Origin of the sequence: Variovorax jilinensis (assembly GCF_030316885.1) — a bacterium.
Lineage (GTDB): Bacteria > Pseudomonadota > Gammaproteobacteria > Burkholderiales > Burkholderiaceae_C > Variovorax > Variovorax jilinensis.
The window spans coordinates 614,389-668,952 of the sequence record NZ_JASZYQ010000001.1; the positions used below are offsets into that span (position 1 = coordinate 614,389).

At 67.6% G+C, this 54,564-nt stretch carries 59 protein-coding genes and 1 tRNA gene (2 of these 60 cut by a window edge); 54 read left to right on the forward strand and 6 right to left on the reverse strand.

Annotated features, from left to right (window positions below; genetic code table 11):
* Positions 1-321, forward strand: partial view of an iron donor protein CyaY gene (gene cyaY, locus QTH87_RS02950; RefSeq protein WP_286606729.1) — the 3' portion only. Its footprint begins 9 nt before the window's first position; only the last 321 of its 330 coding nucleotides appear in the window; its start codon lies off the left edge, out of view; its stop codon occupies positions 319-321.
* Here cyaY and QTH87_RS02955 read toward each other — a convergent pair.
* The gene (locus QTH87_RS02955; protein ID WP_286606730.1) at positions 311-2,716 is read right to left on the reverse strand and encodes a penicillin-binding protein 1A; all 2,406 of its coding nucleotides are present in this window, start codon (positions 2,714-2,716) and stop codon (positions 311-313) included. The genes cyaY and QTH87_RS02955 overlap by 11 nt on opposite strands.
* A 240-nt stretch (positions 2,717-2,956) precedes the next feature.
* Here QTH87_RS02955 and QTH87_RS02960 point away from each other — a divergent pair, with 240 nt between their 5' ends.
* The 40 genes from QTH87_RS02960 (at position 2,957) to tatC (ending at position 39,004) form a co-directional block, all read left to right on the forward strand.
* Positions 2,957-4,036: a pilus assembly protein PilM gene (locus QTH87_RS02960; RefSeq protein ID WP_286606731.1), complete on the forward strand. Its 1,080-nt coding sequence runs from the start codon at positions 2,957-2,959 to the stop codon at positions 4,034-4,036.
* The gene (locus QTH87_RS02965; RefSeq protein ID WP_286606733.1) at positions 4,033-4,668 is read left to right on the forward strand and encodes a PilN domain-containing protein; all 636 of its coding nucleotides are present in this window, start codon (positions 4,033-4,035) and stop codon (positions 4,666-4,668) included. Before QTH87_RS02960 ends, QTH87_RS02965 begins: the two co-directional genes overlap by 4 nt.
* A gap of 6 nt (positions 4,669-4,674) precedes the next feature.
* Positions 4,675-5,352, forward strand: coding sequence for a type IV pilus inner membrane component PilO (locus QTH87_RS02970; protein WP_286606735.1), 678 nt, complete (start codon positions 4,675-4,677; stop codon positions 5,350-5,352).
* Positions 5,349-5,888, forward strand: coding sequence for a pilus assembly protein PilP (locus tag QTH87_RS02975; RefSeq protein WP_286606737.1), 540 nt, complete (start codon positions 5,349-5,351; stop codon positions 5,886-5,888). Before QTH87_RS02970 ends, QTH87_RS02975 begins: the two co-directional genes overlap by 4 nt.
* Complete coding sequence (locus QTH87_RS02980) at positions 5,885-8,035, forward strand: type IV pilus secretin PilQ (RefSeq protein WP_286606740.1); 2,151 nt, start codon at positions 5,885-5,887, stop codon at positions 8,033-8,035. The genes QTH87_RS02975 and QTH87_RS02980 overlap by 4 nt, the downstream gene beginning before the upstream one ends.
* Before the next feature lie 23 nt (positions 8,036-8,058).
* Positions 8,059-8,631 (forward strand): shikimate kinase, encoded by a 573-nt coding sequence (locus QTH87_RS02985; RefSeq protein WP_286606742.1) that lies wholly within the window; start codon positions 8,059-8,061, stop codon positions 8,629-8,631.
* Between the two features lie 16 nt (positions 8,632-8,647).
* A complete protein-coding gene (aroB, locus tag QTH87_RS02990; RefSeq protein ID WP_444812750.1) occupies positions 8,648-9,748 on the forward strand; it encodes a 3-dehydroquinate synthase in 1,101 nt (366 codons plus the stop codon).
* A gap of 19 nt (positions 9,749-9,767) precedes the next feature.
* Entirely contained in the window at positions 9,768-10,898 is a 1,131-nt protein-coding gene (locus tag QTH87_RS02995) for a deoxyguanosinetriphosphate triphosphohydrolase (protein WP_286606745.1), read from the forward strand.
* Between the two features lie 176 nt (positions 10,899-11,074).
* Positions 11,075-12,331 (forward strand): MFS transporter, encoded by a 1,257-nt coding sequence (locus tag QTH87_RS03000; protein ID WP_286606746.1) that lies wholly within the window; start codon positions 11,075-11,077, stop codon positions 12,329-12,331.
* Complete coding sequence (locus QTH87_RS03005) at positions 12,328-12,903, forward strand: DUF1415 domain-containing protein (protein ID WP_286606747.1); 576 nt, start codon at positions 12,328-12,330, stop codon at positions 12,901-12,903. Before QTH87_RS03000 ends, QTH87_RS03005 begins: the two co-directional genes overlap by 4 nt.
* Positions 12,900-13,844 carry a class I SAM-dependent methyltransferase gene (locus QTH87_RS03010; RefSeq protein WP_286606749.1) on the forward strand — a complete coding sequence of 315 codons (945 nt, stop codon included), beginning with the start codon at positions 12,900-12,902 and terminating at the stop codon, positions 13,842-13,844. Before QTH87_RS03005 ends, QTH87_RS03010 begins: the two co-directional genes overlap by 4 nt.
* Before the next feature lie 47 nt (positions 13,845-13,891).
* Positions 13,892-14,587, forward strand: coding sequence for a transposase (locus tag QTH87_RS03015; RefSeq protein ID WP_286606751.1), 696 nt, complete (start codon positions 13,892-13,894; stop codon positions 14,585-14,587).
* Between the two features lie 183 nt (positions 14,588-14,770).
* Positions 14,771-19,513 (forward strand): glutamate synthase-related protein, encoded by a 4,743-nt coding sequence (locus QTH87_RS03020; protein ID WP_286606753.1) that lies wholly within the window; start codon positions 14,771-14,773, stop codon positions 19,511-19,513.
* A 43-nt stretch (positions 19,514-19,556) separates the two neighbouring features.
* Positions 19,557-21,035 carry a glutamate synthase subunit beta gene (locus tag QTH87_RS03025; RefSeq protein WP_286606755.1) on the forward strand — a complete coding sequence of 493 codons (1,479 nt, stop codon included), beginning with the start codon at positions 19,557-19,559 and terminating at the stop codon, positions 21,033-21,035.
* 99 nt (positions 21,036-21,134) lie between these two features.
* Positions 21,135-21,959, forward strand: coding sequence for an ABC transporter ATP-binding protein (locus tag QTH87_RS03030; protein ID WP_286606757.1), 825 nt, complete (start codon positions 21,135-21,137; stop codon positions 21,957-21,959).
* Positions 21,956-22,738, forward strand: a complete 783-nt coding sequence (gene mlaE / locus QTH87_RS03035; protein ID WP_286606759.1) for a lipid asymmetry maintenance ABC transporter permease subunit MlaE — start codon at positions 21,956-21,958, stop codon at positions 22,736-22,738. Before QTH87_RS03030 ends, mlaE begins: the two co-directional genes overlap by 4 nt.
* A 30-nt stretch (positions 22,739-22,768) precedes the next feature.
* A complete protein-coding gene (gene mlaD / locus QTH87_RS03040; protein ID WP_286606760.1) occupies positions 22,769-23,260 on the forward strand; it encodes an outer membrane lipid asymmetry maintenance protein MlaD in 492 nt (163 codons plus the stop codon).
* 8 nt (positions 23,261-23,268) lie between these two features.
* Positions 23,269-23,976, forward strand: coding sequence for an MlaA family lipoprotein (locus tag QTH87_RS03045; protein WP_286606761.1), 708 nt, complete (start codon positions 23,269-23,271; stop codon positions 23,974-23,976).
* Positions 23,977-24,065: 89 nt separating this feature from the next.
* Entirely contained in the window at positions 24,066-24,722 is a 657-nt protein-coding gene (locus QTH87_RS03050; protein ID WP_286606763.1) for an MlaC/ttg2D family ABC transporter substrate-binding protein, read from the forward strand.
* Between the two features lie 7 nt (positions 24,723-24,729).
* Positions 24,730-25,002 carry an STAS domain-containing protein gene (locus QTH87_RS03055; RefSeq protein WP_286606764.1) on the forward strand — a complete coding sequence of 91 codons (273 nt, stop codon included), beginning with the start codon at positions 24,730-24,732 and terminating at the stop codon, positions 25,000-25,002.
* 33 nt (positions 25,003-25,035) lie between these two features.
* A complete protein-coding gene (locus QTH87_RS03060; protein WP_286606765.1) occupies positions 25,036-25,983 on the forward strand; it encodes an ABC transporter ATP-binding protein in 948 nt (315 codons plus the stop codon).
* 85 nt (positions 25,984-26,068) lie between these two features.
* The gene (locus QTH87_RS03065; RefSeq protein ID WP_286608013.1) at positions 26,069-26,833 is read left to right on the forward strand and encodes an ABC transporter permease; all 765 of its coding nucleotides are present in this window, start codon (positions 26,069-26,071) and stop codon (positions 26,831-26,833) included.
* A gap of 10 nt (positions 26,834-26,843) precedes the next feature.
* Positions 26,844-27,095: a BolA family protein gene (locus tag QTH87_RS03070; RefSeq protein WP_286606768.1), complete on the forward strand. Its 252-nt coding sequence runs from the start codon at positions 26,844-26,846 to the stop codon at positions 27,093-27,095.
* A 21-nt stretch (positions 27,096-27,116) separates the two neighbouring features.
* On the forward strand, positions 27,117-28,403 hold the full coding sequence (gene murA, locus QTH87_RS03075; RefSeq protein ID WP_286606770.1) for a UDP-N-acetylglucosamine 1-carboxyvinyltransferase: 1,287 nt from the start codon (positions 27,117-27,119) through the stop codon (positions 28,401-28,403).
* Complete coding sequence (hisG, locus tag QTH87_RS03080) at positions 28,400-29,038, forward strand: ATP phosphoribosyltransferase (RefSeq protein ID WP_286606771.1); 639 nt, start codon at positions 28,400-28,402, stop codon at positions 29,036-29,038. The genes murA and hisG overlap by 4 nt, the downstream gene beginning before the upstream one ends.
* Positions 29,035-30,357, forward strand: a complete 1,323-nt coding sequence (gene hisD, locus QTH87_RS03085) for a histidinol dehydrogenase (RefSeq protein ID WP_286606774.1) — start codon at positions 29,035-29,037, stop codon at positions 30,355-30,357. The genes hisG and hisD overlap by 4 nt, the downstream gene beginning before the upstream one ends.
* On the forward strand, positions 30,354-30,728 hold the full coding sequence (locus QTH87_RS03090) for a hypothetical protein (RefSeq protein WP_286606776.1): 375 nt from the start codon (positions 30,354-30,356) through the stop codon (positions 30,726-30,728). The genes hisD and QTH87_RS03090 overlap by 4 nt, the downstream gene beginning before the upstream one ends.
* A 15-nt stretch (positions 30,729-30,743) precedes the next feature.
* A complete protein-coding gene (gene hisC / locus QTH87_RS03095) occupies positions 30,744-31,835 on the forward strand; it encodes a histidinol-phosphate transaminase (protein WP_286606778.1) in 1,092 nt (363 codons plus the stop codon).
* Positions 31,836-31,843: 8 nt separating this feature from the next.
* On the forward strand, positions 31,844-32,461 hold the full coding sequence (gene hisB, locus QTH87_RS03100) for an imidazoleglycerol-phosphate dehydratase HisB (RefSeq protein ID WP_286606780.1): 618 nt from the start codon (positions 31,844-31,846) through the stop codon (positions 32,459-32,461).
* Between the two features lie 2 nt (positions 32,462-32,463).
* Positions 32,464-33,120, forward strand: coding sequence for an imidazole glycerol phosphate synthase subunit HisH (gene hisH, locus QTH87_RS03105; RefSeq protein WP_286606782.1), 657 nt, complete (start codon positions 32,464-32,466; stop codon positions 33,118-33,120).
* A 125-nt stretch (positions 33,121-33,245) separates the two neighbouring features.
* Positions 33,246-33,986: a 1-(5-phosphoribosyl)-5-[(5-phosphoribosylamino)methylideneamino]imidazole-4-carboxamide isomerase gene (gene hisA, locus QTH87_RS03110; protein ID WP_286606783.1), complete on the forward strand. Its 741-nt coding sequence runs from the start codon at positions 33,246-33,248 to the stop codon at positions 33,984-33,986.
* A gap of 87 nt (positions 33,987-34,073) precedes the next feature.
* The gene (locus QTH87_RS03115) at positions 34,074-34,916 is read left to right on the forward strand and encodes a D-hexose-6-phosphate mutarotase (protein ID WP_286606785.1); all 843 of its coding nucleotides are present in this window, start codon (positions 34,074-34,076) and stop codon (positions 34,914-34,916) included.
* 25 nt (positions 34,917-34,941) lie between these two features.
* Positions 34,942-35,742, forward strand: coding sequence for an imidazole glycerol phosphate synthase subunit HisF (gene hisF / locus QTH87_RS03120; protein ID WP_286606787.1), 801 nt, complete (start codon positions 34,942-34,944; stop codon positions 35,740-35,742).
* Between the two features lie 25 nt (positions 35,743-35,767).
* A complete protein-coding gene (hisI, locus tag QTH87_RS03125) occupies positions 35,768-36,169 on the forward strand; it encodes a phosphoribosyl-AMP cyclohydrolase (protein WP_286606789.1) in 402 nt (133 codons plus the stop codon).
* The gene (locus QTH87_RS03130; protein WP_286606791.1) at positions 36,166-36,552 is read left to right on the forward strand and encodes a phosphoribosyl-ATP diphosphatase; all 387 of its coding nucleotides are present in this window, start codon (positions 36,166-36,168) and stop codon (positions 36,550-36,552) included. Before hisI ends, QTH87_RS03130 begins: the two co-directional genes overlap by 4 nt.
* A gap of 15 nt (positions 36,553-36,567) precedes the next feature.
* On the forward strand, positions 36,568-36,957 hold the full coding sequence (locus tag QTH87_RS03135; RefSeq protein ID WP_286606793.1) for a DUF4870 family protein: 390 nt from the start codon (positions 36,568-36,570) through the stop codon (positions 36,955-36,957).
* Positions 36,947-37,306 (forward strand): histidine triad nucleotide-binding protein, encoded by a 360-nt coding sequence (locus QTH87_RS03140; protein WP_286606794.1) that lies wholly within the window; start codon positions 36,947-36,949, stop codon positions 37,304-37,306. The genes QTH87_RS03135 and QTH87_RS03140 overlap by 11 nt, the downstream gene beginning before the upstream one ends.
* A gap of 103 nt (positions 37,307-37,409) precedes the next feature.
* The gene (gene tatA, locus QTH87_RS03145; RefSeq protein WP_286606795.1) at positions 37,410-37,649 is read left to right on the forward strand and encodes a Sec-independent protein translocase subunit TatA; all 240 of its coding nucleotides are present in this window, start codon (positions 37,410-37,412) and stop codon (positions 37,647-37,649) included.
* A gap of 17 nt (positions 37,650-37,666) precedes the next feature.
* Positions 37,667-38,125, forward strand: coding sequence for a Sec-independent protein translocase protein TatB (tatB, locus tag QTH87_RS03150; protein WP_286606797.1), 459 nt, complete (start codon positions 37,667-37,669; stop codon positions 38,123-38,125).
* A 63-nt stretch (positions 38,126-38,188) separates the two neighbouring features.
* Positions 38,189-39,004 (forward strand): twin-arginine translocase subunit TatC, encoded by an 816-nt coding sequence (tatC, locus tag QTH87_RS03155; protein WP_286606798.1) that lies wholly within the window; start codon positions 38,189-38,191, stop codon positions 39,002-39,004.
* 76 nt (positions 39,005-39,080) lie between these two features.
* Here the strand turns inward: tatC and QTH87_RS03160 are convergent, their stop codons facing one another.
* Positions 39,081-40,244, reverse strand: a complete 1,164-nt coding sequence (locus QTH87_RS03160) for a S1C family serine protease (protein WP_286606800.1) — start codon at positions 40,242-40,244, stop codon at positions 39,081-39,083.
* 114 nt (positions 40,245-40,358) lie between these two features.
* Between QTH87_RS03160 and QTH87_RS03165 the strand changes: the two genes are divergently transcribed.
* Together QTH87_RS03165 and pdxA are read left to right on the forward strand one after the other, a co-directional pair.
* Entirely contained in the window at positions 40,359-41,132 is a 774-nt protein-coding gene (locus QTH87_RS03165) for a Nif3-like dinuclear metal center hexameric protein (RefSeq protein ID WP_286606801.1), read from the forward strand.
* Complete coding sequence (pdxA, locus tag QTH87_RS03170; protein WP_286606802.1) at positions 41,129-42,202, forward strand: 4-hydroxythreonine-4-phosphate dehydrogenase PdxA; 1,074 nt, start codon at positions 41,129-41,131, stop codon at positions 42,200-42,202. Before QTH87_RS03165 ends, pdxA begins: the two co-directional genes overlap by 4 nt.
* Here pdxA and mscL read toward each other — a convergent pair.
* A complete protein-coding gene (gene mscL, locus QTH87_RS03175) occupies positions 42,189-42,623 on the reverse strand; it encodes a large conductance mechanosensitive channel protein MscL (RefSeq protein WP_286606803.1) in 435 nt (144 codons plus the stop codon). The two genes, pdxA and mscL, sit on opposite strands and share 14 nt — an antisense overlap.
* A gap of 179 nt (positions 42,624-42,802) precedes the next feature.
* On the opposite strand from mscL, the gene petA reads away from it, so the two are divergent.
* From petA to QTH87_RS03210, 7 genes are all read left to right on the forward strand, one after another.
* Complete coding sequence (petA, locus tag QTH87_RS03180) at positions 42,803-43,426, forward strand: ubiquinol-cytochrome c reductase iron-sulfur subunit (protein ID WP_286606804.1); 624 nt, start codon at positions 42,803-42,805, stop codon at positions 43,424-43,426.
* Positions 43,427-43,440: 14 nt separating this feature from the next.
* Positions 43,441-44,841: a cytochrome b gene (locus tag QTH87_RS03185; protein WP_286606806.1), complete on the forward strand. Its 1,401-nt coding sequence runs from the start codon at positions 43,441-43,443 to the stop codon at positions 44,839-44,841.
* A gap of 16 nt (positions 44,842-44,857) precedes the next feature.
* On the forward strand, positions 44,858-45,613 hold the full coding sequence (locus tag QTH87_RS03190; RefSeq protein ID WP_286606808.1) for a cytochrome c1: 756 nt from the start codon (positions 44,858-44,860) through the stop codon (positions 45,611-45,613).
* A gap of 97 nt (positions 45,614-45,710) precedes the next feature.
* Positions 45,711-46,322, forward strand: a complete 612-nt coding sequence (locus QTH87_RS03195) for a glutathione S-transferase N-terminal domain-containing protein (RefSeq protein WP_286369119.1) — start codon at positions 45,711-45,713, stop codon at positions 46,320-46,322.
* A gap of 19 nt (positions 46,323-46,341) precedes the next feature.
* Positions 46,342-46,914 carry a ClpXP protease specificity-enhancing factor gene (locus tag QTH87_RS03200; RefSeq protein WP_286606810.1) on the forward strand — a complete coding sequence of 191 codons (573 nt, stop codon included), beginning with the start codon at positions 46,342-46,344 and terminating at the stop codon, positions 46,912-46,914.
* Between the two features lie 39 nt (positions 46,915-46,953).
* Positions 46,954-47,029: transfer RNA gene (locus QTH87_RS03205), tRNA-Thr, on the forward strand.
* A 47-nt stretch (positions 47,030-47,076) separates the two neighbouring features.
* Positions 47,077-47,793, forward strand: coding sequence for a PepSY-associated TM helix domain-containing protein (locus QTH87_RS03210; RefSeq protein ID WP_286606811.1), 717 nt, complete (start codon positions 47,077-47,079; stop codon positions 47,791-47,793).
* Positions 47,794-47,834: 41 nt separating this feature from the next.
* Here the strand turns inward: QTH87_RS03210 and QTH87_RS03215 are convergent, their stop codons facing one another.
* A complete protein-coding gene (locus QTH87_RS03215) occupies positions 47,835-48,140 on the reverse strand; it encodes a hypothetical protein (protein ID WP_286606812.1) in 306 nt (101 codons plus the stop codon).
* A 179-nt stretch (positions 48,141-48,319) separates the two neighbouring features.
* Here QTH87_RS03215 and secA point away from each other — a divergent pair, with 179 nt between their 5' ends.
* Genes secA through QTH87_RS03235 form a run of 4 tightly spaced genes read left to right on the forward strand, consistent with a single transcriptional unit; the run spans position 48,320 to position 53,664 of the window.
* Positions 48,320-51,097 carry a preprotein translocase subunit SecA gene (gene secA / locus QTH87_RS03220; RefSeq protein ID WP_286606814.1) on the forward strand — a complete coding sequence of 926 codons (2,778 nt, stop codon included), beginning with the start codon at positions 48,320-48,322 and terminating at the stop codon, positions 51,095-51,097.
* A gap of 22 nt (positions 51,098-51,119) precedes the next feature.
* Positions 51,120-52,349 (forward strand): bifunctional glutamate N-acetyltransferase/amino-acid acetyltransferase ArgJ, encoded by a 1,230-nt coding sequence (gene argJ / locus QTH87_RS03225; protein WP_286606815.1) that lies wholly within the window; start codon positions 51,120-51,122, stop codon positions 52,347-52,349.
* Complete coding sequence (locus QTH87_RS03230; protein WP_286606816.1) at positions 52,346-53,230, forward strand: ATP-binding protein; 885 nt, start codon at positions 52,346-52,348, stop codon at positions 53,228-53,230. Before argJ ends, QTH87_RS03230 begins: the two co-directional genes overlap by 4 nt.
* Positions 53,227-53,664: an NUDIX domain-containing protein gene (locus QTH87_RS03235; RefSeq protein WP_286606818.1), complete on the forward strand. Its 438-nt coding sequence runs from the start codon at positions 53,227-53,229 to the stop codon at positions 53,662-53,664. Before QTH87_RS03230 ends, QTH87_RS03235 begins: the two co-directional genes overlap by 4 nt.
* A 23-nt stretch (positions 53,665-53,687) precedes the next feature.
* Here QTH87_RS03235 and QTH87_RS03240 read toward each other — a convergent pair whose 3' ends face one another.
* Positions 53,688-53,903, reverse strand: coding sequence for a DNA gyrase inhibitor YacG (locus QTH87_RS03240; protein ID WP_286606819.1), 216 nt, complete (start codon positions 53,901-53,903; stop codon positions 53,688-53,690).
* Positions 53,900-54,564 carry the 3' portion of a cell division protein ZapD gene (gene zapD / locus QTH87_RS03245; RefSeq protein ID WP_286606821.1) on the reverse strand. Its footprint extends 91 nt past the window's final position, so only the last 665 of its 756 coding nucleotides appear in the window; the start codon falls outside the window, past its right edge — the gene reads right to left on this strand; its stop codon occupies positions 53,900-53,902. The genes QTH87_RS03240 and zapD overlap by 4 nt, the downstream gene beginning before the upstream one ends.

Genomic DNA, 54,564 nt, shown 5'->3' on the forward strand with positions numbered 1-54,564 from the left:
CCCGAGTACATGGACCGCGCCGAGGCCGCCCTGGCCGCGATCGAACGCGGCTGCGACCGCCTCAACGACGCCACCGACGTCGACCTCGACAACCAGCGGGTCGGCGGCATGATCACGATCAGCTTCGCGAACGGCAGCCAACTGATCGTGAACCTGCAGAAGCCGCTGCAGGAGATCTGGCTCGCCGCACGCTCGGGTGGCTACCACTACCGCCACGACGGCAGGGCCTGGGTCGACACCAAGACCGGCGAGGAGTTCTTCGCCAATCTCTCGCGCGAGGCCACCGCCCAGGGTGGCCAGCCGCTGGTCTTCAGTTCCTGAACAGATCGAGGATGCGGCTGCGTTCCTCGACCGGTGCCGGGGCGCTGATCGGCGGCGCGGCCACGGCTTCCGCCGGCACCGGCGGGCCGCTGTCCACCCCGAGGCTGGCGACGCCGCGGCCCGGTGCGTAGTCGTCGTAGTACCACTCGCCGCCGACGTTGACCACGCCCGGCGGAGCGGGCACCTCGGCCACCGGCACGCCCTTGATGGCCGTCTCCATGAAGTTGATCCAGATCGGCAGGCTCAGTCCGCCGCCGGTCTCGCGGTCGCCGAGCTTGCGCGGCGTGTCGTAGCCCATCCACGCGACTGCCGCCATCGTCGGCTGGAAGCCGGCGAACCAGGCGTCCAGCGAATCGTTGGTGGTGCCGGTCTTGCCGTAGATGTCGGTGCGCTTGAGGGTCGCCTGCGCCTTGGCGGCCGTGCCGCCGCTGGCCACCGACTGCAGCAGGCTGGCCATCATGAAGGCGTTGCGCTGCGGCACCGCCCGCAATGTCTCGTTGAGCAGCGGCGGCTGCTTGTCGACCAGGACCTTGTCCTTGTGGTCGGTCACGCGCGTCACGAGATAGGGATTCACGCGGTAGCCGCCGTTGGCGAACACGGAATAGGCGGTGGCCATCTGCATCGGCGTCACCGAGCCGGCACCGAGCGCCATCGGCAGGTAGGCCGGGTGCTTCTCGCGCTCGAAGCCGAAGTTGGTCACCCAGTCCTGGGCATAGCGGGTGCCGATCGACTGCAGGATCCGGATCGAGACCATGTTCTTCGACCGCATGAGCGCGCGTCGCATCGACATCGGGCCCTCGAAGGTGCCGTCGTAGTTCTTGGGCTCCCAGGGCTGGCCGCCCGTGGTGCCGGCATCGAAGAACAGCGGTGCGTCGTTGATCACGGTGCTCGGCGTGAAGCCCTTCTCGAGCGCCGCCGAGTAGATGAAGGGCTTGAAGCTCGAGCCCGGCTGGCGCCAGGCCTGCGTCACGTGATTGAACTTGTTCTTGTCGAAATCGAAGCCGCCGACCATGGCCTTGATCGCGCCGTCGCGCGGATCCATGGCGACGAAGGCGCCTTCGACCTCGGGCAGCTGCGTGATCTCCCAGGCGCCCTTGGGCGTCTTGACCACCCGGATCACCGCGCCGCGGCGGATCCGGATGTTGGGCGGCGCCTTGTCGGAAAGGCCCGATTGCGCCGGCTTCAGGCCCTCGCCGGTGATCTGCACCGCGTCGCCGTTGCCGCGCACGGCCTGGATCTCCTTGGCGTTGGCCTTGAGCACGACGGCCGACATCACGTCGCCGTTGTCGGGATGCTCGGCCAGCGCGTCGTCGACCGCCTCGTCGAGCGCCGCCGCATCGGTGGGCAGGTCGACGAACTTCTCGGGGCCGCGGTAGATCTGGCGGCGCTCGTAGTCCATGATGCCCTTGCGCAGCGCCCTGTACGCCGCGGCCTGGTCGGCCGCCACCAGCGTGGTGTAGACCTTGAGTCCGCGCGTGTAGGTGCTGTCGCCGTACTGCGCATACATCAGCTGGCGCACGGTCTCGGCCACGTATTCGGCATGCAGCCGGGTCGGGTCGGCGGCGTCGCGCAGGTGCAGTTCTTCCTTGCGTGCCGCGCTCGCCTGCTCGGCGCTGATGAAGCCCGCTTCCTGCATGCGGTCGATGACGTACAGCTGGCGCCCGCGCGCGCGCGCCGGGTTGTTGACCGGGTTGTTGGCGCCCGGCGCCTTGGGCAGGCCGGCCAGCATCGCCGCCTGCGCGATCGTGATCTCCGACAGCGGCTTGCCGAAGTACGCATCGGATGCAGCCGCAAACCCGTAGGCCCGGTTGCCGAGATAGATCTGGTTCAGGTAGATCTCGAAGATCTGGTCCTTGCTCAGCAGGTGCTCGAGCTTGAAGGTCAGCAGCACTTCGTAGATCTTGCGCGTGAGCGTCTTCTCCGAGCTCAGGTAGACGTTGCGCGCCACCTGCATCGTGATGGTCGAGGCGCCCTGGCTCTTGGCCCGATTCATGTTGGCAAGGCCGGCGCGCAGCATGCCCTTGTAGTCGACGCCGCCATGGTCGTAGAAGCGCGCGTCCTCGGCTGCGAGCACGGCATCCTTCATCACCTTCGGAATGGTCGCGATCGGCGTCAGGTTGCGGCGCTCCTCGCCGAACTCGCCGATCAGGATGCCTTCTGCCGAGAAGACGCGCAGCGGCAGCTTGGGCCGATAGTCGGACAGCTCCGAGATGTCGGGCAGGTTCGGATACGCCACCGCGAGCGCCACCGCGATCAGGCAGGCGATGGCCACGGCGCCTGCGACCACCAGGCCCAGGCTCCAGAAAATGATCCGCAGCAACCATGTCAGCCAGGCGGAGCGCTTCTTGGGAACGGGAGCCTTTGCAGGCCCTTTGGGTCGAGAGGTTTCGGGCATGGAGGCTGTGGGAGTCTGTCCGCATTATAAAAACGCCCCGCACGCCCCAGCCCGCTTGGTATCAGTTAGGACCCAAGTACTCGTATTTGTGACGGAAGTTGCAGTTCCAAACGGTTACGTCGACTTTTGACAACGAATGCTCACTCCGCGTGGATTCGCCACTTGGACGCCATTGCGGCTGCTGCTAGCATGCAACCACACGCAATTATTTCCAATCGTTACAAACGGATGGGATCGAACTTGACTGCTTTCGGATCGTTGTTTCGCCGCCAGCCTGCGCCTCTGCTCGGGCTGGACGTCAGTTCCTCCAGCGTGAAGCTGGTCGAGCTGGGCCGTGACGCGAGCGGCAAGTTGGTGCTCGAGCGCTGTGCGATCGAGCCGCTGGAACGCGGCTGGATCACGGACGGCAACGTCGAGAAGTTCGACGAGGTCGCCGAGGCCGTGCGCCGGGTGGTGCGCAAGAGCGGCACCCGCACCAAGAACGTCGCTCTGGCCTTGCCGCCTTCGGCCGTGATCACCAAGAAGATCATCCTGCCCGGCGGCCTGAGCGAGCAGGAACTCGAGATCCAGGTGGAATCCGAGGCCAACCAGTACATCCCGTTCTCGCTCGACGAAGTGAGCCTCGACTTCTGCGTCATGGGGCAGAGCGCCAATTCAGCCGGCGACGTCGAAGTGCTGATCGCCGCATCGCGCAAGGAAAAGGTCCAGGACCGCCAGGGCCTGGCCGAGGCGTCGGGGCTCAAGGCCGTGATCCTCGATGTCGAGTCCTATGCGTCCCGTCTTGCCACTGCGCGCCTGATCGAGCAGCTGCCGGGCCGCGGCGAGGACGCCGTGGTCGCCCTGTTCGAAGTCGGCGCCTTCACGACCAGCATGCAGGTGCTGCGCAACCAGGAAGTGCTGTACGACCGCGACCAGGCCTTCGGCGGCGCCCAGCTGACGCAGCTCATCGTGCGCCAGTACGGTTTCTCGGCCGAAGAGGCCGAGGCCAAGAAGCGCAGCGGCGAACTGCCCGAAGACTACGCCGCGGGCGTCCTCAAGCCCTTCGTGGCCAGCATCGCCCAGGAAATTGCACGGGCGCTCCAGTTCTTCTTCACGAGCACGCCGCACAACCGGGTCGACTACGTCCTGCTGGCCGGTGGCTCGGCGGCGTTGCCGGGGCTCACGAGCGCTGTCACCCGTCAGACCTCCTTTGCCTGCTCGCTCGTGAATCCCTTCGACGGCATGGAAATCGGCAGCGGCATCCGGGAGAAGAAGGTGCGACGCGAAGCGCCGTCCTATCTGACTTCCTGCGGCCTCGCGATGCGGAGGTTCCTGCAGTGATCCTCATCAATCTGCTCCCTCACCGGGAGGCTGCGCGCAAGCGCCGGCGCGAGACCTTCTACGCCACGCTGGGCTTCTCGGCCGTCATCGGTGCGCTGATCGCGGGTGGCGCCTTCCTGTGGTTCCAGGCCCAGATCTCGGGCCAGCAGTCGAAAAACACGCTGCTCAAGACCGAAATCACCAAGCTCGAGGTCGAGATCAAGGAGATCTCCACGCTGCAGGCCGAGATCGCGGCCCTGCGCGCGCGCCAGCAGGCGGTCGAAGACCTGCAGGGCGACCGCAACCTGCCGGTGCACCTGCTCAACGAGCTGGTGCGCCAGCTGCCCGACGGCGTCTACATCACGAGCATGAAGCAGGACAACCAGACCGTCACGCTGCAGGGCATGGCGCAGTCGAACGAGCGTGTCTCCGAACTGCTGCGCAACCTCGGCAACAGCAGCCCGTGGCTGGTCAAGCCCGAGCTGATCGAGATCACCTCGTCGACCGTCAACCTCAGCCCGCGCGACCAGCGCCGGGTTGCCAACTTCAAGATGCGCATCGGCCTCAAGCGGCCAACGGACGCACAGAAACCAGCTGCCGGCGCTGCCGGTGCCAAGCCCGCTGCGGCTGCCGCAGCCAAGGCGAAGGGGTAAGCGCGCATGGCCAAGAAACGCCCCGCCCGAAGCTTCGACCTGGCGCTGTCCATGCGCCGGCTCACGCAGCAGTTCCAGGGACTGAACCCCAACGACCCGTCGATGTGGCCGCCGGTGCCACGCTATGCGCTGTGCGTCGCGGTGGCGGTGGCGGTGCTGGCTGCCCTCTGGTTCGTCTGGCTCACCAACTCGAACGACGAACTCGAGGCTGAGCGCGCCAAGGAAGTCGTGCTGCGCGCCGACTTCCAGAAGAAGGTCGCGCAGGCCGCCAACCTCGATCTGCTCAAGAAGCAGCGCGAGCAGGTCCAGCAGTACGTCACCTTGCTCGAGAAGCAACTGCCCAGCAAGGCCGAGATGGATGCCCTGCTGTCCGACATCAACCAGGCAGGCCTCGGCCGCAGCCTGCAGTTCGAGCTGTTCCGCCCCGGTCAGGTCTCGGTGAAGGACTACTACGCCGAGCTGCCGATCGCCGTGCGCGTCACCGGTCGCTATCACGACATGGGCTCGTTCGCCGCCGACATCGCGAACCTGTCGCGCATCGTGACGCTGAACAATCTGTCGGTCTCGCCCAACAAGGACGGCACCCTGGTCATGGATGCCACCGCGCGCACCTACCGCTACCTCGACGAGGAAGAGCAGGCCGCGCAGAAGCGCGCCGCAGCTCCGGGAGCGAAGAAGAAATGAGAACGCTGCGCCTCCTCTGGCTCGCCCTCGGCGCGCTCGCACTTTCCGGCTGCTTCAACTCCGAGCAGCAGGACCTCCAGCGCTGGATGGCCGATCAGCGGGCCCAGGTCAAGCCCACGGTGCCGCCGATCAGCGAGCCGAAAAAATTCACGCCCCAGGCTTACACCGAAGCGGCGGCCTTCGACCCGTTCAACATGCAGAAGCTGACCCAGGCGCTGCGCCGCGACTCGGCACAGCCGAGCACGTCGGGCCTGATCGCGCCGGAACTCGCTCGCCGCAAGGAGGCGCTCGAGTCTTTCCCGCTCGACTCCATGGCGATGGTCGGCAGCCTGAGCCGCAATGGCCAGCCGGTCGCGCTGATCAGCGTCGACAAGCTCCTCTATCAGGTGCGGGTGGGCAACTACCTCGGACTCAATTACGGGCGAATCACCCGTATCGGCGAAACCGAACTCGGCTTGCGTGAAATCGTGCAGGACGCCGCCGGTGAATGGATCGAACGCGTGGCGACGCTGCAGTTGCAAGAGAAGGCGAAATGAACCAACTAAATTCCAAGCTCGCGCAGTGGCTGCGCCTGACCGGTGCGGCTGTCATCGCGTTCAGCGCGGCGGCGGTGGTGCACGCGCAGAACGCGATCGAGTCGGTCACGAGCTCGATGCAGTCGGGCGCCGAAGTGGTCCGCATCGACTTCAGCCAGCCGCTCGCGGCAGCGCCTGCCGGCTTCGCGATCCAGTCGCCGGCGCGTGTCGCACTCGACTTCCCCGGCGTCACCAACGCCATCGGCCGCTCCGCCATCGAGGTCAACCAGGGCAACCTGCGTTCGGTCAACGTGGTGCAGGCCGGCGAACGCACGCGCCTCGTGCTCAATCTCAAGCAGGCCACCGCCTACCGCACCGAGGTGCAGGGCAAGTCTCTGCTGGTCTCGCTCGAGCCGGTGGTCGGCGCGGCGCAAGTCACCTCGACGCCCGCTGCCTTCGCCGAGAACCGCAACCGCGACACGCTGCCCCTGCGTGACGTCGACTTCCGTCTCGGCAGCGACAACACCGGCCGCGTGATCGTCGACCTGGCCAACAACCAGACCGGCGTCGACATCCGCCAGCAGGGCAAGAACCTGGTGGTCGAATTCACCAAGTCGACCCTGCCCGAGGGCCTGCGCCGCCGCCTCGACGTCTCCGACTTCGGCACGCCCGTGCAACTCGTGACCACCCAGCAGGTGGGCGACCGCGTGCGCATGGTGATCGAGCCGCGCGGCGAATGGGAGCACAGCGCCTACCAGAGCGAGAACCAGTTCGTGGTCGAGGTTCGTCCTCGCAAGATCGATCCGACCAAGCTCACGCAGGGCATCGGCTACAACGGCGAGAAGCTGTCGCTGAACTTCCAGAACATCGAGGTGCGCTCGCTGCTGCAGGTGATCGCCGACTTCACGAACTTCAATATCGTGACCTCCGACTCGGTGGCCGGTTCGCTCACGCTGCGCCTCAAGGACGTGCCCTGGGACCAGGCGCTCGACATCATCCTGCAGGCCAAGAACCTCGGCATGCGCAAGAACGGCAGCGTGCTGTGGATCGCGCCCAAGGACGAGATCAACGCCAAGGAAAAGATGGAGTTCGAGGCCCAGGCCGCGATCCAGAACCTGGAGCCGCTGCGCACCCAGGCCTTCCAGCTCAACTACACCAAGGCGCTCGAAATCGCCCGCGGCCTGACCGGCACCGGCGTCCAGAGCGGTGGCGGCGGCGGCGGTGGCTCCACCACCCGTATCCTGAGCCCGCGCGGCAGCGTGATCGCCGAAGCGCGCACGAACCAGCTGTTCGTTTCTGACATCCCGTCGCGCCTGCTGCAGGTGGCGGAACTGATCCAGAAGCTCGACATCCCGGTGCGCCAGGTGCTGATTGAGGCCCGCATCGTCGAAGCCTCCGACACCTTCGGCAAATCGCTCGGCGTGAAGCTCGGCGGCGGTATCGCGGGCGGCTCGGTCGGCTCGGTCAACGGCAGCAACGTCTTTGGCAATGCCGGCGTGATGCCGATCGTGACCCCGGGTGTGAACGGCAATCCTTCGACCGCGACGACGGTCTTCACGAACTCCAACTTCGTGAACCTGCCCTCCACCGGCGTTTCCGGCAACGGCAATGCGCCCGGCACCTTCGCGATCTCGCTGTTCAACTCCAGCTTCTCGCGCATGCTGAACCTCGAAATCTCCGCCCTCGAAGCCGATGGCAAGGGCAAGGTCGTGTCGAGTCCGCGTGTCGTGACTGCCGACCAGACCAAGGCGCTGATCGAGCAGGGCACCGAACTGCCGTATCAGGTCGCGACATCCAGCGGCGCTACCTCGATCGCGTTCCGCAAGGCCAACCTCAAGCTCGAGGTGACCCCGCAGATCACGCCCGAGGGCAACATCATCCTGACGCTCGACGTCAACAAGGACACGGTGGGTCAGCCCACCACTGCGGGCTTCGCGATCAACACCAAGCACGTGCAGACCGAGGTGCTGGTCGAGAACGGCGGCACGGTCGTCATCGGTGGTATCTTCGAGCTCACCGAATCCACCGACGAGTCGCGCATCCCGGTTCTTGGCGAGGTGCCTTATGTGGGCGCCCTGTTCCGGACGCGCACTCGCACTGCCAACAAAACCGAAATGCTCGTCTTCATCACCCCGAAAATGATCACCGACCGCAACGCTGCGCGCTGAGGCGCGCGCGTTGCCAGCCCTGCATGGCGGTCGCACTCGTCGGCTTGCCCGGCGCCGGAAAGTCCGCAATCGGCCGGCGTCTGGCGCAGCGCCTTCAGCTTCCCTTCGTCGATAGCGACCACGTGATCGAGGAGCGGATCGGCTGCTCCATCCGCGATTATTTCGAGCGCGAGGGTGAACTCGGCTTCCGCGACGTCGAGCAGGCTGTCATTGCCGACCTCGCGGCCGATCCCGTCGGCGTGGTGGCCACCGGTGGCGGCTGCGTGCTGCGGCCGGCGAACCGGCAGATGCTGCGTGACCATTTCCACGTCCTCTACCTGCGATCGGCGCCCGAGGACCTGTTCCGGCGCCTGCGGCACGATGTCAAGCGCCCGCTGCTGCAGGTGTCCGATCCGCTCGGGCGGCTGCGCGAACTGCACGACGCCCGCGATCCGCTCTACCGCGAGACCGCCCACGACCTGATCGAGACCGGCCGGCCGTCGCTCGCGACGCTGGTCAACATGATTGTGATGCAGCTCGAACTGGCTGGCGTGGTCGACCCCGACGCCGCAAGGCTTCCCCAGGACCCGCCCGAGCACGGTCCGGGCAGCACCTAAACTCGGGGGCATGCCCATGCCCACCGCCGTCGCGCCCGAACACGTCGAGATCCAGCTCGGCGACCGCAGCTACCCCATCGTGATCGGCAGCGACCTGCTGGGCGATGCCAGCAGTTTTGCCGCGGTGCCGGCGGCCGCTACCGCGCTGATCGTCAGCAACACCACCGTGGCGCCGCTCTATGCGGCCGCTCTGCAGCAAGCGTTGGCCGGGCGCTACCGGGAGGTTCACCTGCTCGAGCTGCCCGACGGCGAGGCGCACAAGGACTGGCAGACGCTGAACCTGATCTTCGACGCCCTGCTGCAGCGCGGCGCCGACCGCAAGACCGTGCTGTACGCGCTGGGCGGCGGCGTGGTCGGCGACATGACCGGCTTCGCGGCCGCCAGCTACATGCGCGGCGTGCCTTTCGTGCAGGTGCCGACCACCCTGCTGGCGCAGGTCGATTCCTCGGTCGGCGGCAAGACCGCGATCAACCACCCGCTCGGCAAGAACATGATCGGCGCCTTCTACCAGCCGCAGCTCGTGCTGTGCGACCTGGCGACGCTGGCCTCGCTGCCGCCGCGCGAGCTCAGCGCCGGGCTGGCCGAGGTCATCAAGTACGGGCCGATCTACGACATGGGCTTCCTGGCCTGGATCGAGGCGAACATCGATGCGCTGATCGCGCGCGATCCGGCCGCGCTCGCGCATGCGGTGAAACGCAGCTGCGAGATCAAGGCCGAGGTCGTGGGCCAGGACGAGCGAGAGGCCGGACTGCGGGCGATCCTCAATTTCGGCCACACCTTTGGCCATGCGATCGAGTCGGGCCTGGGCTATGGCGAGTGGCTGCACGGCGAGGCGGTCGGCTGCGGGATGGTCATGGCGGCGCAGCTGTCGCTGCGGCTCGGCGGTGTCGATGCGGCGTTCGTTGAACGCCTGACGGCGCTGGTGCGGCGCGCAGGGTTGCCGGTGACGGGTCCGGCGCTCGGCGCCGACCGCTACCTCGAACTGATGCGCGTCGACAAGAAGTCCGAAGCCGGCGAGATCCGCTTCGTTGTCATCGACAGGCCCGGCTCGGCCGCGGTGCGCAGCGCCCCCGACGCGATGGTGCGCGAGGTGCTCGCGCAGTGCTGCGCGGCATGAGCCCGAGGGCATCGTCGCGATGAGCCTCGCGCCCTTCGCCAGCGATCCGGCCCGCTCGCGCGGGCGGCTTCATGCGGAGCCGCCGGCACCGACGCGCGATGCCTTCCAGCGCGATCGCGACCGCATCGTGCATTCGACCGCATTCCGGCGCCTGGTCTACAAGACGCAGGTGTTCCTCAACCACGAGGGCGACCTGTTCCGCACCCGGCTCACGCATTCGCTCGAGGTGGCGCAGCTCGGACGCTCGATCGCGCGCGCGCTGGACCTCAACGAAGACCTGGTCGAGGCGATCGCGCTCGCGCACGACCTCGGCCACACGCCCTTCGGCCACGCAGGACAGGACGCGCTCGATGACTGCATGAAGCAGCACGGCGGCTTCGAGCACAACCTGCAGAGCCTGCGGGTGGTGGACGAACTCGAACATCGCTACGCGCGCTACGACGGCCTGAACCTGAGTTTCGAGACTCGCGAAGGCATCCTCAAGCATTGCTCGCGTGCCAATGCCGACCGGCTCGAGGCGATCGAACCCGGCGGGGTGGGGCGGCGCTTCGTGGAACGCACGCAGCCGAGCCTCGAGGCCCAGCTGTGCAACCTGGCCGACGAGATCGCCTACAACGCGCACGACATCGACGATGGCGTGCGCTCGGGGCTGATCGGCATCGAGCAGCTCGGCGAAGTCGCGCTGTTCGAGCGCTACCGCGAACAGGCGCTGGCCGAGCACCCGACGCTGCAGGGCCGCCGGGTGCTCTACGAGACCATCCGGCGCATGCTGAGCGCCCAGGTCTACGACGTCATCGATGCCACGCGCGCAGCGCTCGACGCCACCGCCCCGGCCGACGCCGATGCCGTGCGCCGCAGCGCGCCGCTGGTGCTGTTCGGTGGCGCGATGCGTGCCGAGTCGACCGCGCTCAAGCGTTTCCTGTTCCAGAACCTCTACCGCCATCCGCAGGTGATGCGCACGGCAGACCAGGCCCAGGCCGTGGTGCGCGCGTTGTTCGATGCCTACCTGGCCGACGCCAGCCAGATGCCCGAGGCCTATGCCGCTCACCGCGAGCGCCATCGGGGCGTGGCCGACTACATCGCGGGCATGACCGACCGCTTCGCGATCCGCGAGTACGAGCGCCTCACAGGACAACGGTGGTTGGCATGAGCGCCGCCCGGCCGCCCGAAGGCGCTCGCACCGCAGCCGAAGGCGGAGGTTCTCCCAGGACCGCCGCCCGGCCGCTCGAAGGCGCTCGCACCGCAGCCGAAGGCGGAGGTTTTCCCATGAGCGCCGCCCGGCCGCCCGAAGGCGCTCGCACCGCAGCCGAAGGCGGAGCTACTTCCATGAGCGCCATTCGGCCGCGCCTGCCGGTGGCCGCGCTGGCCGTGGTGGCGGGCGGCGTGGCCGCGGCACTTCACATCGGCAAGCTGCCGCCCGCAGTGACTGCGCTGCAGGCATCGCTGGGCATCGGACTGGTGCAGGCGGGCTTCCTGCTGTCGCTGGTGCAGGTCGCCGGCATGGTGCTGGGTCTCGCCGTGGGGCTTGCCGCCGACGCCATCGGCCTTCGGCGCAGCATGCTCGCGGGCCTGCTGTTGCTGAGCTTCGCGAGCGCGGCCGGCGGTGGCGTGGGTCTGTGGGTCGCGGATCCGGGGACCGCGTTCGCCTGGCTGCTCGCGTTGCGCGCGCTCGAGGGACTCGGCTTCCTGCTGGCCGTGATGCCCGGCCCGGGATTGATCCGGTCGGTGGCGGCCCATGGTTCGGACAAGACGGTGATGGGCCTCTGGGGCAGCTACATGCCGCTCGGCGTGGCGCTCGCGCTGCTGCTCGGGCCGGCCGTGATCGCGCGCGTCGGCTGGCCCGGCTGGTGGCTTGCGTTGGCGGCCACGTCGGCCGTGGCGGCGGCATGGGTCGCGCTCGCGGTACCCGCGGACCGCATGCGGGGCGGCGCACCGGTCGCCGGCGCAGAGGCCTGGTCGGCGCGCCTCGGTGCCACGCTGCGCGCACCCGGCCCGCGAACGCTGGCACTGGCCTTCGCGGTCTATGCCGCGCAATGGATCGCGGTCATCGGCTTCCTGCCGACGATCTACGCCGATGCCGGCGTGCCGGTCGGCTGGAGCGCTGCATTGACCGCGCTGGCGGCGGCAACCAACATCGTCGGCAACGTCACGGGCGGCCGCCTGCTGCAGCGCGGCGTCGCGCCGGTTCGGCTGCTGCGCTGGGGTTTCATCGTGATGGCGCTGGCCAGCCTCGCAGCCTTCGTTCGCGTCGGCGGACCCGATGCCGCCTGGAGCCTGCCACCGGCGCTGCGCCATGTCGCCATCTGCGTCTTCTCGCTTGCCGGCGGCGTGGTGCCTGCGACGCTCTTCATGCTCGGCGTCCGGCTGGCGCCGGGCGGCTCCACCGTCTCGACCACCATCGGGCTGATGCAGCAGGCGTCGTCGCTCGGGCAGTTCCTCGCGCCGCCGGCCGTGGGCTGGCTAGCGCATCGCTTGGGTGGCTGGCAATGGACCTGGGCTCTCACGCTGGGTTGCTCGCTCGTGGGGTTGGCGATGGCGGCGCGGCTGCGTGCGCATCCTGCGCTCGGAAGGACGGCCGCATGACGCCCGAACCCCCCCTGGTCTCGGCGACGCAGGCCGAGGCCGATACCCGGCGCTGGCTCGAGCGCGCCGTGATCGGCCTCAACCTCTGTCCCTTCGCGAAGGCCGTGCATGTGCGTGGCCAGGTTCACTACGCCGTCCATCTCCCGGCCGACGATGCAGGCCTGATCGAGGCGATGATGCGCGAGGCCGAGGCGCTCGCTGCGCTTCCGGCCGCCGAACGCGACACCACTCTTCTGATGGCACCGAACACCTTGTCCGACTTTCTCGATTTCAACGACTTCACGGCGCGCGCGGAGCGGCGACTCGCACGCGCCGGTTTCGAAGGCGTGTTGCAGCTCGCGAGCTTCCATCCGCGCTTCCAGTTCGGTGGCACCGAGCCCGACGACATCACGAATGCCACGAATCGCGCGCCATACCCGACCCTGCACCTGCTGCGCGAGGAGAGCATCGATCGCGCGGTGGAGGCCTTCCCCGATGCCGAAGACATCTTCGGCCGCAACATCCAGACGCTGGAAACGCTCGGCCAGGCCGGCTGGGCCGCACTCGACGTCGGTCCCGGGAGCGCTGCATGAGCCGCCCGACCGCTCCGAAGGCGAATGCCGATGCGCTGCTGCGCGACGGCACGCCAGTCGGCCGCCCGGGCGGCAGGACCTCGTCGAAATCCGCGAAGGCCGAACGCGCCGAGGTGGACGTTCTCGCCGAGCTGCGCCCGGGGCAGTCGGTCGAGCTGCTCAAGGAACTGCACATCCTCACGCGCGAGGGCCGGCTCAATCAGGATTCGCGCCGCAAGCTCAAGCAGGTCTACCACCTGTTCCAGTTCATCGAGAAGCTGCTGCGCGAGCTGCCTGACGAGGGCGCGGCCGCCACCTTGGCCGACCACGGTGCGGGCAAGTCCTACCTCGGCTTCATCATCTACGACCTGTTCTTCAAGCAGGGCGGCAGCGGCCATGTCTATGGCATCGAGACCCGTGCCGAGCTGGTCGAGAAGTCGCGTGCGCTGTCGGCGCGGCTCGGCTTCGACCGCATGTCCTTCCTCAACCTCACGGTGGCAGAGTCGGCCTCGGCCTCGGAGCTGCCGCCGCGTATCGACGTCGTGACCGCGCTGCATGCCTGCGACACGGCAACCGACGACGCGATCGCTTTCGGGCTGGCGAAGAAGGCGCGCTTCATGGTGCTGGTCCCCTGCTGCCAGGCGGAGGTCGCGGCCTGCCTGCGCGAGACCAAGGCGCTCGCGCTGTCGCGCACGCCGCTGGCCGAGCTGTGGCGCCATCCGCTGCACACGCGCGAGATCGGCAGCCAGCTCACCAACGTGCTGCGCTGCCTCTACCTCGAGGCGCACGGCTACCAGGTCACGGTGACCGAGCTCGTGGGTTGGGAGCACAGCATGAAGAACGAACTCATCATCGGCCGCCACACCGGCCAGCGCAACGCCAGCGCGGCGCAGCGGCTGCGCGAACTGCTCGGGCAATTCGGCCTCGAATCGCTGCTCGAGACCCGCTTTCGCCTGCCCTGAGCGCGCCGTCGCGGTTTGCCAGCGCCTCGTCGTCCGCCTTCCTCGCCATGGCCCGATTGCCCCGACTCACGCTCGCCGGCCAGCCGCACCACGTGATCCAGCGCGGCAACAACCGGCAGGCGATCTTCGTCGACCGGGCCGACCGCCAGATGTTTCTGCAGCTGCTGGGCGAGAACGCCCAGCGCTTCGGCGTCGCTTTGCACGCCTACGTGCTCATGGACAACCATTTCCATCTGCTGGCCACGCCCTCGACCGCCGACGGCTTGCCGCAATGGATGCAGGCGGTCGGCCGGCGCTACGTGCGCTACTTCAACGACCGCCATGGCCGCAGCGGAACACTATGGGAAGGCCGCTACAAGTCGACCGTGATCCAGTCGGATCGCTACCTGCTCGCCTGCATGGCCTACATCGACCTGAACCCGGTGCGTGCCGGTGTGGCGGCCGAGGCGCGCGAGCATCCGTGGTCGAGCCATGCGCACTATGCGGGCCTGGCGCAGGATCGGCTGCTCACGCCGCATCCGCTCTACTGGTCGCTGGGCAACACGCCGTTCGCCCGCGAGGCCGCCTATGCCGAAATGGTGCGTGCGGGCCTGTCGATCTCCGCGCAGGCGCTGTTGACCGACGCCACGCTGCACGGTTGGGCAGCCGGCGACACTGAATTCGTCGATTCGTTACAAAAAACGACAGGCCGTAGGACGACGAAGGCGCGTCCGGGGCGCCCCGCGAGGCCTCCGGAACACTAGGGAATACCCCTGGAAATCGCATCAGCCGTGCAGCTATTGCTCACTTTTTTGATATGTCCCCAATTAAAATCTGATCAAAATAATCGGAAATTAAATGGAATCTGACCCCAATTAAAGGGTTTGGCATTATTTGTGCAAAGCAATATGCTCCGTTTCCCTGCGAAAAACTGAAGGAGCACGCCCATGACGACGGCTGCCGAGATCCAGCATCTCCAACAACACGGTCTTTATTCCGGTGCCGACGAGCACGACGCCTGCGGCGTGGGCTTCGTGGCCCACATCAAGGGCGAGAAGAGCCACGCCATCGTGCTGCAGGGCCTCAAGATCCTCGAGAACCTCGACCACCGCGGCGCGGTCGGGGCCGACAAGCTCATGGGCGACGGCGCCGGCATCCTGATCCAGCTGCCCGACCTGCTGTACCGCGAAGAGATGGCCAAGCAGGGCGTCGAGCTGCCGCCGCCCGGCGAATACGGTGTCGGCATGATCTTCCTGCCCAAGGAACATGCATCCCGCGAAGCCTGCGAGCAGGAGATGGAACGCGCGATCAAGGCCGAGGGGCAGGTGCTGCTCGGCTGGCGCGACGTGCCGGTCAACCGCGAGATGCCGATGTCGCCGACGGTGCGTGCCAAGGAACCGCTGCTGCGCCAGGTCTTCATCGGCCGCGGCAACGACGTCATCGTGCAGGACGCCCTGGAACGCAAGCTGTACGTGATCCGCAAGACAGCGAGCGCAAACATCCAGCGCCTGAAGCTCAAGCACAGCAAGGAATACTACGTGCCGAGCATGTCGAGCCGCACGGTGGTCTACAAGGGCCTGCTGCTGGCCGACCAGGTCGGGACCTACTACCTCGACCTGCAGGACAAGCGCTGCGTCTCGGCCCTGGGCCTTGTGCACCAGCGCTTCTCGACCAACACCTTCCCCGAGTGGCCGCTGGCCCACCCGTACCGCTATGTCGCCCACAACGGCGAGATCAACACGGTCAAGGGCAACTACAACTGGATGAAGGCGCGCGAAGGCGTGATGTCCTCGCCGGTGCTGGGTGCCGACCTGCAGAAGCTCTATCCGATCAGCTTCCCGGGCCAGTCCGACACCGCGACCTTCGACAACTGCCTCGAACTGCTGACGATGTCGGGCTACCCGATCAGCCAGGCCGTGATGATGATGATCCCGGAACCCTGGGAGCAGCACGCCACCATGGATCCGCGCCGCCGCGCGTTCTATGAATATCACGCCGCGATGCTCGAGCCCTGGGACGGCCCGGCCTCGATCGTCTTCACCGACGGCCGCCAGATCGGCGCCACGCTCGACCGCAACGGCCTGCGCCCGTCGCGCTACTGCGTGACCGACGACGACCTGGTCATCATGGGTTCGGAATCGGGCGTGCTGCCGGTGCCCGAGCAGAAGATCGTCCGCAAGTGGCGCCTGCAGCCCGGCAAGATGTTCCTGATCGACCTCGAGCAGGGCCGCATGATCGACGACGAGGAGGTCAAGGCCAACCTCGCGAACAGCAAGCCCTACAAGCAGTGGATCGAGAACCTGCGCATCAAGCTCGACAGCGTCGAGGCCGAGACGGTGCAGCCGCCGGTGAGCCAGGTCAGCCTGCTCGACCGTCAGCAGGCCTTCGGCTACACGCAGGAGGACATCAAGTTCCTCATGAGCCCGATGGCCGCGGCCGGCGAGGAAGGCATCGGCTCGATGGGCAACGACAGTCCGCTGGCCGTGCTGTCGAACAAGAACAAGCTGCTCTACAACTACTTCAAGCAGCTGTTCGCGCAGGTGACGAACCCGCCGATCGACCCGATCCGCGAGGCGATCGTGATGTCGCTGGTGTCCTTCATCGGCCCGAAGCCGAACCTGCTCGACATCAACCAGGTCAACCCGCCGATGCGGCTCGAGGTGAGCCAGCCGATCCTCGACTTCGCCGACATGGCGAAGCTGCGCGACATCGGCAAGTACACGCAGGGCAAGTTCAAGAGCTACACGCTCGACATCACCTACCCGCTGGCCTGGGGCGACGAGGGCGTGGAAGCCAAGCTGGCTTCGCTGTGCGCCGAAGCCGTGGATGCCATCAAGGGCGGCCACAACATCCTGATCGTGAGCGACCGCGGCGTCGGTCCCACGCAGGTCGCCATTCCCGCGCTGCTCGCGCTGTCGGCCGTGCACCAGTACCTGGTGCGCGAGGGCCTGCGCACCACGGCCGGCCTGGTGGTCGAGACCGGCTCGGCGCGCGAGGTGCATCACTTCGGCGTGCTCGCGGGCTACGGCGCCGAAGCCGTGCATCCCTACCTGGCAATGGAAACGCTGGCGGCGATGCACGAGGACCTGTCGGGCGACCTCAGTGCCGAGAAGGCCATCTACAACTACGTCAAGGCGGTCGGCAAGGGCCTGTCGAAGATCATGTCGAAGATGGGTGTCAGCACCTACATGAGCTACTGCGGCGCGCAGCTGTTCGAAGCCATCGGCCTCAACAGCGAGACGGTCGACAAGTACTTCACGGGCACCGCGAGCCGCGTCCAGGGCATCGGCGTGTTCGAGATCGCCCAGGAAGGCATCCGCATGCACAAGGCGGCCTTCAGCGACGATCCGGTGCTTGCGCACATGCTCGACGCCGGTGGCGAGTACGCCTGGCGCACCCGCGGCGAGGAGCACATGTGGACGCCTGACGCGATCGCGAAGCTGCAGCACAGCACGCGCGCCAACAACTTCAACACCTACAAGGAATACGCCCAGATCATCAACGAGCAGAACCGCCGTCACCTGACGCTGCGCGGCCTCTTCGAGTTCAAGATCGATCCGGCGAAGGCGATTCCGGTGGACGAGGTCGAGACCGCCGCGGAGATCGTCAAGCGCTTCGCGACCGGCGCGATGTCGCTCGGCTCGATCAGCACCGAGGCCCATGCCACGCTGGCCGTCGCCATGAACCGCATCGGCGGCAAGAGCAACACGGGCGAGGGCGGCGAGGACCCGGCGCGCTACCGCAACGAGTTGAAGGGCATTCCGATCAAGCTCGGCGACACGCTCAAGAGCGTGATCGGCGAGGAGAACGTCGAGGTCGACCTTCCGCTCAAGGACGGCGACTCGCTGCGTTCGCGCATCAAGCAGGTGGCCTCGGGCCGCTTCGGCGTCACGGCCGAATACCTGTCCTCGGCCGACCAGGTGCAGATCAAGATGGCGCAGGGCGCCAAGCCCGGCGAAGGCGGCCAGCTGCCTGGCGGCAAGGTCACCAAGTACATCGGCAAGCAGCGCTACTCGGTGCCGGGCGTCGGCCTGATCTCGCCGCCGCCGCACCACGACATCTACTCGATCGAGGACCTGGCTCAGCTGATCCACGACCTGAAGAACGTCGCGCCGCATGCCAGCGTCAGCGTCAAGCTCGTGAGCGAAGTGGGCGTCGGCACCATCGCCGCGGGCGTTGCCAAGTGCAAGAGCGACCACGTCGTGATCGCGGGCCATGACGGCGGCACCGGCGCCTCGCCGTGGTCGTCGATCAAGCATGCCGGCAGCCCGTGGGAGATCGGCCTGGCCGAGACCCAGCAGACCCTGGTGCTGAACCGCCTGCGCGGCCGCATCCGCGTGCAGGCCGACGGCCAGATGAAGACCGGCCGCGACGTCGCCATCGGCGCGCTGCTGGGCGCCGACGAATTCGGCTTCGCCACCGCGCCGCTGGTGGTCGAGGGCTGCATCATGATGCGCAAGTGCCACCTGAACACCTGCCCGGTGGGCGTGGCCACGCAGGACCCGACGTTGCGCAAGAAGTTCTCGGGCAAGCCCGAGCACGTCGTCAACTACTTCTTCTTCGTCGCCGAGGAAGTGCGCCAGATCATGGCCCAGCTCGGCATCCGCAAGTTCGACGACCTGATCGGCCGCGCCGACCTGCTCGACACCCGTCAGGGCATCGATCACTGGAAGGCCCGCGGCCTCGATTTCAGCCGCCTGTTCGCGCAGCCGAACGTGCCGGCCGACGTGCCGCGCTTCCATGTCGCGGACCAGGACCACGGCCTCGAGAAGAGCCTCGACGTGAAGCTGATCGAGAAGTCGCGTCCGGCGATCGAGAAGGGCGAGAAGGTGCAGTTCATCGAGGTGGCGCGCAATGTCAACCGCTCGGTCGGCGCGATGCTGTCCGGTGCGCTGACCAAGGTGCATCCGCAGGGCCTGCCCGACGATTCGATCCGCATCCAGCTCGAGGGCACCGGCGGGCAGTCGTTCGGCGCCTTCCTGGCACGCGGCATCACGCTCTACCTGATCGGCGATGCCAACGACTACACCGGCAAGGGCCTGTCGGGCGGCCGCGTGGTGGTGCGTCCGAGCCTGGACTTCCGCGGCGAGGCGGCGCGCAACACGATCGTCGGCAACACTGCACTGTATGGCGCGACCACCGGCGAGGCCTACCTCTGCGGCGTGGCCGGCGAGCGCTTCGCGGTGCGGCTGTCGGGTGCCACGGCGGTGGTCGAGGGTACCGGCGACCACGGCTGCGAGTACATGACCGGCGGCACGGTGGCCGTGCTCGGCCAGACCGGACGCAACTTCGCGGCCGGCATGAGCGGCGGCGTCGCCTTCGTCTACGACGAGGACGGCCAGTTCGCCTCGCGCTGCAATCTCGCGATGGTCTCGCTCGACAAGGTCCTGACCTCGGCCGAGCAGACCGCGAGCGTGCATCGCAAGGTCTGGCACGAGGGCGAGACCGACGAGGCCAAGCTCAGGAAGCTGCTCGAGGAACATCACCGCTGGACCGGCAGCAAGCGCGCGCGCGAACTTCTCGACAACTGGGCGGTCTCGCGCACCAAGTTCGTCAAGGTGTTCCCGAACGAATACAAGCGCGCGCTGGCCGAGATCCACGACCGCGAGGTCGAGCTGACCAGCAGCGGCAACAACGCGCACGCCGGCATGGAGCCGCACGCAGCCGGCAAGCCGGTGGCCGCGGTCTGATCCGCCGGCACCGAACGAAGAGCGAACAGAACAAGGACTCACGATGGGAAAGATCACCGGCTTCATGGAGCATGAACGCATCGAGGAGGGCTATCGCCCGGTCGACGAGCGGGTCAAGCACTACAAGGAATTCGTCGTCGGCCTGGACGAGGCGCAGGCCAAGGTCCAGGGCGCACGCTGCATGGACTGCGGCACGCCGTTCTGCAACAGCGGCTGCCCGGTCAACAACATCATTCCGGACTTCAACGACCTGGTCTACCGGGCCGACTGGCAGAGCGCCTTCGTGGTGCTCGACTCGACCAACAACTTCCCCGAGTTCACGGGCCGCATCTGCCCCGCGCCCTGCGAGGCCGCCTGCGTGCTCAACGTCAACGACGATCCCGTGGGCATCAAGTCGATCGAGCACGCGATCATCGACCGCGCCTGGGACGAAGGCTGGGTCGCGGCCCGGCCAGCCAAGCACAAGACCGGCAAGAAGGTCGCGGTCGTCGGCGCCGGCCCGGCCGGCATGGCCGCTGCCCAGCAGCTGGCACGCGTCGGCCACGACGTGACCCTGTTCGAGAAGAACGACCGGGTCGGCGGCCTGCTGCGCTACGGCATTCCCGATTTCAAGATGGAGAAGACCCACATCGACCGCCGGGTCGAGCAGATGAAGGCCGAGGGCGTGACCTTCCGCACCGGCGTCATGGTCGGCGCCGCCAAGGATCCGCTCGGCAAGGGCTCCAAGGTCACGAACTGGGCCAAGGAGACCATCACGCCCGAGCAGCTCGCCAAGGACTTCGACGCCGTGCTGCTGACCGGCGGTGCCGAGCAGTCGCGCGACCTGCCGGTGCCGGGCCGCGACCTGGACGGCATCCATTTCGCGATGGAGTTCCTGCCGCAGCAGAACAAGGTCAACGCGGGCGACAAGGTCAAGGGCCAGCTGCGGGCAGACGGCAAGCACGTGATCGTGATCGGCGGCGGCGACACCGGCTCCGACTGCGTGGGCACCAGCAACCGCCATGGCGCGGCCAGCGTGACCCAGTTCGAACTCATGCCGCAGCCGCCGGAAGAGGAAAACCGGCCGATGACCTGGCCCTACTGGCCGTACAAGCTGCGCACCAGCTCGAGCCACGAGGAAGGCTGCGAGCGCGAGTTCGCGATCTCGACCAAGGAATTCATCGGCGAGAAGGGCAAGGTCACCGGATTGAAGACCGTCCGTGTCGAGTGGAAGGACGGCAAGATGGTCGAGGTGCCCGGCAGCGAGCAGATCCTCAAGGCCGACCTGGTGCTGCTCGCGATGGGCTTCGTGAGCCCGGTCGCGAACGTGCTGGATGCCTTCGGCGTCGAGAAGGACGCCCGCGGCAATGCCAAGGCCAGCGTCGACTTCATCGGCGGCTACGCGACCAGCGCCCCCAAGGTGTTCGCGGCGGGCGACATCCGGCGCGGCCAGTCGCTGGTGGTCTGGGCCATCCGCGAGGGCCGCCAGGCGGCCCGCTCGGTCGACGAATTCCTCATGGGGTTCAGCGACCTGCCCCGCTGAGCGGGGTGCCCACGGCGAGCGGCCGTGGACATTCCCTTATCATCGGGAGCAACCGCGAGCCGGGATGTCCAACAGGACGCCCCGGCTTTTTCATTGCCCATGGAACCAGCACTCGACCATTCCCTCGTTGAATTTCGCGACGTCGTCTTCGGCTACGGCGCCCGTCCGATCCTCGACGGCGTGTCGTTTCGCGTACCCCGCGGCAAGGTGACGGCCCTGATGGGCGCGTCCGGTGGCGGCAAGACCACCGTGCTGCGCCTGATCGGCGGCCAGGTGCGCGCAGGCAGCGGCGAGGTGCGGGTCGAAGGCCAGGACATCGGCAAGCTGGCGCCCGATGCCCTCTATGCGGCCCGGCGCCGCATGGGCATGCTGTTCCAGTTCGGCGCGCTGTTCACGGACATGAACGTGTTCGACAACGTCGCCTTCCCGCTGCGCGAGCACACGCACCTGTCCGAGAGCCTGATCCGCGACATCGTCCTCATGAAGCTCGACGCCGTGGGCCTGCGCGGCGCCCGCGAGCTGATGCCGAGCGAGGTCTCGGGCGGCATGGCCCGGCGCGTCGCGCTAGCGCGTGCCATCGCGCTCGACCCGGATCTGGTCATGTACGACGAACCCTTCGCGGGGCTCGACCCGATCTCGCTGGGCACCGCTGCGCGCCTGATCCGCCAGCTCAACGACACGCTGGGCCTCACGAGCGTGGTGGTCTCGCACGATCTCGAGGAAACCTTCCGCATCGCCGACCACGTCATCATCCTGGCCAACGGCGGCATCGCGGCCCAGGGCACGCCGCAGGAGGTGCGCGTCAGCACCGACCCGCTGGTGCACCAGTTCGTCAATGCGCTGCCCGACGGGCCGGTGCACTTTCACTACCCGGCGGTCGGCGTCGAGGACGATTTCGGCAACGCCCAGGGAGGCCGCCAATGAGCTGGTGGCGACCTGCCGACGTCGGCTTCGCGGTGCGCAGCAAGCTGGCCGACCTCGGCGTCGGCGCGCGCCTGTTCGTGCGCCTTCTGTTCCAGGGTGCGCGCTGCCTGCGCCGCTTCGGCCTGGTGCGCGACCAGATCCATTTCCTCGGCAACTACTCGCTCGCGATCATCGCGGTCTCGGGCCTGTTCGTCGGCTTCGTGCTCGGCCTGCAGGGCTACTACACGCTGCAGCGCTACGGCGCATCCGAGGCGCTCGGCCTGCTGGTGACGCTGAGCCTGGTGCGCGAGCTCGGCCCGGTGGTGGCGGCACTGCTGTTCGCGGGCCGCGCGGGCACCTCGCTGACCGCCGAGATCGGCCTCATGAAGGCGGGCGAGCAGCTCAGTGCAATGGAGATGATGGCGGTCGACCCGGTGCAGCGCATCCTGGCGCCCCGCTTCTGGGCGGGCATCATCACCATGCCGCTGCTGGCGGCCGTGTTCAGCGCCGTCGGCGTCATCGGCGGCTACGTGGTCGGCGTGATGATGTTGGGCGTCGACGCGGGGGCCTTCTGGGGCCAGATGCAGGGCGGCGTCGATGTATGGCGCGACGTCGGCAACGGCGTGGTCAAGAGCTTCGTGTTCGGACTCGCCGTGACCTTCGTTGCGCTGCTGCAGGGCTACCAGTCGCAGCCCACGCCCGAGGGCGTCTCGCGCGCCACCACGCGCACCGTGGTCGTGGCCTCGCTCGCGGTGCTCGGCCTCGACTTCATGCTCACGGCCCTGATGTTCAGCATCTAGGTCCCACGATTCGACGACAAGGTTCCAACCATGCAACGCTCCAACAATGACATCTGGGTCGGCCTGTTCGTGCTGCTCGGCGGCGCCGCACTGCTGTTCCTCGCCCTGCAGTCGGCCAATCTGCTGGGCCTGAACTTCCAGAAGACCTACAGCGTGACCGCGCGCTTCGACAACATCGGCGGCCTGAAGCCGCAAACCGCGGTCAAGAGCGCCGGCGTGGTGGTCGGACGTGTCGAATCGATCACGTTCGACGACAAGACTTTCCAGGCGTCCGTCACGCTGGCGCTGCAGAACCGCTACAGTTTCCCCAAGGACAGCTCGTTCAAGATCCTCACCAGCGGCCTGCTTGGCGAACAGTACATCGGCATCGAGGCCGGTGCCGACGAAAAGGACCTGCATGCCGGCGACGTCGTCACCGACACGCAGTCCGCCGTGGTGCTGGAAAACCTGATCAGCCAGTTCCTGTACAGCAAGGCGGCCGAGGGAAGCCCGTCGCCCGGCAACGCCACCAACAAGAAATGAAGCCACGAATGTCTCTCGCCGCAGTCCTCTGCAGGCTGCTCGCCCTTGCCAGCCTGGTGCTCGCCACCGGGTGCGCGACCGGCCCCGACGCCAACCCCGCCGACCCCTTCGAGCCATTCAACCGCCAGGTCTACCGTTTCAACACCGCGGTGGACGACGCCGTCCTGAAGCCGACCGCGAAGGTCTACCAGACCGTGCTGCCATCGCCCGTGCGCACCGGCGTGAGCAACTTCTTCGGCAACCTCTCCGACGTCTGGAGCTTCGCCAACAGCGTGGCGCAGCTCAAGCTGCGCAACAGCGCAGAGAACGCCATGCGCGTGAGCGTCAACACGGTCTTCGGCTTGGGCGGCATTCTCGACATCGCGACCGAGGCCGGCATCGAGCGCCACAGCGAGGACTTCGGTCAGACCCTGGGCTATTGGGGCGTTCCGCCCGGCCCCTACGTGATGCTGCCGCTGCTGGGCCCGTCGACCGTGCGCGATACGCTGGCACTGCCAGTGGACATCCACGGCGACCCGGTGGGGTATGTGTCCGACATCCCGGTGCGAAACTCCCTGTACGCTTTGCGCTACATCGACATCCGCGCCAACCTGTTGCGGGTCGGGCAGTTGCTCGACGATGCCGCGCTCGACCCCTATACCTTCACGCGCGACGCCTTCCTGCAGAGCCGCGGTTACGCGGTCTACGACGGCCTCCTTCCCGATTACGGCGAGTGAACGGGGCCACCTCAAAAACCTGTGGAACGACAGGGACTAGGATTCGCCAAGGGCACGAGGCCCCGGCACTTGATACAAGGGAGCCTTCCATGAACAAGACACTTCAACGCCGCACTCTCGGACGCCTCGCCTTGGGCAGCGTGCTGCTGGCCGGCGCCGCCCTCGGATTCGTCGCACCGGCCCGGGCCGCCGACGAGACGCCCGATGCGCTCGTGACCCGCCTGTCGAGCGACGTGCTCGACACCATCAAGGCCGACAAGTCGATCAAGTCCGGCGACATCGACAAGATCATGGTCCTGGTCGACACCAAGATCATGCCCAACGTCGATTTCCTGCGCATGACGGCCTCCGCGGTCGGTCCGGCCTGGCGCACTGCCACGCCGGAGCAGCGCCAGCGCCTCGAGGCTGAATTCAAGACGCTGCTGGTGCGCACCTACGCGGGTGCGCTGAATCAGGTCAGCGACCAGACCGTGACCGTGCGTCCGTTCCGCGGCTCGACGGACGACAAGGAAGTGCTCGTGCGTTCCGAAGTGCGTGGCGGCGGCGGCGACCCGGTCCAGCTCGACTACCGCCTGGTCAAGGCGCCCGACGCGGCCGGCGGCTGGAAGATCTACAACATCAACGTGATGGGCGTCTGGCTGGTCGATACCTACCGCACCCAATTCGCGCAGCAGATCAACAGCAAGGGTATCGACGGCCTGATCGCCGCCCTTGCCGCGCGCAACAAGAGCAACGGCCGGAGCTGATCGCGCCATGCTGGTCCTGCCGCCCAAGCTCACGCACGACGAAGCGCCGGCCTGCGCCTACATGCTGCAGCAGGGTCTGGCGGGGCAGAGCGACACCGCCACGGTGGTCGATGCCAGCGCCTTGGTGCACTTCGATTCCTCGGCGCTCGCCGTGCTGCTCGAATGCCGCCGCGAGTCGAGCGCGCTGGGCCGCGGCTTCGCGGTCAAGGGCCTGCCCGCGCGGCTGCGGGAGCTCGCCGCCCTGTACGGAATCGCAGGCCTTTTGCCGGCTGCGCCCTAGAAAAGTAGCCGCAGCCTAAAATAGCGGGCTCCCATGCCCGCGATCTCCTTCCAGTCGGTCTCCAAGACCTATCCCCCCTCACGACAGCAACGCGCCCACGGCAATCCCGGTTTGCGCGCGGTCGACGAGGTCACTTTCCAGATCGAAGAGGGCGAATTCTTCGGCCTGCTGGGGCCCAACGGCGCCGGCAAGACCACGCTGATCAGCATGCTCGCGGGCCTTTCGCGGCCCACCAGCGGTGCCATCGGCGTCCACGGCTTCGATGTCCAGAAGGACTACGCCAAGGCCCGGCGCCAGCTCGGCGTGGTGCCGCAGGAACTGGTGTTCGACCCGTTCTTCAATGTGCGCGAGGCGCTGCGCATCCAGTCGGGCTACTTCGGCATCCGCAACAACGACGCCTGGATCGACGAACTGCTGCAGAGCCTGGGTCTGGCCGACAAGGCCAGCGCCAACATGCGGCAGCTTTCGGGCGGCATGAAGCGGCGCGTGCTGGTGGCGCAGGCGCTGGTGCACAAGCCTCCCGTGATCGTGCTCGACGAACCGACCGCCGGCGTCGACGTCGAATTGCGCCAGACGCTCTGGCAGTTCGTCGCCAAGCTCAACAAGCAGGGCAGCACCGTGCTGCTCACCACCCACTACCTCGAGGAAGCCGAGGCCCTGTGCCATCGCATCGCGATGCTCAAGCAGGGCCGCGTGATCGCGCTCGACCGCACCAGCGAACTGCTGCGCTCGGCCGCCAGCAACGTGTTGCGCTTCAAGACCGACGGGCTGCTGCCCTGGTCCATCGCGCAGCATGCGCGCATCACGGGCCGCATCGTGCAGCTGCCGGCGCAGAACGCGCACGAGGTCGAGCAACTGCTCGCCGCGATCCGCGAGGCCGGCCTCGACGTCGAGGACGTCGAGATGCGCAAGGCCGATCTCGAGGACGTGTTCATCGACCTGATGGCGGGCGAGCAGACGCCGCTGGAGGTGGCGCGATGAGCGCAGCGCCGGGCCGCCCCAAGCGAGCTCGCGCCCCCTCGGGGGGCAGCGAGGACACGAAGTGCCGAGCGTGGGGGTCCACATGATGATCAACGCTTTGGGTTGGCGCGCGCTCCTGTACAAGGAAACGCTGCGCTTCTGGAAGGTGGGCTTCCAGACCGTCGGTGCGCCGGTGCTCACGGCGGTGCTCTACCTGATGGTCTTCGGCCATGTGCTCGAAGACCACGTGAAGGTCTACGGCACCGTGAGCTACACGGCATTCCTGGTGCCCGGCCTCGTGATGATGAGCGTGCTGCAGAACGCCTTCGCGAACAGCTCGTCATCGATCATCCAGAGCAAGATCATGGGCAGCCTGGTGTTCGTGCTGCTGACGCCGCTGTCGCACTGGGGCTGGTTCATGGCCTACGTCGGTTCGTCGATCGTGCGCGGTCTGGCGGTCGGCCTGGGCGTCTTCATCGTGACGTCGCTGTTCGCGCTGCCGGGCTTCGTGGCACCGCTGTGGATCCTCGTGTTCGCATTCTTGGGCGCCGCCATCCTTGGCACGCTGGGTCTGATCGCCGGCCTGTGGGCCGAGAAGTTCGACCAGATGGCGGTTTTCCAGAACTTCCTGATCATGCCGATGACCTTCCTGTCCGGCGTGTTCTATTCGGTCGGCTCGCTGCCGCCGTTCTGGCAGACCGTGAGCCACCTGAACCCCTTCTTCTACATGATCGACGGCTTTCGCTACGGCTTCTTCGGCATCAGCGATGTCTCGCCGTGGCTCAGCCTGGCGATCGTCGGCAGCGCCTGGCTGATCGTGAGCGCCGTCGCCGTGCATCTGCTGCGCATCGGCTACAAGATCCGCGGATAGAGACCCCCCAATGACTTCCGACGAACTCCAATCCATCATCGAAGCCGGCCTGGCCTGCGAGCACATCACGCTCGAAGGCGATGGCCGCCATTGGTACGCCACCATCGTCTCGCCCGAATTCGAAGGCAAGCGCGCGATCCAGCGCCATCAGCGGGTCTACGCCACCCTCGGTGCGAAAATGCATACCGACGAGGTGCATGCGCTCTCGATGAAGACCTTCACGCCCGCCGAATGGGCGGCCCAGACCCCTCAGCCCCGCTAGAACCCTTCCGCTGGATTGCTCATGGACAAACTTCTGATTCGCGGCGGGCGCAAGCTTCGCGGCGAAGTACTCATTTCCGGCGCCAAGAACGCGGCCCTGCCCGAACTCTGCGCGGCGCTGCTGACCGACCAGCCCGTGACGCTGCACAACGTTCCGCGGCTCAAGGACGTGGCGACCATGCTCAAGCTGGTCCAGAACATGGGCGTCGCCGCCGAGCGCGACGACAACGGCACGGTGCGCATCGACGCCCGCACGCTCGAGGTGCCCGAGGCGCCCTACGAGCTCGTGAAGACCATGCGCGCCTCGGTGCTCGCGCTGGGCCCGCTGCTGGCGCGCTTCGGCCGCGCGAAGGTCTCGCTGCCGGGCGGCTGCGCCATCGGCTCGCGTCCGGTCGACCAGCACATCAAGGGGCTGCAGGCGATGGGCGCCGACATCGTGGTCGAGCACGGCTACATGGTCGCCAAGGTGGCGGGCGGCCGCCGCCGGCTGCACGGCGCGCGCATCACGACCGACATGGTCACGGTCACCGGCACCGAGAACTTCATGATGGCCGCCGCGCTGGCCGAGGGCGAGACCGCGCTCGAGAACGCAGCCCAGGAGCCCGAGATCGCCGACCTCGGCGAGATGCTGATCGCCATGGGCGCCAAGGTCGAGGGTCACGGCACCAGCCGCATCCGCATCCAGGGCGTGGAACGCCTTCACGGCTGCACCCACCAGGTGGTGGCCGACCGCATCGAGGCCGGCACCTTCCTCTGCGCAGTGGCCGCGACCGGCGGCGACGTGGTGCTGCGGCACGGCCGCGCCGACCACCTCGACGCCGTGATCGAGAAGCTGCGCGACGCCGGTGCCCAGGTGACGGCGGTCGAAGGCGGCATCCGCGTGCAGAGCCAGGGGCGGCTGCGCGCACAGAACTTCCGCACCACCGAGTACCCCGGCTTCCCGACCGACATGCAGGCCCAGTTCATGGCGCTCAACGCGATCGCGGAGGGCACGTCCACAGTGACCGAGACGATCTTCGAGAACCGCTTCATGCACGTCGACGAGATGCTGCGCCTGGGCGCCAAGATCCAGACCGACGGCAAGGTGGCGGTGATCGAGGGCGTCGCGCAACTGTCGGGCGCTACCGTCATGGCGACCGACCTGCGCGCCTCGGCCAGCCTGGTGATCGCGGGCCTGGTGGCCGAGGGCGAGACCCTGGTCGATCGCATCTACCACCTGGATCGCGGCTACGACCGCATGGAAGGCAAGCTGCGCGGCCTCGGTGCCGACATCGAGCGCGTGGCCGGCCCGGCCGAGGTGCAGCCGTGATCACGCTCGCGCTCTCGAAAGGCCGCATCTTCGAGGAGACGCTGCCGTTGCTGGCCGCGGCCGGCATCGAGGTCACGGAAGACCCCGAGAAATCGCGCAAGCTGATCCTCGGCACCACGCGGCCCGACGTGCGCGTGGTGCTGGTGCGCGCTTCCGACGTGCCGACCTACGTGCAGTACGGGGGCGCCGACCTCGGCGTGACCGGTCTCGACGTGCTGCTCGAGCACGGCAACCAGGGCCTCTACCAGCCGCTCGACCTGCGCATCGCGGCCTGTCGCCTGAGCGTGGCGGTGCGCGCCGACTTCGACTACGCCTCGGCCGTGAAGCAGGGCTCGCGCCTCAAGGTGGCGACCAAGTACGTCGGACTGGCGCGCGAATTCTTCGCCAGCAAGGGCGTGCACGTCGACCTCATCAAGCTCTACGGCAGCATGGAGCTCGCGCCGCTCACCGGCCTGGCCGACGCCATCGTCGACCTGGTCTCGACCGGCAACACGCTCAAGGCCAACCAGTTGGTCGAAGTCGAGCGCATCATGGACATCAGCGCCCGCCTGGTGGTCAACCAGGCCGCACTCAAGCTCAAGCGCGAGCCGATCCGCCGCATCGTCGATGCCTTCGCATCGGCCATTCCGAAATGAACCTCAAAGCCGCCCCCGTCCGCCTGTCCACCGCCTCTGCCTCCTTCGAGGCCGAATTCAAGGCGCGGCTGCATTGGTCGGCCGAGGCGGATGCGGCGATCGAGCAGGTGGTGGCCGACATCCTGGCCGACGTGCAGCAACGTGGCGACGCGGCCGTGCTCGAGTACACGCGCCGCTTCGACCGCCTCGACGCCGCGAGCATCGATGCGCTCGAACTCACTGCGGTCGAACTGCGCGCCGCCTTCGAGGCACTGCCTGCGGCGCAAAGGGATGCCCTCGAGTCGGCGGCGCGCCGCGTCCGCAGCTACCACGAGGCCCAGAAGAAGGCCAGCGGCGAGAGCTGGAGCTACCGGGACTCGGACGGCACGCTGCTGGGCCAGAAGGTGACACCACTCGACCGCGTCGGCATCTACGTGCCCGGCGGCAAGGCGGCCTATCCGTCGAGCGTGCTCATGAACGCCATTCCCGCGCACGTCGCGGGCGTGGGCGAGATCATCATGGTGGTGCCGACGCCGGGCGGCGAGAAGAATCCGCTGGTGCTGGCGGCGGCCCACGTGGCCGGCGTCACGCGCGCCTTCACCCTCGGCGGCGCGCAGGCCGTGGCCGCGCTGGCCTACGGCACCGCGAGCATTCCCGCGGTCGACAAGATCACCGGCCCCGGCAACGCCTATGTCGCGGCGGCCAAGCGCCGGGTCTTCGGCACCGTCGGCATCGACATGATCGCGGGCCCGAGCGAGATCCTCGTGCTGGCCGACGGCAGCACGCCGCCCGACTGGGTCGCGATGGACCTCTTCAGCCAGGCCGAGCACGACGAACTGGCGCAGAGCATCCTGCTCTGCCCCGACGCCGCCTACATCGAACGCGTGCAGCAGGAGATCGACCGCCTGCTGCCCGAGATGCCGCGCGCCGCGATCATCGCGGCCTCGCTCAACGGACGCGGCGCACTGATCCACACGCGCAGCATGGAAGAGGCCTGCGAGATCAGCAACCGCATCGCGCCCGAGCATCTCGAGGTCAGCAGCAGCGAGCCGCAGCGCTGGGAACCGCTGCTGCGCCATGCGGGTGCGATCTTCCTCGGCGCCTACACGAGCGAAAGCCTGGGCGACTACTGCGCGGGCCCCAACCACGTGCTGCCCACCAGCGGCACCGCGCGCTTCAGCTCGCCGCTCGGCGTCTACGACTTCCAGAAGCGCTCGAGCCTGATCGAGGTCAGCGAGGCGGGCGCGCAGGTGCTGGGCCGCGTCGCCTCGGTGCTGGCCCACGGCGAGGGCCTGCAGGCCCATGCACGGGCGGCCGAGATGCGGCTGCGGCAGCCATGACGCACCGCCGGCTCGGCCCCGCGGCCGTCGGGGCCCTGGCCGCGGCGCTGCTGCTGGCAACTGCCGGCGCCGCGCAGGCGATGTCGATCCGCGAACTGCGCACGCTCGAAGCCAACGAGAAGGACGGCAAGCTCTACGCCAACTACTACCTGGTGGGCGTCATGGAGGGCCTTCGCGAAGCCAGCGCGGCCGAGCAGCGCGCCGGCCAGAAGCCGCTGTTCTGCATCAACGGCCGCCGGCTCGAACCCGCGATGGCGCGCTCCCTCTACCAGGCCGAACTGACGCGCAACGCCGACAGCTACGAAGCCGACATGCCGGTCGAACTGGTGCTGTCTTCGGCGCTGCGCAACAGCTATCGCTGCAACCCCTAGTCTCCCGATTCCCCAATGACCGCTTCCGAAGACACCCGCCGCGCCCTCGGCCGCATCCGAGCCGACGTGCAATCCATGCATGCCTACGCGGTGCAGGACGCCCGTGGCCTGCTCAAGCTCGACGCCATGGAGAACCCGCACGGCCTGCCGCCCGCGCTGCAGGCCGCGCTCGGCCAGCGGCTCGGCGCGCTGGCGCTGAACCGCTATCCGGGCGAGCGCAGCGTCGATCTGCAGCGCGCGCTGGCCGACCATGCCCGCATGCCCGAAGGCTTCGCGCTGATGCTCGGCAACGGCTCGGACGAGCTGATCTCGCTGCTCGCCATGGCCTGCGACCTGGCCGGCGCCGCCATCCTGGCGCCGGTGCCGGGCTTCGTGATGTATGCGATGAGCGCCCAGCTGCAGGGCCTGCGCTTCGTCGGCGTGCCGCTCACGCCCGATTTCGAGCTCGATGAAGGCGCCATGCTGGCGGCGATCGAGACGGAAAAGCCGGCGATCGTCTTCCTGGCCTATCCCAACAACCCGACCGCCAACCTCTGGGACGACGCCGCGATCGAGCGGATCGTCGAGGCGCAGGGCGCACAGGGCGGCCTGGTGGTGATCGACGAGGCCTACCAGCCCTTCGCGGGCCGCAGCTACATCGACCGCGTGGCGCGCCACGGCCACGTGCTGCTGATGCGAACGCTGAGCAAGTTCGGCCTCGCCGGCGCCCGCCTGGGCTACCTGATGGGCCCCGCGGCGCTGGTGGCCGAGGTCGACAAGGTGCGCCCGCCCTACAACATCAGCGTGCTGAACTGCGAATGCGCGCTGTTCGCCCTCGAGCATGCCGAGGTGTTCGCGGCCCAGGCCGCCGACATCCGCAGCCAGCGCGCCGTGGTGACCGAGGGGCTGGCCCGGCTGCCGGCCGTCAGGAGCTGGCCCAGCGAGGCCAACATGGTCCTGATCCGGGTGCCCGACGCCGCAAAGACCTTCGAGGGCATGAAGGCTCGCGGCGTGCTGGTCAAGAACGTTTCTAAAATGCACCCATTGCTCGCGAACTGCCTGCGGCTGACGGTCGGCACCGCCGACGAGAACGCCCGCATGCTCGCTGCCCTCGAAGCCTCACTATGAACACTCCCATGGCCCCCGAAGCCGTCGTCGCCTCCGGCGCCCGCACGGCCTCCGTGACCCGCAACACGGCCGAGACCAAGATCACGGTCCGGGTCGACCTCGACGGCAGCGGCCGCGCCAGCCTCTCGACCGGCATCGGCTTCTTCGACCACATGCTCGACCAGATCGCGCGCCACGGCCTGATCGACCTCGACATCGACTGCCAGGGCGACCTGCACATCGACGGCCACCACACGGTGGAAGACGTCGGCATCACGCTGGGGCAGGCGGTGGCCAAGGCGGTCGGCGACAAGAAGGGCATCCGTCGCTACGGCCATGCCTACGTGCCGCTCGACGAGGCCCTGAGCCGCGTCGTGATCGATTTCTCTGGCCGTCCGGGCCTCGTCATGGACGTCCCGTTCACGAGCGGCATGATCGGCACCTTCGACAGCCAGCTCACCTACGAGTTCTTCCAGGGTTTCGTGAACCACGCCTTCGTCACGCTGCACATCGACAACCTCAAGGGCGTCAACGCGCATCACCAGTGCGAGACCGTGTTCAAGGCCTTCGCGCGCGCGCTGCGTGCCGCGCTCGAGCTCGATCCGCGCTCGGCGGGCGTCATCCCCTCGACCAAGGGCTCGCTCTGACCGTGTCCGGCGCATCCAACACCGTTGCCGTGGTCGACTACGGCATGGGCAACCTGCGTTCGGTGTCGCAGGCGGTGCAGCATGCCGCCGACCAGGTGGGCGTCCAGGTGTTCGTCACCTCTGACCCGGAAGTGGTTCGCCGCGCCACCCGCGTGGTGCTGCCGGGGCAGGGCGCCATGCCCGACTGCATGCGAGAGCTGCGCGACTCGGGCCTGCTCGAGCCGGTGCTCGAGGCTGCGGCCTCGAAGCCCCTGTTCGGCGTCTGCGTGGGCATGCAGATGCTGCTGTCGCGCAGCGACGAAGGCCCGACCGACGGCCTCGGCCTGATCCCGGGCGAGGTGCGCAAGTTCGAACTCGAAGGCCGGCTGCAGCCCGACGGCAGCCGCTTCAAGGTGCCGCAGATGGGCTGGAACCAGGTGCGCCAGACGCGGCCGCACCCGGTATGGGCCGGCGTACCCGACGACAGCTACTTCTATTTCGTCCACAGCTTCTATGCCCGCCCGGCCGACGCCGTCCACAGCGCCGGCGAGGCCGACTACGGTGGCCGCTTTACCGCGGCGCTCGCACGCGATAACATTTTTGCCACCCAGTTCCACCCCGAGAAGAGCGCGGACCACGGGTTGCAGCTCTACCGAAACTTCCTCCACTGGAATCCCTGACGCATTGAACGCTCCCACCGTTCGGCCCGCGCGTGCCCGCGCAGCGACGGCCCGGACCTGAGTACCATCGCGCTTTTCGTCCTTTCGTTTTCCCGTCCCTCCCGCCCGCCACGCAATCCCGCACCATGCTCCTCATTCCAGCGATCGACCTCAAGGATGGCCATTGCGTTCGCCTCAAGCAAGGCGACATGGACCAGTCCACCACCTTCAGCGAAGACCCGGCCGCGATGGCGCGCAAGTGGCTCGAGGCCGGTGCGCGTCGGCTGCACCTGGTCGACCTGAACGGCGCCTTCGCCGGCAAGCCGCAGAACCATGCGGCGATCAAGGCGATCCTGCGCGCGGTCGGCGACGACATCCCGGTGCAGCTGGGCGGCGGCATCCGAGACCTCGACACCATCGAGCGCTACATCGACGACGGCCTGCGCTACGTGATCATCGGCACGGCCGCGGTCAAGAACCCGGGCTTCCTCAAGGACGCTTGCAGCGCCTTCGGCGGCCACATCATCGTCGGCCTCGACGCCAAGGACGGCAAGGTCGCCACCGACGGCTGGAGCAAGCTCACGGGCCACGAGGTGGCCGACCTCGGCAAGAAGTTCGAGGACTACGGCGTCGAATCGATCATCTACACCGACATCGGCCGCGACGGCATGCTCTCGGGCATCAACATCGAGGCCACCGTGCGGCTCGCGCAGGCGCTTACCATCCCCGTGATCGCCTCGGGCGGGCTCTCGAACATGGCCGACATCGACCAGCTCTGCGCGGTCGAGTCCGACGGCATCGAAGGCGTGATCTGCGGCCGCGCCATCTATTCGGGCGACCTCGACTTCACGGCCGCCCAGGCCCGCGCCGACGAACTCGCGGCCTAGGCGCCCGGGCGCGCGCCGCAACGCCGGCGCGGTCTTTCCCCCGGCGCCGGCGCGTCGGCGGTCGGCGTCAAACCTAGAATCGAGGCCATGACCCTCAGTGCCCTCGACTTTCGCGGCCAGCCTGCGGTGCACCTGGCGCTGCCTGGCGGTGCCGCCTGCACCGTGGCGCTGCACGGCGCGCACCTGCTGTCCTGGACCACCGCCGACGGCGTCGAACGCATCTACCTGAGCCCCGAGGCCCGCTTCGACGGCCGGAGCGCGATCCGCGGCGGCGTGCCGATCTGCTGGCCGCAATTCAACCAGCGCGGGGCGCTGCCCAAGCATGGCTTCGCGCGCAACCTGCCGTGGACGGTCGAGCCGACGGCCGCCGGCGGGCGTCCGGGCACGCTGGTGCTGAGCCTGCGCGACGGTCCGGCCACCCGTGCCCTCTGGCCGCACGCCTTCCAGGCACACCTGACGCTGACGCTGGCGCCCAGGTCGCTGCGCATCGCGCTGGCCATCGACAACATCGGCGGCGAGACTCTTTCCTTCGCCGCCGCGCTGCACAGCTATCTGCGGGTCGACGACGTCGTGCAGGCCAGGCTCGAAGGCCTGCAGGGCGCCAACCGCTGGGACGCGGTGCGCGACGACCGGCATGTCGAGAGCGCGTCATCCCCGGTCTTCGGCAGCGAGTTCGACAGCGTCTATGTGGCGCCGGCCCGGCCGCTGCGGCTGGTGCAGCCCTCGGGCACGCTCGAGATCGCGCAGAGTGCGAGCTGCACCGAGACGGTGGTCTGGAACCCGGGGCCGGTGCTCTCCGCCAAACTGGACGACATGCCCGACGACGGCTGGCGGCACATGCTGTGCGTCGAGGCCGCGCGCATCGACGAGGCCGTGCAGCTCGCGCCGGGTGCGCAGTGGCAGGGCTGGCAGCAGCTCACCGTCGCCTGAAACCTTTTCTCCTTCGAATTTCTCCATGCTTGCCAAACGCATCATTCCCTGCCTCGACGTCACGGGCGGCCGCGTCGTCAAGGGCGTCAACTTCGTCGAGCTGCGCGACGCCGGCGATCCGGTCGAGATCGCGGCGCGCTACAACGCGCAGGGCGCCGACGAGCTGACCTTCCTCGACATCACGGCCACCAGCGACGGCCGCGACCTGATCCTGCCCATCATCGAGGCCGTGGCGTCCCAGGTCTTCATCCCGCTGACCGTGGGCGGTGGCGTGCGAACCGTGGCCGACGTGCGGCGCCTGCTCAATGCCGGCGCCGACAAGACCAGCTTCAATTCGGCCGCGATCGCCGATCCGCGCGTGATCAACGACGCCTCGCACAAGTACGGCGCACAGTGCATCGTGGTGGCGATCGACGCCAAGCGGCGCAGCGCCGAGGATGCCGCGCGCCACACGTCCGAGGGCCGGCCGGTCGGAGCCGGTTGGGACGTCTACAGCCACGGCGGCCGCAAGAACACGGGCCTCGACGCGGTTCGCTGGGCCGCCGAGATGGCGCGCCGCGGTGCCGGCGAGATTCTTTTGACCAGCATGGACCGCGACGGTACCAAGAGCGGCTTCGACCTCGAGCTGACGCGCGCCGTGAGCGACGCGGTCGGCGTGCCGGTGATCGCCTCGGGCGGGGTCGGCAGCCTGGAACACCTGGCCGACGGCATCCAGACCGGTGGCGCCGACGCCGTGCTGGCGGCGAGCATCTTCCACTACGGCGAATTCACCGTGGGCGAGGCCAAGCGCCAGATGGCCGCGCGTGGCATCCCGGTGCGCCTGTGACACCCGTGACCGACAATAGCCCGCTATGAACTGGCTCGACGAAGTGAAATGGGACGCGAACGGCCTGGTGCCCGTGATCGCGCAGGAAAAAGGCAGCAACGACGTGCTGATGTTCGCCTGGATGGACCGCGAGGCGCTGGCCAGGACCGCCGAGCTCGGCCGTGCCGTGTACTTCAGCCGATCGCGCGGCAAGCTCTGGTTCAAGGGCGAGGAGTCCGGCCACGTGCAGCTCGTGCACGAGATCCGCATCGACTGCGACAACGACGTGCTGCTGCTGCAGGTCACGCAGCAGGGCCACGAACCCGGCATCGCCTGCCACACCGGCCGCCACAGCTGCTTCTTCAGCAAGTACCAGGACGGCCGCTGGACGGCCACCGAACCGGTCTTGAAGGATCCGGCCTCGATCTATACCTCGTCCTCACGATGAATTCCGACACCCGCCGCAACGCCGAGGACGCGCTGGCCCGCCTGGCCGCCGTGATCGAGAGCCGGCTGCCCGCGAACGGCGGCGACCCCGACAAGAGCTATGTCGCGCGCCTGCTGCACCGCGGCCCGGATGCCTTCCTCAAGAAGATCGGCGAGGAAGCCACCGAGGTCGTGATGGCCGCCAAGGACGCCGACCACGGCGGCGACCGCACCAAGCTCGTGAACGAGGTCGCCGACCTCTGGTTCCACAGCATGGTGGCGCTGGCGCACTACGGCTTCACGCCGGCCGACGTGATCGCCGAGCTCGAGCGCCGAGAGGGCACCAGCGGCATCGAGGAAAAGGCCCTGCGCAAGGCGCAGGACCGCGAAGCATCCAATGACTGAAAAGGAGCGCACGCCATGTCCAACGACATCATCACCGTCGAGCCCGACGACTCGCTCAAGACCTGGGGCTGGGTCAGCTACATCCTGCACCTGGTGGTGGCGATCGGCGCCGTTCTGCCGGGCGCGCAGGCCTCGGTCGGGCTGCTGCTCATCGCGCTGATCATCGATCTGGTCAAGCGCGAGGACGCCGCCGGCACCTGGCAGGCCTCGCACTTCAGCTGGCGCATCCGCTCGGTGCTGTGGGCCGGCGTGCTGTACGTGCTGACCTCCTGGCTGTGGCTGCTCTTCCTGGTGCCGGGCTGGATCGCCTGGGCACTGATTTCGCTTTGGTTCCTCTATCGCATCGTCAAGGGGATGGTGCGCATGAATGCGGGACGACCCATGGAAACCGGCAATGTCATCTGATCCCAGCTGCCTCTTCTGCAAGATCGTCGAAGGCAAGATCCCTTCGCGCAAGGTCTACGAGGACGAAGACCTTTTCGCCTTTCACGACATCGCGCCCTGGGCGCCGGTGCATTTCATGATCGTGCCGAAGCGCCACATCGCATCGATGGCCCAGGTCACGCCCGACGACGCGGCGCTGATGGGCAAGATCATGACCCTGGCACCCCGCCTGGCCGCCGAGCAGGGCTGCAGGCCCTACCCCGAGGGCGGTTTCCGCATCGTGGTCAACACCGGCAACGAGGGCGGGCAGGAGGTGCATCATCTCCACGTGCACGTCATGGGTGGGCCCAGGCCCTGGGCCAGGGGCTGAGCCTTTCTTCGCATCCTTTCATCGCCGCGCGCGGCCTATAGCCATTCTTTTGGCTCACCATCGCGCGCCGTCTAAAATCCGGCACATTCTTCAGGAGTAATCCATGGGTTCCTTTTCCATCTGGCACTGGTTGATCGTGCTGCTCGTCGTCGTGATGATCTTCGGCACCAAGAAGCTGCGCAACATGGGCTCCGACCTCGGCGGCGCCGTGAAGGGCTTCAAGGACGGCATGAAGGAAGGCGGCACGCCCGAGACGCCCGTCGTCAACCCGAACGCCCAGGTGACCGGCAACGCGAGCGCCGACAAGACGACGATCGACGTCGAAGCGCGTCAGAAGTCCTAACGCCCGATCGTCCGTACGTGATCGACCTCGGCATCTCGAAGCTGGCCCTGATCGGCGCCGTGGCGCTGATCGTCATCGGGCCCGAAAAGCTGCCGCGCGTGGCGCGCACCGTGGGCACGCTGCTGGGCAAGGCCCAGCGCTACGTCAACGACGTCAAGGCCGAGGTCAATCGCTCGATGGACCTCGACGAGCTGCGCAAGATGAAGGACACGGTGCAGGAAGCCGCGCGCGACGTCGAGCAGAGCATCCACGCCGGCGCCAGCGACTTCGAGAAGCAGTTCTCCGAAAGCGGCCAGACGCTCTCCGAGCTGGCCGACAGCCCGCCGTCCTATCCCGAATACAAGCACCCACGCAAGAACTGGCGCCTGAAGCAGGGCGCCACGCCACAGTGGTACAAGGCGCGCAACGGCGTTCGCACCAAGGCGCTGTCGGGCGCCGCGCGCGTCGCCCGCTATCGCCCTCACAAGATCAACTAGCCGCATCGACGACAGACGGCGGCGGCATGCGGCGCGCGCCGCATCCGAGCGCAGCGACCCCACATGGCCGAATCCACCGACAAGAACAAGGAAGACGAGCTGGCCGGCACCGAGCAGCCCTTCGTCGCGCACCTCATGGAGCTGCGCGACCGGCTGCTCTACTGCGTCTACGGGCTGGCCGTGGCCGGCATCCTGCTGGCCATCTGGCCCGGGCCGGCCGGGCTGATCGACATGATCGCGGTGCCGATCCGGGCCCACATGCCGCCCGACGCCAAGCTGATCGCCATCGGCGTGTTCTCGCCCTTCTTCGTGCCGCTCAAGGTGCTCGGCATGACCTCGGTGCTGCTGGCGCTGCCGTGGCTCATGTACCAGTGCTGGATGTTCGTCGCGCCCGGCCTCTACAGCCACGAAAAGCGCTTCGCGCTGCCCCTGATCTTCTTCGGCAGCCTGCTGGCCTACACCGGCATCGCCTTCGTGCAGTTCTTCGTTCTCGACAAGATGTTCGGCTTCATCCAGAAGTTCACGCCGCCCTCGGTCAACGCGACGCCCGACATCTCCTCGTACGTCGAGGCCATCCTGTCGCTCTACATCGCCTTCGGGGTCGCCTTCCAGGTGCCGATCGTGGTCATGCTGCTGGTGCGCTTCGAGATGGTCACGATCGAGAAGCTGCGCTCCTTCCGCGGCTACTTCATCGTGCTGGCCTTCGTGGTGGCGGCGGTGCTGACGCCTCCCGACGTGGTGTCGCAGCTCGCGCTCGCGATCCCGATGTGCCTGCTCTACGAGGTCGGCATCATCGGCGCGCGCTACTTCACGCGCTATTCCAAGCCGCCGGCCGAGGAAGGCGCAGCGGCCGATCCGGCCGATTCGTCCAAGACCTGAACCGGGCCCGGCCGGCAACTGAAACCGGCTCCGAGGCGACCCACGGCCCCGGGCCGCGGCGCTCTTCTTCGAAGCCCTATTCGGCCTGCCCGGGCACCCGCTGCACCGGCGAGCGCGGCCGCAGGCCCGGCGTAACGTCGAGCTCCACCCGGTCGCTGCCGCGCTGCAGCGCGAATCGCGTCGCGATGCCGGGCTTGAGGCCGGCCACCGCGGTCAGCAGCTCCTGCGTGTTGCCGATGGCCTTGTCGCCCACGCTCGTGATCACGTCGCCGGGCCGCACGCCGGCCCTGGCTGCCGGGCCGTTCTGCAGCACGCCCGTGATGATCACGCCGCTCGCCGCCTTGACGCCGAAGGTCTCGGCCAGCTCGGGCGAGAGCTCGTTCGGCTCGACGCCGATCCAGCCGCGCGTCACCTTGCCGGACTTCACGATGTCCTCGAGCACCTGCTTGGCGGTCGACACCGGAATCGCGAAGCCGATGCCCATGTTGCCGCCGGTGCGCGAGTAGATCGCGGTGTTGATGCCCTCGAGGTTGCCGTTGACATCGATCAGCGCGCCGCCCGAGTTGCCGGGGTTGATCGCGGCGTCGGTCTGGATGAAGTTCTCGAAGATGTTGATGCCGAGCTGGTTGCGCCCGAGCGCCGAGACGATGCCACTGGTGACGGTCTGGCCGACTCCGAACGGGTTGCCGATCGCGAGCACCTGGTCGCCCACCTGGAGTGCGTCCGAATTGCCCAGCACGATCACCGGCAGCTTGTCGAGTTCGATCTTGAGCACCGCGAGGTCGGTCTCGGGGTCGGTGCCGATCACCTTGCCACGCGCATGCCGGCTGTCGTTGAGCGTGACGTCGATCTCGTCGGCGCCCTCGACCACGTGGTTGTTGGTCAGGATGTAGCCTTCGCTGCTGACGATCACGCCGCTGCCCAGGCCGACCTGCGGCTGGTCGCCCTGGTCGCCGAAGAAGAAGCGGAACCACGGGTCGTTGCTGCGCGGCGTGCGCTGCGCCGCCTTGCTGGTGTTGATGCTGACCACCGCGGGCGAGGCCTTCTTGGCCGCCGCGCTGAGGCTGCCGGCGGTGATGCTCGCGCCAGGTGCCGGCGCGGGTGCCTCGATCACCGAGACCAGGCCCGTGAGCGGGCCGCTGCGGCGCGCCACCCATTCGGGCTTGAGCGTGGCAACGACGAAAAAGGCCGCGAGCAGGATCGTCACGGCTTGGGCAAACAGCAGCCAGGTGCGTTTCATGAAAAAGCTTGGAAAACGGATGGAGACACGTGGAGAAAGACGGGTGCGGCGGGGAGCGCGGGCAGCCAGGGACGATTGTCCCTCAACGTCCGGCGCCGGGGCGACAATCGGGCCATGAGCACCACCCGTCATGAGCTCCTGCACGCCTTCGACCTGCTGCTGGCGCCCGAGCGCTTCAAGGACTACGGCCCCAACGGCCTGCAGGTCGAGGGCCGCACCACGGTACGCAAGATCGTCTCGGGCGTGACCGCCAGCCGGGCCCTGATCGAGGCCGCGATCCATGCCGAAGCCGATGCGATCTTCGTCCACCACGGCCTGTTCTGGCGCGGCCAGGACGGCCGCGTCACGGGCTGGATGCGGCAGCGCCTGGGCCTGCTGCTCGGCGACGACGTCAATCTGTTCGCCTACCACCTGCCGCTCGACGCCCATCCCGAGCTCGGCAACAACGCACAGCTCGGCCTGCAACTCGGCCTGGTCGCGCAGGCCGGATCGGGTGGCCGCTTCGGCGATCAGGAGCTCGGTTTCCTGGGCGGCCGCGACAACGGCGAGGCCTTCGACAGCGCCCGCGCGCTGGCGGGCCACGCCGAGCGCGTGCTCGGCCGGCCGGTCACGCTGGTCGAGGGCGCGCCGCGGCCGATCCGGCGGGTGGCGTGGTGCACGGGCGGTGCCCAGGGCTATTTCGAGGCTGCGATCGCCGCCGGCGCCGACGCCTTCATCACCGGCGAGATCTCCGAGCCGCAGGCGCACTATGCGCGCGAGACCGGCGTCGCCTTTCTGGCCTGCGGGCACCACGCGACCGAACGCTATGGCGCGCCGGCTGTGGCAGGCCACGTGGCGGCGCAGTTGGGCCTCGCGCACGAATTCATCGACATCGACAACCCGGCGTGAACACCATCGACGAAGCCCTCGAGCCGATCGCGGTCACGCTCGGCGACCCGGCGGGCATCGGCCCGGAGATCATCGCGAAGGCGTTCCGCGACGCGCCGCAGGTGCTGCGCGGCTGCTTCGTGGCCGGCGACGTCGGCAGCGTGCGCCGGGCCTCGCAGGCCATCGCCGGAGCCGGTGTGCCGGCGCTGCCGGTCGCCAGCATCGAGTCGCCGCACGAGCAGGCGCCGCCCGGCTGCATCCCGGTGCTGCAGGTGGTCGCGCCGCCGCCTGCAAGCATCGTGCTGGGCCGTGTCGACGCCGAAGCCGGACGCATCGCCGGTGACTGCGTGGTCTGGGCCGCGCGCGCCGCGCTTGCCGGCGAGATCGCCGCGCTGGTCACGGCGCCGCTGCACAAGGAGGCGCTCGCGGCGGCCGGCTTTCCCTTCCCGGGCCACACCGAACTGCTGCAGGCCGAGGCCGCCGTGCACCGGGGCCTTTCGATCGCCGAGATGCCGGTGCGCATGATGCTGGCCAACGACGAACTGCGCACCGTGCTCGTGAGCATCCACATGTCGCTGCGCGACGCCATCGAGGCGGTGCGCTTCGATGGCGTGCTGGAGACGCTGCGCATCGCTCACCGGGCCCTGGGTGCGGTGCTCGGGCGGCCGCCGCGGATCGGCGTGGCGGGCCTCAATCCGCATGCGGGGGAGGGCGGGCTGTTCGGCTCCGAGGAGCGCGAGATCATCGCGCCCGCGATTGCGGCCGCGCGGGCCGAGGGCATCGACGCCGACGGGCCGCATGCGCCCGACACGGTGTTCATGCGAGCCCGCGCCAGGGCGGGCGGGCTGGGCGAATTCGACGTCGTGGTCGCGATGTACCACGACCAGGGGCTGATTCCGGTCAAGTACCTTGGCGTCGAGAAGGGCGTCAACGTGACGCTGGGGCTGCCGCTGGTGCGGACCAGCCCCGATCACGGGACCGCGTTCGACATCGCAGGCAGCGGCCGCGCCGATGCCTCGAGCCTGATCGAGGCGGTGCGGATGGCGCGCTCGCTGAGTGGCGCGGCGCGCCGGCCGCTCAGGGGCGCCTGAGGCTGTCGCGGATCTCGCGCAGCAGGACCACGTCCTCGGGCGTGGGCGGCACGGCCGGGGGCGCCGGCGGCTCGATCGCGTTGCGCAGCCGGTTGATCTGCCTGACCATCAGAAAGATGATGAAGGCCAGGATGACGAAGTTGACCGCGACCGTGATGAAGCTGCCGTAGGCCAGCACCGGCGCGCCGGCCTTCTTGAGTTCGACCAGGGTATCGGCGACGCCGGCGGGCCGCGGCCCGAGCATGATGTACAGATTCGAGAAGTCGAGCTTGCCGAAGATCAGGCCGACCAGCGGCATGATGATGTCGCTGACCAGCGAGTCGACGATCTTCCCGAAGGCCGTGCCGATGATCACGCCGACCGCGAGGTCGACCACGCTGCCTTTGACGGCGAACTCGCGGAACTCTTTCATAAAGCTCATGTCCGGGACCCTCTCTGCTTCGGTGGTTTGCAACGCCGGCCAGTATAGGCGCGGGCTTCGTTTCGGCGAGCGTGCGCGGGCCGGCCGGCGTGCCTTGTCGTCGTTGAATTTGCCTTTTACGCTCCGCTACAATCCTTGGTTGACCCAAGCCCCTACGAAGAAGATTTGAGGATTTCCTGATGAGTGACAGCACCGTGAGCAGCGCCGGCCACCCCCGGATCGATTCCAGCAAGCGGACATGGTTGATCGCATCAGGCTGCGCTGGCGCAGTGGGTGGTGCCGCCGTGGCCGTGCCCTTCGTGAGTTCGTTCCAGCCGTCCGAGAAGGCCAAGGCGGCCGGTGCCGCAGTCGAGGCCGACATCTCCGGGCTGCAGGTCGGCGAGAAGATGACGGTCGAATGGCGCGGCAAGCCGGTCTGGATCCTCAAGCGCTCGCCGGCTCAGGTCGCCGAACTCCCCAAGCTCGATCCGCTGCTGGCCGATCCGCAATCCAAGCGCAACCCGGACGAGTTCACGCCGGCCTACGCACGCAACGACCATCGCTCGATCAAGCCCGAGATCCTCGTGGTCGTCGGCATCTGCACGCACCTGGGCTGCTCGCCCGTCGATCGCCTGCAGGCCGGCCCGCAGGCCTCGCTGCCCGACAACTGGGAAGGCGGCTTCCTCTGCCCCTGCCACGGCTCGACCTTCGACCTGGCCGGCCGGGTGTTCAAGAACAAGCCCGCGCCCGACAACCTGCCGGTGCCGCCGCACATGTATCTCTCCGACACGCGTCTCCTGATCGGCGACGACAAGAAGGCCTGAGGAGAGAAAAGAACATGGCTGAATTCCACGAGATATCCCCGAACGCACCAGCGGCCGAGAAGGCGCTCAACTGGGTCGACAACCGCTTCCCCCTGACGAAGCTCTGGAACGACCAGTGGGGCAAGTACTATGCCCCGAAGAATTTCAACTTCTGGTACATCTTCGGCTCGCTCGCGATGCTGGTCCTCGTGATCCAGATCGTGACCGGCATCTTCCTCGTGATGCACTACAAGCCCGATGCCGCGCTGGCCTTCGGCTCGGTCGAGTACATCATGCGCGACGTGCCCTGGGGCTGGCTGATCCGCTACATGCACTCCACGGGTGCATCGGCCTTCTTCATCGTGGTCTACCTGCACATGTTCCGCGGGCTCATGTACGGCAGCTACCGCAAGCCGCGCGAGCTGATCTGGATCTTCGGCTGCGCGATCTTCCTGTGCCTGATGGCCGAGGCCTTCATGGGCTACCTGCTGCCCTGGGGCCAGATGAGCTACTGGGGCGCGCAGGTGATCGTGAACCTGTTCGCGGCGATCCCGTTCATCGGCCCCGACCTGGCGCTGCTGATCCGCGGCGACTACGTCGTGAGCGACGCCACGCTGAACCGCTTCTTCGCCTTCCACGTGATCGCGGTGCCGCTGGTGCTGCTGGGCCTCGTCGTGGCCCACCTGATCGCGCTGCACGAGGTGGGTTCCAACAACCCCGATGGCATCGAGATCAAGGCCAACCGCGGCCCCGACGGCCATCCGGTCGACGGCATTCCCTCGCACCCGTACTACACGGTGCACGACATCTTCGGCGTCGTGGTGTTCCTGACCATCTTCTCGGCCGTGATCTTCTTCGCGCCCGAGGCTGGCGGCTACTTCCTCGAGTACAACAACTTCATCCCGGCCGATTCGCTCAAGACGCCGAACCACATCGCACCGGTCTGGTACTTCACGCCGTTCTATTCGATGCTGCGCGCGATCACGAGCGAGATGATGTATGCGCTGATCGCCTGCGTCATCGGCGCTGCCGCCTACGGCGTCTGGAAGGCCCGGCTGCCGTCCATCATCAAGGGCGTGATCGTCGTGGTCGCAGTCGGTGCGGTGGCGATGATGCTGTCGATCGATGCCAAGTTCTGGGGCGTGGTGGTGATGGGTGGCGCGGTCGTCATCCTGTTCTTCCTGCCCTGGCTCGACCACAGTCCCGTGAAGTCGATCCGCTACCGTCCGACCTGGCACAAGTACGTGTACGGCGTGTTCGTCGTCAACTTCCTGGTGCTCGGCTATCTCGGCGTGCAGCCGCCATCGCCGCTCGGCGAGCGGATCTCCCAGATCGGATCGCTGTTCTATTTCGGTTTCTTCCTGCTGATGCCGTGGTGGAGCCGCCTCGGCGAATTCAAGCCGGTCCCCGAGCGCGTGGTTTTCAACGCTCACTGACCGGGAGACGACAAGAATGAAGAAACTGATCCTCACGTTGATCGCGGCTCTCGGCATCGTCGGTGGCGCACACGCCGCGGAAGGTGGCATCGCCTGGGACAAGGCGCCGAACCACACGAACGACCTCGCTTCGCTGCAGAACGGCGCCAAGCTGTTCGTCAACTACTGCCTGAACTGCCACTCGGCGTCGTACATGCGATTCAACCGTCTGCAGGACCTCGGCATTTCCGAGCAGCAGATCAAGGACAACCTCCTGTTCCCGACCGACAAGATCGGCGAGACCATGAATGTCAACATGAATCCGCGCCAGGCCAAGGAGTGGTTCGGCACCGTGCCGCCCGACCTGACCCTGGTCGCACGCTCGCGCGCGGGACACGGCGGCACCGGCGCCGACTATCTCTACACCTACCTGCGTACCTTCTACCGCGACGACTCCAAGGCCACCGGCTGGAACAACCTCGCGTTCCCGGCGGTCGCGATGCCGCACGTGATGTGGGAACTGCAGGGCGAGCGTCGTCCGGTGTTCGAGAAGGTCATGGCCCATGGCCACGAGACCGAAGTCTTCAAGGGCTGGGAGCAAGTCAGCCCCGGCACCCTCACGCCGATTCAGTTCGACCGGGAAGTCGCCGACCTCGTGGGCTACCTCCAGTGGATGGCCGAGCCGGCGCAGAACACCCGCATCCGCGTCGGCGTCTGGGTGCTGTTGTTCCTGGTGATGGCCGTGGTCTTCACATGGCGTCTGAATGCCTCGTACTGGAAAGACGTGAAGTGAACGTGAGCGCGGTCCGGCCTTGCCGGACCCGCGTTCTTGTGGAGTGGGTTGCCGTTCGTGCAGACCCACTCTTTTTGATTTTTAGGAGTCTTTCGCCATGATGGTCCTGTATTCGGGAACGACCTGCCCCTTTTCCCACCGCTGCCGCTTCGTCCTGTTCGAGAAGGGCATGGATTTCGAGATCCGCGATGTCGATCTCTACAACAAGCCCGAAGACATCAACGTGATGAACCCGTACGGCCAGGTGCCGATCCTGGTCGAACGCGACCTGATCCTGTACGAGTCGAACATCATCAACGAGTACATCGACGAGCGCTTCCCGCATCCGCAGCTGATGCCCGGCGACCCGGTCGATCGCGCGCGCGTGCGGCTGTTCCTGCTCAACTTCGAGAAGGAACTCTTCGTCCACGTCTCGACGCTCGAGAACCGCACCACCAAGGGCAACGAGAAGGCGCTCGAGAAGGCGCGCTCGCACATCCGCGACCGGCTCACGCAACTGGCCCCGGTGTTCCTCAAGAACAAATACATGCTGGGCGACAACTTCTCGATGCTCGACGTCGCGATCGCGCCGCTGCTCTGGCGCCTCGACTACTACGGCATCGACCTCAGCAAGAACGCTGCACCGCTGCTGAAGTACGCCGAGCGCATCTTCTCGCGCCCGGCCTACATCGAGGCGCTGACGCCGTCCGAAAAGGTCATGCGCAAGTGAGCGGCTGGCGTCGTCGGTCATGATCAACGCGCTCGAATCGTCCTCGACCCGCCCGTACCTGATCCGGGCGCTGTATGAATGGTGCACCGACAACGGCTTCACGCCGTATGTGGCGGTGCAGGTCGACGACACGGTCCAGGTGCCGCGCGAGTACGTGAAGAACGGCGAGATCGTCCTCAACATCAGCTTCGACGCCACCAGCTCGCTCAAGCTCGGCAACGACTTCATCGAGTTCAAGGCCCGCTTCGCTGGCACCGCGCGCGAGATCAGCGTGCCGGTCGGTCGCGTGCTGGCGATCTATGCGCGCGAGAACGGCCAGGGCATGGCCTTCCCGGCACCTGCGGCTTCGCAGGGCGATGGCGGGCATGCGGCGCCGGCGAGCGGCGGCGCCCAGCCTTCGGTGGCCGCCACGCGCACGCCGCTGCGCGACGCCTCGCGCGGCACCGAGGGCGATGCCGGCAAGGTCGTGCACCTGGTGCCCGGCGAAGGCGACGAATCGATCGGAAGCGGCGACGCGCCCATCGGTACCGACGAGCCGCCGCGCCCCCCCGCCGGCGGCGGCGCGCGCCCCTCGCTCAAGCGCATCAAGTGAATGAACGCGGTCCGGCCGGGCCGCTAAAATCCGGTTCCCGCCGCTTTAGCTCAGTTGGTAGAGCAACCGCCTTGTAAGCGGTAGGTCGTCAGTTCGATTCCGACAAGCGGCACCAATCTGCATCCGTCACGACCGATCGCCACAGCGCTTCGGCTTCGACCCATGAATTCCCACGCGACCGCCTCGACCGCCCCGAACGCGCGCGCGCAGGCGCAGCAGCGCCGCAGCACGGCGGTGCAGTGGATCCGCAAGACCCACGGCTGGATCGGGCTCTGGGGCGCGGTCCTGGGCCTGATCTTCGGCACCGCAGGCATCTGGCTCAATCACCGCTCGGTGCTCAAGCTGCCCATGGCGCAGGAGCGCAGCAACGTCCAGCTCGCGCTGACCGAGCCGGCGCCGTCCAGCGTGGCCGAGATGGCGGTCTGGCTGCAGGCAGCGCTCGAACAGCCCCGGCCACCGAATTCGGTGCGCACCGAGCCGTCGCGGCCCGTCGCGTGGACCGAGAAGGCCCGGCCGGCCGTCGAGGGCGCCGAGGGCGGGGGTGCTGCCAGGCCGCCGCTCATGCAGCCCGAGCGCTGGGTCTTCAACTTCGGCGGCCCGGACGCCACGGTGCAGGCCGACTACTGGCGCGGCAATCGTTCGGTCGGCGTCACGACGACCCGCAACGGCTTCGTCGCCACGCTCAGCAACATGCACAAGGGCACCGGCATGTCCGTGGGCTGGGTCCTGCTGGTCGACACGCTGGCCGGCAGCATCATCTTCCTGTCGATCTCGGGCGTGCTGCTGTGGATGCTCACGCACCGCCGGCGTGCGGTCGGGCTGGCGATCTTCGGCACTTCGGTCGCCCTGACCCTGGGGCTGGTGCTCGCGCAGCTCTGACAGGTCGCGCGAAGCGGCACGGGCGAGGGCCCGCGAGCTGCTCAGCGCCGGGACAGCACCTTGATGCGGATCGTCGCGACATCCCAGCCGCGTGAGCGCAGGCGCGACTGCAGCATCGGCGCCAACTGGCGCAGCTTGGCGGCCGCGGCGCTGCCGTTGACCAGCATGCACCAGATGTCTCCCTCGGCAGGTCCGGCCTGCACCGCGGGGCGCATGTCGGGCGGGATCAGGTCCTGCACCGCCGCCAGCCGTTCGTTGGCGTCGCGTGCGCGGGCAGCCAGGCTCGCGAGCGTGGGCGAACCCTCGGTGGCTTCGAGCACGGTGATGGCGTTGTAGCGGCGATTCATGGCAATGGACGATGCTCTGGAGGGGGACGGCAAGGCGGCTAAAATCAGCGGTTTGCCGGCAATCCTTCCGGCCGGACCGCTTGGCTTTTGGCAAAGCGCGCCCAAGTTCGTTTCTCGTCTATCTTAGGGATCCCGGTCGCTGCATCTGCAATCCGCAAGTGTGCATCGGCCCTCCATTCATGGCCACCAACTTCCTGACCCAAATTTTCGGCAGTCGCAACGATCGGCTCCTGAAGCAGTATCGCAAGACGGTCGAGCGCATCAACGCCCTGGAGCCGTCCTTCGAGAAGCTCGACGACGCCGCGCTGCGCGCCAAGACGCAGGAATTCAAGGACCGCGTCGCCAAGGGCGAGACGCTCGACGACCTGCTGCCCGAGGCCTTCGCGACCGTGCGCGAAGCCTCCAAGCGGATCATGAAGATGCGCCACTTCGACGTGCAGCTGCTCGGCGGCATGGCGCTGCACAACGGCAAGATCTCCGAGATGCGCACGGGCGAGGGCAAGACCCTGACCGCCACGCTGCCGGTGTACCTCAACGCGCTCACGGGCAAGGGTGTGCACGTGGTCACGGTCAACGACTACCTCGCGAGCCGCGACGCCAAGTGGATGGGCCGTCTCTACAACTACCTCGGGCTGTCGGTCGGCATCAACCTGCCGCAGATGCCGCGCGAGGAAAAGCAGGAGGCCTACGGCAGCGACATCACGTACGGCACCAACAACGAGTACGGCTTCGACTACCTGCGCGACAACATGGTCTACGAGCCGCGCGACCGCGTGCAGCGCGGCCTCAACTACGCGATCGTCGACGAGGTCGACTCGATCCTGATCGACGAGGCGCGCACGCCGCTGATCATCAGCGGCCAGGCCGAGGATCACACCGAGCTCTACCTGGCGATCAACAAGGTGGTGCCGCTGCTGGTCAAGCAGGAAGGCGAGGCCGACCCGCGCACCGGCGAGGGCGTCACCAAGCCCGGCGACTTCACGGTCGACGAGAAGACCCACCAGGTGTTCCTGACCGAGGACGGCCACGAGAAGGCCGAGCAGGTGCTGTCAGAGTTCAAGCTGCTGCCCGAAGGCGCATCGCTGTACGACCCGGCCAACATCACGCTGATGCATCACCTGAATGCGGCGCTGCGTGCGCGGCATCTCTACCACCGCGACCAGCACTACGTGGTGCAGCAGGGCGAAGTCGTGATCGTCGACGAGTTCACCGGCCGCCTGATGACCGGCCGCCGCTGGAGCGACGGCCTGCACCAGGCCGTGGAAGCCAAGGAAGGCGTCGAGATCCAGGCCGAGAACCAGACCCTGGCCTCGATCACCTTCCAGAACTACTTCCGCCTCTACGCCAAGCTGGCCGGCATGACCGGCACCGCCGACACCGAGGCCTACGAGTTCCAGGAAATCTATGGTCTCGAGACCATGATCATCCCGCCCAACCGCATCAGCAAGCGCGAGGACCAGCTCGACCGCGTCTACAAGACCACGCGCGAGAAGTACGAGGCCGCGATCCAGGACATCCGCGAATGCTACGAGCGCGGACAGCCGGTGCTGGTCGGCACCTCGTCGATCGAGAACTCGGAAATCATCGACGGGCTGCTCGAGAAGGCAGGCCTGCCGCACCAGGTGCTGAACGCCAAGCAGCATGCGCGCGAAGCCGACATCGTGGCCCAGGCCGGCCGCACCAAGATGATCACGATTGCGACCAACATGGCCGGCCGCGGAACCGACATCGTGCTCGGCGGCAACGTCGAGAAGATGATCGAGGCGGTCGAGGCCGATGAATCGCTCGACGACACTGCCAAGGCAGCGGAGGCCGCGCGCCTGCGCGCCGAATGGGACAAGGACCACGAGTTCGTGAAGTCGCTCGGCGGCCTGCGCATCATCGCCACCGAGCGTCACGAGTCGCGGCGCATCGACAACCAGCTGCGCGGCCGCTCGGGCCGACAGGGCGATCCGGGCTCCTCGCGCTTCTACCTGAGCCTCGACGATCCGCTGATGCGCATCTTCGCCGGCGACCGCGTCAAGGCGATCATGGATCGCCTCAAGATGCCCGACGGCGAAGCGATCGAGGCCGGCATCGTCACGCGCAGCATCGAGAGCGCGCAGCGCAAGGTCGAGGCGCGCAACTTCGACGTCCGCAAGCAACTGCTCGAGTACGACGACGTCTCGAACGATCAGCGCAAGGTGATCTACCAGCAGCGCAACGACATCCTCGACGCCTCCGACCTGACGGCGCAGATCGACGCGCTGCGCGAAGGCTGCTTCACCGACCTGGTCCGCCAGTACGTGCCGGCCGAATCGGTCGAGGAACAGTGGCAGCTGCCTGCGCTCGAGAAGACGCTTGCCGACGAATGGGGCCTCGAGCTGCCGCTGCAGAAGGAAGTCGAAGCCGCGAGCGCGATCGGCGACGACGAAGTGGTCGAGAAGGTGGTGGGCGCGAGCAACGAGGCCTTCAACGCCAAGGTGGCGCTGATCGGCGCCGAGAACTTCCTCCAGTTCGAACGCATGGTGCTGCTGCAGAGCATCGACACCCATTGGCGCGAGCACCTGGCTTCGCTGGACTACCTGCGCCAGGGCATCCACCTGCGCGGCTATGCGCAGAAGCAGCCCAAGCAGGAGTACAAGCGCGAGGCCTTCGAACTCTTCGGCCAGCTGCTGGATTCGGTCAAGAACGAAGTCACGCGCCAGCTGATGACGGTGCGCGTGCAGTCGAACGAACAGCTCGAGCAGGCGGCCGAGGCCATGGAAAGCCGCGGCGAGAACCTCTCGAACATCACCTACACCGCGCCCACCGAGACCGGCGAGATCGAGGTGCGGGTCGACGAGGAGAGCCTGCGCCGCCAGGCCGCCACCGGCCTCGGTGCCGGGGCCGCGGCCTTCGCGCGGGTCGGCCGCAACGATCCCTGCCCCTGCGGCAGCGGCAAGAAGTTCAAGCAGTGCCACGGCAAGCTCAGCTGAGCCCCAACCACCAGGACATGCCATGCCCGTGAAACTCTCCGCCCCCGATCCCGCCGCGCTGCATGCGGTACCCGGCGTGCGCATCGGCGTCGCCGAAGCGGGCGTGCGCAAGGCCAACCGCAAGGACCTGACGGTGGTGCTGATCGACGAGGGCGCCGCGGTCGGCGGTGTGTTCACGCAGAACCGTTTCTGTGCCGCACCGGTGCAGGTCTGCCGCGAACACCTGGCGCAGGACTTCGGCATCCGCGCGATGCTGATCAACACCGGCAACGCCAACGCCGGCACCGGACAGGACGGCCTGGCACGCACGCGCGCGACCTGCATCGCGCTGGCGCGCCATCTGAACATCGCGCCCGAGCAGATCCTGCCGTTCTCGACCGGCGTGATCATGGAGCCGCTGCCGATCGACCGCATCGAGGCCGGCCTGCCTGCCGCGCTCGACGATGCACGGCCCGACCACTGGGCGCGCGCGGCCGAGGGCATCATGACCACCGACACCGTGCCCAAGGCCTTCAGCGAGCAGCTGCAGATCGGCGGCGCCACCGTCACCATCACCGGCATCAGCAAGGGCGCGGGCATGATCCGGCCGAACATGGCGACCATGCTCGGCTTCATGGCCACCGACGCGAAGATCGACCCGTCCCTGATCCAGCCGCTGGCCAGGCGGCTGGCCGATGCCTCGTTCAACCGCGTGACCATCGACGGCGACACCTCGACCAACGATTCGTTCGTAGTCATCGCCACGCAGAAGGCGGCGCACGCGACCATCACGTCGCTCGATTCGCCCGACGGCCGGGCGCTGGTGGCTGCCATGCAGAACGTGGCCCGCCTGCTGGCGCAGGCCATCGTGCGCGACGGCGAAGGCGCGACCAAGTTCATCACCATCCAGGTCGAAGGCGGACGCGATGCCGCGGAATGCGCGCAGGTGGCCTACGCCATCGCCCATTCGCCGCTGGTCAAGACCGCGTTCTACGCCAGCGACCCGAACCTCGGCCGCATCCTGGCGGCAGTGGGCTACGCGGGCATCGCCGATCTCGACCAGACCGGCATCGACCTGTACCTGGACGACGTCCATGTGGCGGTCAAGGGCGGCCGCAATCCCGACTACCGCGAGGAAGACGGCCAGCGCGTGATGAAGCAGAGCGAGATCACGGTGCGCATCGGCCTCGGTCGCGGCACCGCCAGCGACACGGTGTGGACCTGCGACTTCAGCCACGAGTACGTGACCATCAACGCCGACTATCGGTCATGAACGAGCAGTTCCAGAAGCTGATCGAGCGCGCCGAACAGCTCATCGGCCGGATCGAATCGATCCTGCCGCAGCCGCTCGCGGCACCGGCCGACTGGAATGCCTCGATCGCCTGGCGCTATCGGCGCCGCAGCACGGGCCACGGCACGCTCGAGCCGGTGCGCCACGTGGCGCAGATGCCGCTTGATGCGCTGAAGGAGATCGATCTCCAGAAGGAGAAGATCGAGCGCAACACGCGCCAGTTCGTCGAGGGCAAGCCGGCCAACAACGTGCTGCTCACGGGCGCGCGCGGCACCGGCAAGTCGTCCCTGATCCGCGCCTGCCTGCAGGCCTATGCGCCGCAGGGGCTGCGCCTGATCGAGGTCGACAAGGCGGAACTCGTCGACCTGCCCGACATCATCGAGGTGGTCGCGAACCGGCCCGAGAAGTTCATCGTCTTCAGCGACGACCTGAGCTTCGACGAGGGCGAGCCGGGCTACAAGGCACTGAAGTCCATCCTCGACGGCTCGATCGCCGCCTCGACCGCCAACGTGCTGATCTACGCGACCAGCAATCGGCGCCATCTGCTGCCCGAGTACATGAAGGACAACCTCAGCTACACCCACACGGAGGACGGCGAGGTCCATCCGGGCGAGGTGATCGAGGAGAAGATCTCGCTGTCCGAGCGCTTCGGCCTCTGGGTCAGCTTCTATCCGTTCACTCAGAACGAATACCTCGCGATCGCGGCCCAGTGGCTGGGTTCGTTCGGCGTCACGGCGGAGGCGATCGAGGCCGCACGCCCCGAGGCGCTGGTCTGGGCGCTCGAGCGCGGCTCGCGCAGCGGCCGCGTGGCCTACCAGTTCGCGCGTGACTATGCGGGCCGGGCCGCCGCTCCTGCGCCATGAGCGATGCGCGCAAGCACACCGAGGTCGCAGTCGGCATCCTGATCCGCGCCGATGGTGCACTGCTGCTGTCGACCCGGCCCGAGGGCAAGCCCTATGCAGGCTACTGGGAGTTCCCCGGCGGCAAGCTCGAGGCCGGCGAAACCGTCGAGCAGGCGCTGCGGCGCGAACTGCACGAGGAACTCGGCATCGAGATCGGCGCTGCGGAGGTCTGGAAGGTCACCGAGCACGACTACCCGCATGCGCTGGTGCGGCTGCACTGGTGCAAGGTGCGCGCATGGCGCGGCGAATTCGAGATGCGCGAAGGCCAGCAGATGTGCTGGCAGCAACTGCCCCTCGAGGTGACGCCGGTGCTGCCGGGCGCGCTGCCGGTGCTGGCCTGGATGGCAGAGGAGCGCGGCCTTGCGGCACTCGCTGCCACGCCGCCCGCGGCCTGAGCCGGCTACCTGCGTTCAGACGGTCACTGCTGGCGCTTGGGGTCGCCGAAGGGATCGTCGTCCGGCGGCGTGTCGGCCGGCATCCTGAATTCTTCGCTCGCCCAGGCGCCCAGATCGATGCCCTTGCAGCGCGCGCTGCAGAACGGCCGGTAGGGATTGCTCGCGGCATAGACGCTGTCGCCGCCGCAGGCCGGGCAGCGGACGATGCGCTCGCCGATGGCGTCTTCCACGCTGCTCATGCGCAGAGGGTGAGCTCGAAGGGGGCGTCCTCGGTGCTCTGGTGCAGGCGGTCGTCGTCGGCGTGGCGCATCAGGCGCACCGAGACCATGAGCCGGTTGCCGCTGATCTCGGGGATCAGCCCGAGCTTGGGATCGATGCGCAGGCGCAGCAACTGGAAGCTGCGGCCCTGCGGCAGCGTCTGCTGGAACTGTCCGTTGGCCGCGATCACCTTGTAGGGCACGTCGGCATCGCGCAGCAGCTTGAGCAGCAGGTAGATCGATTCGGCCAGCGGCGCGAGGGTGGACGACCAGCGCTCGAGATCGGCGCGGCGCTCGGGTGCGCGGCGGTTTTGCCAGGCGAAGTAGGCCGGCAGGTCGAATTCGCAGGTACCGCCCGGAATGCCGGCCCGGCTGCGGATGCTCATGAGCCACTCGTTCTCGGTCAGCGCCTGCCCGGCCTTGCCCGGCACGGTGTTGAGGGTGGCGAAGTTGCTCTCGAGCTTGGCCACCACCTGGTCGAGCACCGACTCGGCGATCGCGGGGTTGCCGCGGTAGCTGTTGAAGACGTTCTTGTGCTTGTCGAGATCGCGCAGCACATCCGCCTTGAGGTCGGCGCGCGCTGCCACGTCCATGATCTCGAAGATCGTGACCAGCGCGTAGTGATGCAGCAGCGGGGAATCGG

What these genes read in the sequence shown, in the direction of transcription:
- secA (WP_286606814.1), top strand. Translation starts at nt 48,320, where the DNA reads ATGGCCACCAACTTCCTGACCCAAATTTTCGGCAGTCGCAACGATCGG.
- tatA (WP_286606795.1), top strand. Translation starts at nt 37,410, where the DNA reads ATGGGTTCCTTTTCCATCTGGCACTGGTTGATCGTGCTGCTCGTCGTC.
- QTH87_RS03065 (WP_286608013.1), top strand. Translation starts at nt 26,069, where the DNA reads ATGATCAACGCTTTGGGTTGGCGCGCGCTCCTGTACAAGGAAACGCTG.
- QTH87_RS03140 (WP_286606794.1), top strand. Translation starts at nt 36,947, where the DNA reads ATGTCATCTGATCCCAGCTGCCTCTTCTGCAAGATCGTCGAAGGCAAG.
- QTH87_RS02985 (WP_286606742.1), top strand. Translation starts at nt 8,059, where the DNA reads ATGGCGGTCGCACTCGTCGGCTTGCCCGGCGCCGGAAAGTCCGCAATC.
- QTH87_RS02975 (WP_286606737.1), top strand. Translation starts at nt 5,349, where the DNA reads ATGAGAACGCTGCGCCTCCTCTGGCTCGCCCTCGGCGCGCTCGCACTT.
- QTH87_RS02995 (WP_286606745.1), top strand. Translation starts at nt 9,768, where the DNA reads ATGAGCCTCGCGCCCTTCGCCAGCGATCCGGCCCGCTCGCGCGGGCGG.
- mlaD (WP_286606760.1), top strand. Translation starts at nt 22,769, where the DNA reads ATGCAACGCTCCAACAATGACATCTGGGTCGGCCTGTTCGTGCTGCTC.
- QTH87_RS03000 (WP_286606746.1), top strand. Translation starts at nt 11,075, where the DNA reads ATGAGCGCCATTCGGCCGCGCCTGCCGGTGGCCGCGCTGGCCGTGGTG.
- QTH87_RS03240 (WP_286606819.1), bottom strand. Translation starts at nt 53,903, where the DNA reads ATGAGCAGCGTGGAAGACGCCATCGGCGAGCGCATCGTCCGCTGCCCG.
- QTH87_RS03200 (WP_286606810.1), top strand. Translation starts at nt 46,342, where the DNA reads ATGATCAACGCGCTCGAATCGTCCTCGACCCGCCCGTACCTGATCCGG.
- QTH87_RS03015 (WP_286606751.1), top strand. Translation starts at nt 13,892, where the DNA reads ATGGCCCGATTGCCCCGACTCACGCTCGCCGGCCAGCCGCACCACGTG.
- QTH87_RS03010 (WP_286606749.1), top strand. Translation starts at nt 12,900, where the DNA reads ATGAGCCGCCCGACCGCTCCGAAGGCGAATGCCGATGCGCTGCTGCGC.
- QTH87_RS03190 (WP_286606808.1), top strand. Translation starts at nt 44,858, where the DNA reads ATGAAGAAACTGATCCTCACGTTGATCGCGGCTCTCGGCATCGTCGGT.
- QTH87_RS03135 (WP_286606793.1), top strand. Translation starts at nt 36,568, where the DNA reads ATGTCCAACGACATCATCACCGTCGAGCCCGACGACTCGCTCAAGACC.
- QTH87_RS03215 (WP_286606812.1), bottom strand. Translation starts at nt 48,140, where the DNA reads ATGAATCGCCGCTACAACGCCATCACCGTGCTCGAAGCCACCGAGGGT.
- argJ (WP_286606815.1), top strand. Translation starts at nt 51,120, where the DNA reads ATGCCCGTGAAACTCTCCGCCCCCGATCCCGCCGCGCTGCATGCGGTA.
- QTH87_RS02980 (WP_286606740.1), top strand. Translation starts at nt 5,885, where the DNA reads ATGAACCAACTAAATTCCAAGCTCGCGCAGTGGCTGCGCCTGACCGGT.
- aroB (WP_444812750.1), top strand. Translation starts at nt 8,648, where the DNA reads ATGCCCACCGCCGTCGCGCCCGAACACGTCGAGATCCAGCTCGGCGAC.
- QTH87_RS03195 (WP_286369119.1), top strand. Translation starts at nt 45,711, where the DNA reads ATGATGGTCCTGTATTCGGGAACGACCTGCCCCTTTTCCCACCGCTGC.
- QTH87_RS03165 (WP_286606801.1), top strand. Translation starts at nt 40,359, where the DNA reads ATGAGCACCACCCGTCATGAGCTCCTGCACGCCTTCGACCTGCTGCTG.
- hisB (WP_286606780.1), top strand. Translation starts at nt 31,844, where the DNA reads ATGGCCCCCGAAGCCGTCGTCGCCTCCGGCGCCCGCACGGCCTCCGTG.
- QTH87_RS03070 (WP_286606768.1), top strand. Translation starts at nt 26,844, where the DNA reads ATGACTTCCGACGAACTCCAATCCATCATCGAAGCCGGCCTGGCCTGC.
- tatC (WP_286606798.1), top strand. Translation starts at nt 38,189, where the DNA reads ATGGCCGAATCCACCGACAAGAACAAGGAAGACGAGCTGGCCGGCACC.
- QTH87_RS03230 (WP_286606816.1), top strand. Translation starts at nt 52,346, where the DNA reads ATGAACGAGCAGTTCCAGAAGCTGATCGAGCGCGCCGAACAGCTCATC.
- QTH87_RS03160 (WP_286606800.1), bottom strand. Translation starts at nt 40,244, where the DNA reads ATGAAACGCACCTGGCTGCTGTTTGCCCAAGCCGTGACGATCCTGCTC.
- QTH87_RS03030 (WP_286606757.1), top strand. Translation starts at nt 21,135, where the DNA reads ATGGAACCAGCACTCGACCATTCCCTCGTTGAATTTCGCGACGTCGTC.
- mlaE (WP_286606759.1), top strand. Translation starts at nt 21,956, where the DNA reads ATGAGCTGGTGGCGACCTGCCGACGTCGGCTTCGCGGTGCGCAGCAAG.
- petA (WP_286606804.1), top strand. Translation starts at nt 42,803, where the DNA reads ATGAGTGACAGCACCGTGAGCAGCGCCGGCCACCCCCGGATCGATTCC.
- QTH87_RS03130 (WP_286606791.1), top strand. Translation starts at nt 36,166, where the DNA reads ATGAATTCCGACACCCGCCGCAACGCCGAGGACGCGCTGGCCCGCCTG.
- QTH87_RS03020 (WP_286606753.1), top strand. Translation starts at nt 14,771, where the DNA reads ATGACGACGGCTGCCGAGATCCAGCATCTCCAACAACACGGTCTTTAT.
- QTH87_RS03005 (WP_286606747.1), top strand. Translation starts at nt 12,328, where the DNA reads ATGACGCCCGAACCCCCCCTGGTCTCGGCGACGCAGGCCGAGGCCGAT.
- hisI (WP_286606789.1), top strand. Translation starts at nt 35,768, where the DNA reads ATGAACTGGCTCGACGAAGTGAAATGGGACGCGAACGGCCTGGTGCCC.
- QTH87_RS03025 (WP_286606755.1), top strand. Translation starts at nt 19,557, where the DNA reads ATGGGAAAGATCACCGGCTTCATGGAGCATGAACGCATCGAGGAGGGC.
- murA (WP_286606770.1), top strand. Translation starts at nt 27,117, where the DNA reads ATGGACAAACTTCTGATTCGCGGCGGGCGCAAGCTTCGCGGCGAAGTA.
- QTH87_RS03210 (WP_286606811.1), top strand. Translation starts at nt 47,077, where the DNA reads ATGAATTCCCACGCGACCGCCTCGACCGCCCCGAACGCGCGCGCGCAG.
- QTH87_RS03235 (WP_286606818.1), top strand. Translation starts at nt 53,227, where the DNA reads ATGAGCGATGCGCGCAAGCACACCGAGGTCGCAGTCGGCATCCTGATC.
- hisF (WP_286606787.1), top strand. Translation starts at nt 34,942, where the DNA reads ATGCTTGCCAAACGCATCATTCCCTGCCTCGACGTCACGGGCGGCCGC.
- QTH87_RS03060 (WP_286606765.1), top strand. Translation starts at nt 25,036, where the DNA reads ATGCCCGCGATCTCCTTCCAGTCGGTCTCCAAGACCTATCCCCCCTCA.
- QTH87_RS03115 (WP_286606785.1), top strand. Translation starts at nt 34,074, where the DNA reads ATGACCCTCAGTGCCCTCGACTTTCGCGGCCAGCCTGCGGTGCACCTG.
- hisC (WP_286606778.1), top strand. Translation starts at nt 30,744, where the DNA reads ATGACCGCTTCCGAAGACACCCGCCGCGCCCTCGGCCGCATCCGAGCC.
- mscL (WP_286606803.1), bottom strand. Translation starts at nt 42,623, where the DNA reads ATGAGCTTTATGAAAGAGTTCCGCGAGTTCGCCGTCAAAGGCAGCGTG.
- QTH87_RS02955 (WP_286606730.1), bottom strand. Translation starts at nt 2,716, where the DNA reads ATGCCCGAAACCTCTCGACCCAAAGGGCCTGCAAAGGCTCCCGTTCCC.
- QTH87_RS03050 (WP_286606763.1), top strand. Translation starts at nt 24,066, where the DNA reads ATGAACAAGACACTTCAACGCCGCACTCTCGGACGCCTCGCCTTGGGC.
- QTH87_RS03055 (WP_286606764.1), top strand. Translation starts at nt 24,730, where the DNA reads ATGCTGGTCCTGCCGCCCAAGCTCACGCACGACGAAGCGCCGGCCTGC.
- QTH87_RS02970 (WP_286606735.1), top strand. Translation starts at nt 4,675, where the DNA reads ATGGCCAAGAAACGCCCCGCCCGAAGCTTCGACCTGGCGCTGTCCATG.
- QTH87_RS03185 (WP_286606806.1), top strand. Translation starts at nt 43,441, where the DNA reads ATGGCTGAATTCCACGAGATATCCCCGAACGCACCAGCGGCCGAGAAG.
- hisD (WP_286606774.1), top strand. Translation starts at nt 29,035, where the DNA reads ATGAACCTCAAAGCCGCCCCCGTCCGCCTGTCCACCGCCTCTGCCTCC.
- QTH87_RS03090 (WP_286606776.1), top strand. Translation starts at nt 30,354, where the DNA reads ATGACGCACCGCCGGCTCGGCCCCGCGGCCGTCGGGGCCCTGGCCGCG.
- QTH87_RS03045 (WP_286606761.1), top strand. Translation starts at nt 23,269, where the DNA reads ATGTCTCTCGCCGCAGTCCTCTGCAGGCTGCTCGCCCTTGCCAGCCTG.
- hisA (WP_286606783.1), top strand. Translation starts at nt 33,246, where the DNA reads ATGCTCCTCATTCCAGCGATCGACCTCAAGGATGGCCATTGCGTTCGC.